General features: G+C 72.4%; 44 protein-coding genes and 1 tRNA gene (2 of these 45 only partly in view). 19 read left to right on the forward strand and 26 right to left on the reverse strand.

Going from position 1 to position 57149, the window contains the following annotated elements; all coding sequences use genetic code 11:
* The 4 genes in view from narI to ACIG3E_RS24990 are tightly spaced (each overlapping or abutting the next) and all read right to left on the reverse strand, a layout consistent with a single transcriptional unit that may run on beyond the window.
* Positions 1–349: the start of a respiratory nitrate reductase subunit gamma gene (gene narI / locus ACIG3E_RS24975; RefSeq protein WP_399620401.1), read on the reverse strand. It extends 398 nt beyond the left edge of the window; only the first 349 of its 747 coding nucleotides appear in the window; it begins with the start codon at positions 347–349; its stop codon lies beyond the left edge, outside the window.
* Positions 346–975: a nitrate reductase molybdenum cofactor assembly chaperone gene (narJ, locus tag ACIG3E_RS24980; RefSeq protein WP_399620404.1), complete on the reverse strand. Its 630-nt coding sequence runs from the start codon at positions 973–975 to the stop codon at positions 346–348. The genes narI and narJ overlap by 4 nt, the downstream gene beginning before the upstream one ends.
* Positions 972–2606, reverse strand: a complete 1635-nt coding sequence (gene narH, locus ACIG3E_RS24985) for a nitrate reductase subunit beta (protein WP_399620407.1) — start codon at positions 2604–2606, stop codon at positions 972–974. Before narH ends, narJ begins: the two co-directional genes overlap by 4 nt.
* Positions 2606–6262: a nitrate reductase subunit alpha gene (locus ACIG3E_RS24990; RefSeq protein ID WP_399620654.1), complete on the reverse strand. Its 3657-nt coding sequence runs from the start codon at positions 6260–6262 to the stop codon at positions 2606–2608. The genes narH and ACIG3E_RS24990 overlap by 1 nt, the downstream gene beginning before the upstream one ends.
* A gap of 329 nt (positions 6263–6591) precedes the next feature.
* Here ACIG3E_RS24990 and ACIG3E_RS24995 point away from each other — a divergent pair, with 329 nt between their 5' ends.
* Complete coding sequence (locus ACIG3E_RS24995) at positions 6592–7509, forward strand: glutaminase (RefSeq protein WP_399620410.1); 918 nt, start codon at positions 6592–6594, stop codon at positions 7507–7509.
* A gap of 20 nt (positions 7510–7529) precedes the next feature.
* Here ACIG3E_RS24995 and ACIG3E_RS25000 read toward each other — a convergent pair whose 3' ends face one another.
* Positions 7530–7940, reverse strand: coding sequence for a hypothetical protein (locus tag ACIG3E_RS25000; protein WP_399620413.1), 411 nt, complete (start codon positions 7938–7940; stop codon positions 7530–7532).
* A gap of 38 nt (positions 7941–7978) precedes the next feature.
* A complete protein-coding gene (locus ACIG3E_RS25005) occupies positions 7979–8944 on the reverse strand; it encodes an LLM class F420-dependent oxidoreductase (protein ID WP_399620414.1) in 966 nt (321 codons plus the stop codon).
* A gap of 145 nt (positions 8945–9089) precedes the next feature.
* On the opposite strand from ACIG3E_RS25005, the gene ACIG3E_RS25010 reads away from it, so the two are divergent.
* The 4 genes from ACIG3E_RS25010 to ACIG3E_RS25025 all read left to right on the forward strand — a co-directional run bounded on the left by ACIG3E_RS25010 (position 9090) and on the right by ACIG3E_RS25025 (position 12052).
* A complete protein-coding gene (locus ACIG3E_RS25010) occupies positions 9090–10280 on the forward strand; it encodes a glutamate--cysteine ligase (RefSeq protein WP_399620417.1) in 1191 nt (396 codons plus the stop codon).
* 326 nt (positions 10281–10606) lie between these two features.
* Positions 10607–10891 (forward strand): hypothetical protein, encoded by a 285-nt coding sequence (locus tag ACIG3E_RS25015; RefSeq protein ID WP_399620419.1) that lies wholly within the window; start codon positions 10607–10609, stop codon positions 10889–10891.
* A 376-nt stretch (positions 10892–11267) separates the two neighbouring features.
* A complete protein-coding gene (locus ACIG3E_RS25020) occupies positions 11268–11810 on the forward strand; it encodes a hypothetical protein (RefSeq protein WP_399620422.1) in 543 nt (180 codons plus the stop codon).
* A gap of 38 nt (positions 11811–11848) precedes the next feature.
* On the forward strand, positions 11849–12052 hold the full coding sequence (locus ACIG3E_RS25025; protein WP_399620425.1) for a hypothetical protein: 204 nt from the start codon (positions 11849–11851) through the stop codon (positions 12050–12052).
* A 674-nt stretch (positions 12053–12726) separates the two neighbouring features.
* Here ACIG3E_RS25025 and ACIG3E_RS25030 read toward each other — a convergent pair.
* On the reverse strand, positions 12727–13719 hold the full coding sequence (locus ACIG3E_RS25030) for a radical SAM protein (RefSeq protein ID WP_399620428.1): 993 nt from the start codon (positions 13717–13719) through the stop codon (positions 12727–12729).
* A gap of 75 nt (positions 13720–13794) precedes the next feature.
* Positions 13795–13906: transfer RNA gene (locus ACIG3E_RS25035), tRNA-OTHER, on the reverse strand.
* 499 nt (positions 13907–14405) lie between these two features.
* On the opposite strand from ACIG3E_RS25035, the gene ACIG3E_RS25040 reads away from it, so the two are divergent.
* Complete coding sequence (locus tag ACIG3E_RS25040) at positions 14406–14579, forward strand: hypothetical protein (protein ID WP_399620431.1); 174 nt, start codon at positions 14406–14408, stop codon at positions 14577–14579.
* Positions 14580–14661: 82 nt separating this feature from the next.
* Here the strand turns inward: ACIG3E_RS25040 and ACIG3E_RS25045 are convergent, their stop codons facing one another.
* Positions 14662–14874, reverse strand: a complete 213-nt coding sequence (locus ACIG3E_RS25045) for a hypothetical protein (RefSeq protein ID WP_399620434.1) — start codon at positions 14872–14874, stop codon at positions 14662–14664.
* Positions 14875–14897: 23 nt separating this feature from the next.
* On the reverse strand, positions 14898–15104 hold the full coding sequence (locus ACIG3E_RS25050; RefSeq protein ID WP_399620436.1) for a DUF6233 domain-containing protein: 207 nt from the start codon (positions 15102–15104) through the stop codon (positions 14898–14900).
* A gap of 169 nt (positions 15105–15273) precedes the next feature.
* Here ACIG3E_RS25050 and sph point away from each other — a divergent pair, with 169 nt between their 5' ends.
* A complete protein-coding gene (gene sph, locus ACIG3E_RS25055) occupies positions 15274–16239 on the forward strand; it encodes a sphingomyelin phosphodiesterase (protein WP_399620437.1) in 966 nt (321 codons plus the stop codon).
* Between the two features lie 18 nt (positions 16240–16257).
* Here sph and dnaE read toward each other — a convergent pair whose 3' ends face one another.
* Positions 16258–19857 (reverse strand): DNA polymerase III subunit alpha, encoded by a 3600-nt coding sequence (gene dnaE, locus ACIG3E_RS25060; protein ID WP_399620440.1) that lies wholly within the window; start codon positions 19855–19857, stop codon positions 16258–16260.
* Positions 19858–20041: 184 nt separating this feature from the next.
* Here dnaE and ACIG3E_RS25065 point away from each other — a divergent pair, with 184 nt between their 5' ends.
* Together ACIG3E_RS25065 and ACIG3E_RS25070 are read left to right on the forward strand one after the other, a co-directional pair.
* A complete protein-coding gene (locus ACIG3E_RS25065) occupies positions 20042–20971 on the forward strand; it encodes a LysR family transcriptional regulator (protein WP_399620443.1) in 930 nt (309 codons plus the stop codon).
* 43 nt (positions 20972–21014) lie between these two features.
* Positions 21015–21449: an SRPBCC family protein gene (locus ACIG3E_RS25070; protein ID WP_399620446.1), complete on the forward strand. Its 435-nt coding sequence runs from the start codon at positions 21015–21017 to the stop codon at positions 21447–21449.
* 9 nt (positions 21450–21458) lie between these two features.
* Here the strand turns inward: ACIG3E_RS25070 and ACIG3E_RS25075 are convergent, their stop codons facing one another.
* Positions 21459–22205, reverse strand: coding sequence for a class I SAM-dependent DNA methyltransferase (locus tag ACIG3E_RS25075; protein ID WP_399620449.1), 747 nt, complete (start codon positions 22203–22205; stop codon positions 21459–21461).
* Between the two features lie 118 nt (positions 22206–22323).
* Between ACIG3E_RS25075 and ACIG3E_RS25080 the strand changes: the two genes are divergently transcribed.
* The gene (locus ACIG3E_RS25080) at positions 22324–22518 is read left to right on the forward strand and encodes an antitoxin (protein ID WP_138965465.1); all 195 of its coding nucleotides are present in this window, start codon (positions 22324–22326) and stop codon (positions 22516–22518) included.
* Positions 22519–22615: 97 nt separating this feature from the next.
* Here the strand turns inward: ACIG3E_RS25080 and ACIG3E_RS25085 are convergent, their stop codons facing one another.
* The 3 genes from ACIG3E_RS25085 to ACIG3E_RS25095 all read right to left on the reverse strand — a co-directional run bounded on the left by ACIG3E_RS25085 (position 22616) and on the right by ACIG3E_RS25095 (position 31816).
* Entirely contained in the window at positions 22616–23845 is a 1230-nt protein-coding gene (locus tag ACIG3E_RS25085; RefSeq protein WP_399620453.1) for an FAD-dependent monooxygenase, read from the reverse strand.
* A 127-nt stretch (positions 23846–23972) separates the two neighbouring features.
* Positions 23973–28112, reverse strand: a complete 4140-nt coding sequence (locus tag ACIG3E_RS25090) for a hypothetical protein (protein ID WP_399620455.1) — start codon at positions 28110–28112, stop codon at positions 23973–23975.
* Positions 28113–28114: 2 nt separating this feature from the next.
* Positions 28115–31816, reverse strand: a complete 3702-nt coding sequence (locus tag ACIG3E_RS25095) for a hypothetical protein (protein ID WP_399620457.1) — start codon at positions 31814–31816, stop codon at positions 28115–28117.
* A 462-nt stretch (positions 31817–32278) separates the two neighbouring features.
* On the opposite strand from ACIG3E_RS25095, the gene ACIG3E_RS25100 reads away from it, so the two are divergent.
* The gene (locus ACIG3E_RS25100; protein ID WP_399620460.1) at positions 32279–33004 is read left to right on the forward strand and encodes an SIR2 family NAD-dependent protein deacylase; all 726 of its coding nucleotides are present in this window, start codon (positions 32279–32281) and stop codon (positions 33002–33004) included.
* Between the two features lie 56 nt (positions 33005–33060).
* Here the strand turns inward: ACIG3E_RS25100 and ACIG3E_RS25105 are convergent, their stop codons facing one another.
* On the reverse strand, positions 33061–33399 hold the full coding sequence (locus ACIG3E_RS25105; RefSeq protein WP_399620463.1) for a hypothetical protein: 339 nt from the start codon (positions 33397–33399) through the stop codon (positions 33061–33063).
* Between the two features lie 247 nt (positions 33400–33646).
* On the opposite strand from ACIG3E_RS25105, the gene ACIG3E_RS25110 reads away from it, so the two are divergent.
* On the forward strand, positions 33647–33994 hold the full coding sequence (locus tag ACIG3E_RS25110; protein WP_399620466.1) for a hypothetical protein: 348 nt from the start codon (positions 33647–33649) through the stop codon (positions 33992–33994).
* Between the two features lie 7 nt (positions 33995–34001).
* Here ACIG3E_RS25110 and ACIG3E_RS25115 read toward each other — a convergent pair whose 3' ends face one another.
* Together ACIG3E_RS25115 and ACIG3E_RS25120 are read right to left on the reverse strand one after the other, a co-directional pair.
* On the reverse strand, positions 34002–35480 hold the full coding sequence (locus ACIG3E_RS25115) for a glycoside hydrolase family 5 protein (RefSeq protein ID WP_399620468.1): 1479 nt from the start codon (positions 35478–35480) through the stop codon (positions 34002–34004).
* Positions 35481–35637: 157 nt separating this feature from the next.
* The gene (locus ACIG3E_RS25120) at positions 35638–37023 is read right to left on the reverse strand and encodes a S41 family peptidase (RefSeq protein ID WP_399620657.1); all 1386 of its coding nucleotides are present in this window, start codon (positions 37021–37023) and stop codon (positions 35638–35640) included.
* A gap of 347 nt (positions 37024–37370) precedes the next feature.
* Between ACIG3E_RS25120 and ACIG3E_RS25125 the strand changes: the two genes are divergently transcribed.
* The gene (locus ACIG3E_RS25125; protein ID WP_399620471.1) at positions 37371–39107 is read left to right on the forward strand and encodes a sigma-70 family RNA polymerase sigma factor; all 1737 of its coding nucleotides are present in this window, start codon (positions 37371–37373) and stop codon (positions 39105–39107) included.
* A gap of 238 nt (positions 39108–39345) precedes the next feature.
* Positions 39346–41424 carry a M6 family metalloprotease domain-containing protein gene (locus tag ACIG3E_RS25130; RefSeq protein WP_399620473.1) on the forward strand — a complete coding sequence of 693 codons (2079 nt, stop codon included), beginning with the start codon at positions 39346–39348 and terminating at the stop codon, positions 41422–41424.
* Positions 41425–41529: 105 nt separating this feature from the next.
* On the opposite strand, the gene ACIG3E_RS25135 is transcribed toward ACIG3E_RS25130, so the two are convergent.
* Complete coding sequence (locus tag ACIG3E_RS25135; protein ID WP_399620476.1) at positions 41530–41904, reverse strand: hypothetical protein; 375 nt, start codon at positions 41902–41904, stop codon at positions 41530–41532.
* 274 nt (positions 41905–42178) lie between these two features.
* Between ACIG3E_RS25135 and ACIG3E_RS25140 the strand changes: the two genes are divergently transcribed.
* Positions 42179–43291, forward strand: a complete 1113-nt coding sequence (locus ACIG3E_RS25140; RefSeq protein ID WP_399620479.1) for a PQQ-dependent sugar dehydrogenase — start codon at positions 42179–42181, stop codon at positions 43289–43291.
* Between the two features lie 91 nt (positions 43292–43382).
* Here the strand turns inward: ACIG3E_RS25140 and ACIG3E_RS25145 are convergent, their stop codons facing one another.
* The 3 genes from ACIG3E_RS25145 to ACIG3E_RS25155 all read right to left on the reverse strand — a co-directional run bounded on the left by ACIG3E_RS25145 (position 43383) and on the right by ACIG3E_RS25155 (position 46181).
* A complete protein-coding gene (locus ACIG3E_RS25145) occupies positions 43383–43799 on the reverse strand; it encodes an MmpS family transport accessory protein (protein ID WP_399620482.1) in 417 nt (138 codons plus the stop codon).
* An 85-nt stretch (positions 43800–43884) separates the two neighbouring features.
* Positions 43885–45285: a M28 family metallopeptidase gene (locus tag ACIG3E_RS25150; protein ID WP_399620485.1), complete on the reverse strand. Its 1401-nt coding sequence runs from the start codon at positions 45283–45285 to the stop codon at positions 43885–43887.
* A gap of 101 nt (positions 45286–45386) precedes the next feature.
* A complete protein-coding gene (locus ACIG3E_RS25155; protein WP_399620487.1) occupies positions 45387–46181 on the reverse strand; it encodes an SAM-dependent methyltransferase in 795 nt (264 codons plus the stop codon).
* A gap of 242 nt (positions 46182–46423) precedes the next feature.
* On the opposite strand from ACIG3E_RS25155, the gene ACIG3E_RS25160 reads away from it, so the two are divergent.
* A complete protein-coding gene (locus ACIG3E_RS25160; protein ID WP_399620494.1) occupies positions 46424–47290 on the forward strand; it encodes an SAM-dependent methyltransferase in 867 nt (288 codons plus the stop codon).
* 91 nt (positions 47291–47381) lie between these two features.
* Here the strand turns inward: ACIG3E_RS25160 and ACIG3E_RS25165 are convergent, their stop codons facing one another.
* The 4 genes from ACIG3E_RS25165 to ACIG3E_RS25180 form a co-directional block, all read right to left on the reverse strand.
* A complete protein-coding gene (locus ACIG3E_RS25165) occupies positions 47382–47909 on the reverse strand; it encodes a hypothetical protein (RefSeq protein ID WP_399620497.1) in 528 nt (175 codons plus the stop codon).
* An 80-nt stretch (positions 47910–47989) separates the two neighbouring features.
* Complete coding sequence (locus ACIG3E_RS25170; protein ID WP_399620501.1) at positions 47990–50743, reverse strand: AAA family ATPase; 2754 nt, start codon at positions 50741–50743, stop codon at positions 47990–47992.
* Positions 50744–50882: 139 nt separating this feature from the next.
* Positions 50883–52328, reverse strand: a complete 1446-nt coding sequence (locus tag ACIG3E_RS25175) for an MFS transporter (RefSeq protein ID WP_399620504.1) — start codon at positions 52326–52328, stop codon at positions 50883–50885.
* Positions 52325–53272, reverse strand: a complete 948-nt coding sequence (locus ACIG3E_RS25180) for a nucleoside hydrolase (RefSeq protein WP_399620507.1) — start codon at positions 53270–53272, stop codon at positions 52325–52327. The genes ACIG3E_RS25175 and ACIG3E_RS25180 overlap by 4 nt, the downstream gene beginning before the upstream one ends.
* 262 nt (positions 53273–53534) lie before the next feature.
* Here ACIG3E_RS25180 and ACIG3E_RS25185 point away from each other — a divergent pair, with 262 nt between their 5' ends.
* The 3 genes from ACIG3E_RS25185 to ACIG3E_RS25195 all read left to right on the forward strand — a co-directional run.
* On the forward strand, positions 53535–54539 hold the full coding sequence (locus ACIG3E_RS25185) for a LacI family DNA-binding transcriptional regulator (protein ID WP_399620510.1): 1005 nt from the start codon (positions 53535–53537) through the stop codon (positions 54537–54539).
* 146 nt (positions 54540–54685) lie between these two features.
* Positions 54686–56263, forward strand: a complete 1578-nt coding sequence (locus tag ACIG3E_RS25190) for an FAD-dependent monooxygenase (protein WP_399620513.1) — start codon at positions 54686–54688, stop codon at positions 56261–56263.
* A 170-nt stretch (positions 56264–56433) separates the two neighbouring features.
* A protein-coding gene (locus ACIG3E_RS25195) for an ATP nucleotide 3'-pyrophosphokinase (protein WP_399620516.1) crosses the window boundary here: on the forward strand, positions 56434–57149 show its 5' portion. The gene runs 103 nt beyond the window's last position; 716 of the gene's 819 nt are visible here — the first part of the coding sequence; it begins with the start codon at positions 56434–56436; the stop codon falls past the right edge of the window.

Below are 57149 nucleotides of genomic sequence, written 5' to 3' on the forward strand. Positions count from 1 at the left end.
GTACGCGCAGGCGGCGGTAGAGCAGGACCGCGAGCCCGGCCAGGGTGGCGAGGCCCGCGATGCCGCCGACGAGCAGCGCGTTGGCGTGGTAGAGCCACTCGTGGACGTGGACGCGGTCGGTGAAGGCCTCGGGGATGAGCAGGCCGATGAGGTGTCCGGCGATGACGAAGAGCAGGCCGAAGTGGAAGAGGGGGCCGCCGACCCGCAGGAGCCGGTTCTCGTGCAGCTGGCTGGAGCGGGTGGTGAAGCCGAACCGGTCGTAGCGGTAGCGCCACACGGTGCCCGTGACCATGAAGGCCACGACGAGATAGGGCAGCACGCCCCAGAGGGCGGTGTGGAGGTGGTTCACGAGACGGTCTCCTCCTGGAACGGGTGCGGAACGGCTCGTTGGGGAAAGGGCAGGAGCCCGACCGTCTCGGCGGGCGGTCCCGCCTTGGCCAGGCGCAGTGCGGCGGCGCGGTCGGTGGGCGAGGCGCCGGGCAGGGTGCGGCAGACGCCTTCGAGGACGTCGGCGTAGGGGCTGCGGTGGTCGCGCAGGGCGAGCCGGAGGAGCTCGACGGCGGCGCGGTGCTCCCGCAACGCGGTGCGCCCCGGTGCGGGGCAGCGGGCGGCGAACTCAAGGGCCAGGGGCAGGAAGTCGGGCAGTTCGTCGGCGGGCGGCCGCCACCCGTGGGCGCGGTACAGGTCCTGCCAGCGCAGCAGGGACTGGCCGCGGCGGCGCGTGTCGCCGTCGGTGTAGTACGTCAGGTGCAGGGTGCGCCTGCGGCTGCGGTCGAAGGTCGCGACGTAGCGCGCGGACAGGTCGAGCACGGGGACGTCGGCGACGGCCGCGCAGAACCGGAGCAGCGGTTCCGCGCGGGGGCCGGGGGCGGCGGCGAGGGCGGTGGTGACCGCGTGCAGCCGGTGCGGCCAGTCCGCGTCGGGGTGGCGAAGGAGCAGGGACGCGGCCTGGTGGACGAGGGGTGCGTCGCTCATGCCTGGTGTCCCTCGGGCCCGGGGAAGAGGCCCGCGGGGCGGCCCTGCCCGTTCCAGTTGAGGAGGTTGACGCGGCCGCGCAGCGAGGTCCCGGCGTGTTCGGGCTCGGGCTCTTCGGTACCGGGCAGCGGGGTGTGGAAGGCGTCGGCGTCGAACATGCCGGGGCCGTGGTCGTGGTCGAGGCTGCAGCCGTCGGGCTCGTCGCCGGTGGCGGTGGTGTGGTAGCCGGTGGGGATGACGTAGCGCTCGTCGTACTTGGCGAGGGCGAGCAGCCGGTACATGGCCTCGACCTCCCCTGCGTCCATGCCGACGGCACGGGCGATGGCGGGGTCCTGCTCCTCGCCGAGGTTGACGCGCCGCATGTGGGAGCGCATCGCGGCGAGGCGGCACAGCGCGGCCTCGACGGGCGCGGGGTCGCCCGCGGTGAACAGACCGGCCAGGTAGGAGACGGGGATGCGCAGGGTGTCGATGGCGGCGAAGAGCTTGGCGGGGTCCTCGCCGTCGTGGCCCGTGGCGGTGAGGGACTCGACCACCGGGGAGAGCGGCGGCACGTACCAGACCATGGGCAGCGTGCGGTACTCGGGATGCAGGGGCAGGGCCACCTTGTACCGGCTGATCAGGTCGTACACCGGGGAGCGGCGAGCGGCCGTGATCCAGTCGTGCGGGATGCCGGAGGCCTCGGCCGCGGCCGCGACCCGGGGGTCGAAGGGGTCGAGGAAGCAGTCCAGTTGGGCCTGGTACAGGTCCTTCTCGTCGGGGGTGGCGGCGGCCTCCCCCGCCTTGTCGGCGTCGTAGAGGATCACGCCGAGGTAGCGCAGCCGGCCGACGCAGGTCTCGGAGCAGACGGTGGGCTGCCCGGCCTCGATGCGCGGGTAGCACAGGGTGCACTTCTCGGCCTTGCCGGTGGTGTGGTTGAAGTAGACCTTCTTGTACGGGCAGCCGGTGACGCACATGCGCCAGCCGCGGCAGCGGTCCTGGTCGACGAGGACGATGCCGTCCTCGATGCGCTTGTACAGCGCGCCGGAGGGGCACACGGCGACGCAGGACGGGTTGAGGCAGTGCTCGCAGATGCGGGGCAGATAGAACATGAACGCCTGCTCGTACTCCAGGCGCACCCGTTCGTTGAGGTCCCTCAGGACGGGGTCGCCCGCGAGGTGCTGGGGCCCGCCGCCGAGGTCGTCGTCCCAGTTGGGGCCCCAGGTGACGGACGTCGGGCGGCCGTCGATCTGGGAGCGCGGCGCGGCCGTGGGGACGTCGTCGCCCAGGGGCGCGCTGATCAGGTTGTCGTAGTCGTACGTCCACGGCTCGTAGTAGTCGTCGAGGGAGGGCAGTTCGGGGTTGGCGAAGAGCCGTGCGAGGCGGCGGGCGCGGCCGCCGCTGCGCGGCACGAGACGGCCGTGCTTGAGCCGCCAGCCGCCCTTCCACGTGTCCTGGTCCTCGTAGCCGCGGGGGTAGCCCTGGCCGGGGCGGGTCTCGACGTTGTTGAACCAGGCGTACTCGGTGCCCGAGCGGTTGGTCCACGTCTGTTTGCAGGTGACCGAGCAGGTGTGGCAGCCGATGCACTTGTCGAGGTTCATCACCATCGCCACCTGTGCCATGCAGCGTCCAATGGTGACGTCGTCACGGGGCATCAGTACTGCACCTCCTGGGAGCGGCGGCGGATGACGGTGACCGCGTCGCGCTGGTTGCCGGTCGGGCCGTAGTAGTTGGGGGCGAAGGACAGCTGGGCGTGTCCGCCGATGAGGTGGGTCGGTTTGACCAGGAGCCGGGTGAGGGCGTTGTGGACGCCGCCGCGCCGCCCGGTGCGCTCCGACTTGGGGACGTTCACCAGGCGTTCCTGCACGTGGTACATGAACACCGTGCCGGGCGGCATCCGGTGCGAGACGACGGCGCGGGCGACGACCACGCCGTTGGCGTTGACCGCTTCGATCCAGTCGTTGTCCGCCACGCCGATCGCCTCGGCGTCGGTGACGCTGATCCAGATGACGGGCCCGCCGCGGGCGAGGGTCTGCATCAGGAGGTTCTCCTGGTACTCGGAGTGGATGGACCACTTCGAGTGCGGTGTCAGATAGCGCACGGTCACCGAGGTGCCCTCGCCGTCGGGGGCGGGCGACGCGCCGAGGAGGGCCAGGTCCAGGGGCGGCCGGTAGACGGGCAGCTGTTCGCCGAACTCGGTGATCCAGGGGTGGTCGAGGTAGAAGTGCTGCCGGCCGGTGAAGGTGTGCCAGGGCTTGCGGTGTTCGGTGTTGATCGTGAAGGGCGCGTAGCGCCGGTCGGAGGCCTCCTTGCCGGACCATTCGAAGCTGGCGCTGACCTGCACGGGGCGGGCCTGGGTGTCGGAGAAGACGACGCGTCGTTCGGCGACCGACGCGGCGAGTTCCTCCAGGCCGCTGTCACCGCCGCAGCGTTCGGCCAGCTGGCGCAGCCCTTCGGCGGCGACGCGACCGTTGGTGGTGCCGGAGAGGGCGAGGATCGCCTCGCACAGCTTGACGTCCGTGTCCAGCAGGGGCCTGCCCCGGGCCGCTCCCTCGGTGGCGGTGCCGCAGCGGGCCGTCAGCCAGCGGCTCTCGGGGGTGGTGCGGACGGTGACGCCCTTGACCTGGAGGCCCAGTTCGTCGGGCAGCGGGCCGAGCGCGGCGAGCTTGTCCGCGATGGCCCGGTAGTCGCGCTCGACGAGCGTGTACTGCGGCCCGGTGGGGCCCGGTGGCGGCGCCTCGCCGGGGGTGTCGTGCTGGAGGGCGGTGGCCACCAGGTCGTGGGCGACGTCCAGGCGGCCGTGGGCGAGGCGGGACACCTCGGCGGCGAGCCCGTGGAAGATCTCGAAGTCGGTGCGGGCCTGCCAGGGCGGGTTGATCGCCGGGGAGAAGGCGTGCACGTAGGGGTGCATGTCCGTGCTGGACAGGTCGTGCTTCTCGTACCAGGTGGCGGCGGGCAGCACGAGGTCGGCGAAGAGCGTGGTGGAGGTCATCCGGAAGTCGAGGGCGAGCAGCAGGTCGAGCTTGCCGCGCGGGGCCTGTGCGTGCCAGGTGACGCCCTGGGGCCGGTCGTCGGGCGGGACCTCGTCGGCGCTCGCGTTGTCGGTGGTGCCGAGCAGGTGCCGCTGGAAGAACTCGTTGCCCTTGGCCGATGAGCCGATCAGGTTGGCCCGCCACACCGTCAGGACGCGGGGCCAGTTGGCGGGGTCGTCGGGGTCCTGGAAGGCGTGGGTGAGGCGGCCCGCCGCCTGCTCGGCGGCCACCCAGGGGCCGGGCTCCGCTCCCGCCTCGTGGATCCGCCGTCCCAGGGTCAGCGGGTTGGCCGAGAAGGTGGGGTAGGCGGGCATCCACCCCTGCCGGGTGGAGCGGGCGAGCAGGTCCGCGGTGTGCAGTCCGCTGAGCGCCCCGGTTCCGGTCGGCGACGCGAGGGCGTCCGCGGTGGTCCTGTCGTAGCGCCACTGGTCGGTGTGCAGGTACCAGTAGGGCGTGCCCGCCATCTGGCGCGAGGGGCGGGCCCAGTCGGAGCCGGTGGCCAGCTGCTGCCAGCCGGCGTAGGGGCGGACCTTCTCCTGCCCCACGTAGTGCGCCCAGCCGCCGCCGTTGACGCCCTGGCAGCCGGTGAGCAGCAGCAGCGACAGGAACGAGCGGTAGATCGTGTCGGAGTGGAACCAGTGGTTGGTCCCGGCCCCCATCACGATCATGCAGCGGCCCCGGGTCTGCTCCGCGGTGCGGGCGAACTCCCGGGCGGCGCGCACCACGGCCCCCGCGGACACCGAGGTGACGGCTTCCTGCCAGGCGGGGGTGCAGGGGGTCGAGGCGTCCTCGTACGGGACGGGCGGCTCTCCGTCGAGGGCCTCGCGCGCCACGCCGTACTGGGCCAGTATCAGGTCGAACACCGTGGTCACCAGGCGGCCGCCGACGCGGGTGGTCGGCACGGTGCGGCGGACCGTCGCGCCCGCCTCGTCGAAGCGGGGAAGGACCACCGTCGCGGTTCCGGCGCCCGGGTGTCCAAGGAGGCTCAGCACGGGGTCGAGGTCACCCAGGTCGAGGTTCCAGCGGCCCTCGCCGCCCTTGGCCCAGCGGTCGCCGAGCGTGCCGTTCGGCACCACGGCCGTGCCCGAGGCCGCGTCGAGGAACACCGGCATCCAGCGCCGCGCGTCCGCGTGCGCCTCTTGTGCCAGATCCGCGTCGACGGCGGTGACGAAGGCCCCCGGGGCGTGCGCGCCCTGCTCCCGCTCGTCCAGGGCGACCAGGAACGGCAGGTCGGTGAACCGTTTGACGTAGTCGGTGAAGTACGGCACCTGGCGGTCGACGAAGCACTCGCGCAGGATCACGTGGCCCATCGCCATGGCGAGCGCGCCGTCGGTCCCGGGGTGCGGGTGCAGCCATTCGTCGGCGAACTTCGTGGCGTCGGCGTAGTCCGGCGACACGACGACGACCTTCTGGCCCCGGTAGCGGGCCTCGGCCATCCAGTGGGCGTCCGGGGTGCGGGTCACCGGCACGTTCGAACCCCACAGCATCAGGTACGCGGCGTCCCACCAGTCCCCGGACTCAGGCACGTCGGTCTGGTCGCCGAAGACCTGGGGCGAGGCCACGGGCAGGTCGGCGTACCAGTCGTAGAAGGACAGCATGGGCGCGCCGATCAGGGCGTGGAAGCGGGCGCCGACGGCGTGCGAGGCCATCGACATCGCCGGGATCGGTGAGAAGCCCGCGATCCGGTCGGGGCCGTAGGCGTCGAGGGTGTGCACGTACGCGGCCGCCGCGATCTCCAGGGCCTCCTGCCAGCTGACGCGCACCAGGCCGCCGTGGCCGCGCGCCGCCTGGTAGCGGCGCCGCCGCTCCGGGTCCCCGGTGATCTCCGCCCAGGCCGCGACGGGGTCGCCGAGCCTCCGCTTGGCGGACCGGAACATCTCCACCAGAACGCCGCGGGCCAGCGGATGCTTCACGCGCGTGGGCGAGTAGGTGTACCAGGAGAAGGAGGCGCCGCGCGGGCAGCCCCGCGGCTCGTACTCGGGCCGGTCGGGCCCGGTGGAGGGGTAGTCCGTGGCCTGCGTCTCCCAGGTGATCAGGCCGTCCTTGACGTACACCTGCCACGAACACGAGCCGGTGCAGTTCACGCCGTGGGTGGAGCGCACCACCTTGTCGTGGGCCCACCGCTCCCGATAGGGCTGGTCGTTGACCGTCTGACCTGGGCGGAAGACCGCTCGTCCCTCCGGTGTCGTGGGTGCCTGCTGAAGTAATCGGCCGATTTCGAGCAGTCGCTCGGCGGCGTCCGCGGCGGCGCGCTCCGCCTTCGCCCTGCTGCGTCCCATGCCCATGCCGCGGGCCCTCCTCGGGCATCGCGGTGCCGCCGTGCGGTGGTGGTCACGTCGGCACACACCTCATCGATCGAGGGCCAGAGTGCTCCTGGGCGGGCTCTGGTGTGGACCATTTTTCGGCCAGTTGGTTGTGCTTAGAACTTATTTTTCTTGCTCTTTGCAATGGTTCACCACGCGATCGCTCACGCGTTCCCCGCGCGTCCGAACAGGCCAGGTGGAGGCACCCTCCGGGGCGCGTGCCCGGCCCTGATCGTTTCCGCCCGTGAGCTGCCGTAAGGTACTGACGCCCCACCGCAAGAAGCACGAACACGGAGCAAGTACGCGTGTCACCCTCCCTCCAGCCGGTCCTCGACCGCATCGCTGACGAGATCCAGCGCCTGCCGGGCCGCGGCCGCCCGGCCGACTACATCCCGGCGCTCGCCTCGGCGGACCCCCGGCGGTTCGGGATGGCGGTCGCCGAGCTCGACGGCACGGTCTACGGCGTCGGGGACTGGCAGCAGCCCTTCTCCACCCAGTCCATCACCAAGGTCTTCACACTCGCCCTCGATCTGAGCCTGGAGGGCGAGCTGCTGTGGGAGCACGTGGGCCGGGAGCCCTCGGGCAACCCGTTCAACTCGCTGGTGCAGCTGGAGTACGAGCACGGCATCCCGCGCAACCCCTTCATCAACGCCGGCGCCCTCGTCGTCACCGACCGCCTCCAGAGCCTGACCGGCGACGCCGCCGGGGTGCTGCGCGACTTCCTGCGGGCGGAGTCCGGGAACGACCGCCTCACCTTCGACGAGCACGTCGCCGCCAGCGAGACCGAGCACGGCGACCGCAACGCCGCCCTCGCTCACTTCATGGCGTCCTACGGCAACATCGCCAACGCCGTCCCCGAGCTCCTCGCCCAGTACTTCCGCCAGTGCTCCATCGAGGCGTCCTGCGCCGACCTCGCCCTGGCCGCCGGGTTCCTCGCCCGCCACGGCATACGGTCCGACGGCTCCACACTGCTCACCCGCAGCCAGGCCAAGCAGGTCAACGCGGTCATGCTGACCTGCGGCACGTACGACGCCGCCGGTGACTTCGCCCACCGCGTGGGCCTGCCCGGCAAGAGCGGCGTGGGCGGCGGCATCATCGCCGTCGTGCCCGGGCGCTGCACCCTGTGCGTGTGGAGCCCCGGCCTGGACCAGCGCGGCAACTCCGTGGCGGGTGTCGCCGCGCTCGACCGCTTCACGACGCTCACCGGGCTCTCCGTCTTCTGAGCCCGCCGGGGGCGCCGCGCTCAGGCCCCGGCGGGCGGGGCCCCGCGGTCGGCGCCCGTCAGGCGCAGCTGGACCTGCACCTCCTGGTCGCCCGACGCCGTGCCCTCGGCCGCGGCGCTGAAGGCCCCTTCGAGCACCGCGCGCAGCCGGTCGACCGCCGCCGGGCCGCCCTGGAGGTCGGCGGTCACGGAGCCCGAGAGGAGCACTCCCGGCACCGGGCCCGGAGCCTGGGAGGCCTGGAAGGTGCCGGTCCAGACGGCGGGCCGGGTCGCCTCGGTCTGGCGTGGCGCGTCGTCTCCGCGGTCACCGCGGAAGTGCGCGCACAGGGCCCCGAAGACCGCGTCCGCGTCGGCGGCCGAGCAGTCGCTGAGCGCCACGTGCACCAGGTCGGGGGACGAGGGCCGCGGCTGCGGGCTCGGTGTGTCGTTCATGCTGTTCTCCCGTCGGATCGTGGATGGCTGAGGCGGTGTCACAGGTCGCGCAGCGCGGGCAGCAGCTCCTTCTCGGCCCAGTCGATGAACGGCAGCTGGTGGTCGCCGCCGACCTGGACGAGGGCGATCTCGGTGAAGCCCGCCTCCGCGTAGGGGCGTACCGCGTCGACGAACGTGTCGACGTCGGCGCCGCACGGGATCTGCTGTGCGACGTCCCGCGGCGTGACGTACTGGGTGGCCCGGGCGAAGCCGGACGGGCCGGGCAGTTCGGCGTTGACCGGCCAGCCGCCGACGCTCCAGCGGAACTGCTGGTGGGCGCGGGCGACCGCCGCGTCCTCGTCGGGGTCGTAGCAGACGGGCAGCTGGCCGACGCGGGGCTTGCCGCTGCCGCCGTGCCGGTCGAAGGCGTCGAGCAGCTCGGGCTTCGCCTCGGTGGCGATGACCAGGTCGGCGTGGCGTCCCGCCAGGGCGCACGACAGCTCGCCGGAGACGGCCACGCCGAGGGGCGGCGGCTCGTCCGGCAGGTCCCACAGGCGGGCGTTCGCCACGTCGAAGTGGGTGCCCTGGTGGTGGACGGTGTCCCCCGAGAAGAGCGCCCGGATGATCCCGACGGCCTCTTCGAGCATCTCCAGACGGACCTCCGGGGCGGGCCAGCCGCCACCGACCACGTGCTCGTTGAGGTTCTCGCCGCTGCCGAGACCGAGCCGGAAGCGGCCCTCGGAGAGCAGCTGCATCGTGGCGGCCTTCTGGGCCACCACGGCGGGGTGGTAGCGGACCGTCGGGCAGGTCACGTACGACATGAGCGGGATCCGCGAGGTCGCCTGCGCGGCGGCGCCGAGCACGCTCCACGCGTACGGGGCATGGCCCTGCTCCTCCAGCCACGGGAAGTAGTGGTCCGAGGTCACCGAGAAGTCGAAACCGGCGCCCTCCGCGGCGACCAGATGCTCGACGAGGGAGCGCGGTCCCGCTTGCTCGGTCATCATCGTGTAGCCGATTTTCACCATAATCTACGCTTTTGCCTCACTGGCTCGGCTGAAACCCACGAACCCTGATGGCGGACAGCACACGGCTGCGCCCCCGCCATCGGGGTACTTGGGTACCGAGTGGCCCCCACAGTCCGAAGTAGGCGGGCCGGAGAGGCGGCGTCCGGTGCGTACCGTGGGTGTGGAGGAGGAGCTCCTCCTGTTCGACCGTGAGAGTGGGGAGCCGCGGGCCCTGTCGACGGCGGTCCTGGCCCGCGCGGCCAGGGACACCGCCGAGCACGGCGGTGCGGAGGAGAGTGAGAACGGGGACTCCGGGGACTCCGAGGACTCCGAGGACTCCGGGGACTCCGGGGACTCCGGGGACTCCGGGGACGACGCCTTCGAGAAGGAGCTGCACGGCCACCAGATCGAATTCGCCACGCGGCCGCAGTCGGACATGGACAGCCTCTCCGCCGAGATCGTCCGGTGGCGGGCGGAGGCGGCCCGGCACGCCGGGGACGTCGGCGCCTCGGTGGCCGCCCTTGCCACCTCTCCCCTGCCCGCGAGCCCCTCCGTCAACGTGGGCAAGCGCTTCCAGTGGATGGAGGAGCAGTTCGGCCTCACCACCCAGGAGCAGCTGACCTGCGGCTGCCACGTGCACGTGTCGGTGGAGTCGGACGAGGAGGGCGTGGCCGTCGTCGACCGGATCCGGCCGTGGCTGGCGGTCCTCGTCGCGCTCAGCTCCAACTCCCCGTTCTGGCAGGGCAAGGACAGCCGGTACGCCAGCTACCGCAGCAGAGTATGGGGGCGCTGGCCGATGGCGGGCCCCACCGAGCTCTTCGGCTCGGCCGAGCGGTACGAGCAGCAGGTCAGCGACATGGTGACCACCGGGGTGCTACGCGACCGGGGCATGGTCTACTTCGACGCCCGGCTCTCCCACCGCTACCCCACCGTCGAGATCCGGGTGGCGGACGTGTGCCTCGACGCGGGCACCACCGTCCTGATCGCCGCGCTCTGCCGGGCCCTCGTCGAGACGGCCGCGCGGGACTGGCGCGCGGGCACGCCGCCACTGGGGCACGGCGTCAGCTTGCTGCGGCTCGCCGCGTGGCGCGCCGCCCGCTCCGGCCCGGACGGCACGCTCCTGCACCCGCTGTCGATGCAGCCGGTGCCCGGCCCCGAGGCGGTCCGCGCCCTGCTCGACTACGTACGCGACGCCCTCAACGACAGCGGAGACCTCACCCTGGCCCGCGAACGCACCACACGCCTCCTCACCCACGGCACCGGGGCCCACCTCCAGCGCGACCTCTACCGACGCACCGACAGCCTGCGCTCCGTCATCACAGAGTGCGTCCGCCACACCCAGACACCGCCCACATGACCTGCGCCCCAACCGCACGCCATGATCCCCCCGTACGCCTGTCGGGCAGCATCCCCCGCTCGTCAGCTCGGGGCACCCCGGACACTGCACGGGAGGGGCGGGGGGCGGGGCTTGCGGGGCAGGGGCACCTCCTCGGCTAAACGGCCGGGTGGACGATTCGTTAAGCAGTAACGGCGGTTCGAGTCCGCCGCTAACGCCGTGTTCGACTCAGTCCGCACGCCCAAGGACGCAACCCCATCAACGAGCAGCATCAGCCTGTTGAGCAAATGTTGACCTCTGCCTGATCGACTACGCGCAATGCCCCTTCGAGTACCAGGAGGACCATCATGATCAAGCGCGCAGTAGTCGGCACAGCGGCGGCCGCTCTTGTCGCGATCGGCGGCGGAGTCTCGCTCGCCCATGCGGGAACGGACAGCAGCATGGCAACGACCTCGACCGCCAACGCGGTCCCGGCGACACCCCACACCCACCAGGCCACCACGTCGGCCTGGTCTTGGGTCAATGGCGAGGCCCACCCGGACTTTGAGGGAGGTCCCCACGCGACCCCCCATTACCCCACGAACGTGACCGCCGCAGGCTGGCTGGACAAGCACCACGAGTACGTCCTCTAGCCCGGCAAACACGCCCCGCCGGTTCCCTATACCGGCGGGGCGTGCACACCTACAAAGCACCTTTTCCGCCCTGTGCGAGCCCAGTCAAGGCCCGGACGGGGCGGTGTCCTTACGCGGCACGCACGGCCCCGAACTCCGTGCTCGTTCTCAGCCCGTGACACCCGGTGCGCATCAGGAAGACCTCGAACCGACAGGAACCTCCTCGTATGCCTGTCGGGCAGCGGCTTCCCTCTCGTCGGCTCGAGGCCCCGGAGTTGTGCCGAGGGTAGGAGGCGGCACCTCCAGCGCGCGTGAGGGTGACGGGCGAGGCAGACGAACGCGGTGGACCGTCGGAGGCAGCCGGTAGAGTTGTTGAAGGCATCCGGAAGGGGGTGTGATGGAAGAGAACGAGCCCCAGTCGAGCGAGTTCTACACACCGCGTGGCTTGATCGAAGAGGTCGTTGAGCAGTTCATAGCGGGCCATCACGGCTCGTTCGTCAGTGATCCCGCCGTGGGTGGTTCGCAGCTCCTCGTGGACACGTGCACGAGGCTCTGGGAGCGTTTCCGGGATATTGCTCTCCATGACCACGCGGCGGCGTGCATGGAGACGGAACTCATTCGATCCCGCCTCCACGCAGCCGCTTACGGGCTGCGCACCGCAACTACCGCCGAGGAACGACGCGAGGCGGCCCGCGAGTTCCTGAGCGCGCTTGCCGAATTGATGGAGTGCCTGCTCGCATTCCTTGTGCACTCGTTGCTGCGCCTGTTGTCGGGGCTCCTCGGAAGCGGCACTGCGAACGATGTACCCGCGTGGACCCCCATCCCTCTAGAACGAACACCTGAGATCACGCCCTGCGGGCCCAACTCCGCCTTCCCCGTGCACATCCACCGGGGCGGGCACCACCGCAGCACGCTGGGGAGCGTCGCACTTGCGGCCTGAGTGACCCGCCGACCCTGCAAGGTCGGAAGGCTCAGATCATGTTTTCCCTGCCGGACACGGCCCCCTGGTGGGCTGTCTTGGCTGTCGTCGCGCTCGGAATCGTCACGTTCGGAGTGCGCAGTTTCGTCCGCGCCGTGCGGCCGCAGACGTCCGCGCATCGCAAGGAGCTGTTGCAGGAGTGGCAGCGCCAGCGCGAGCAGGAGCGCGCTCGTCAGCGGAAGGAGCTCGACAACCAGGAATGAGCCGCGTGGCTCCCCACGGCCGCTGGGCATGCAGAAGCCCCGTCCCCTGCCGGACGGGGCTTCTCGTCGCCAGCGAAGTCGCCCAAGCTCAGCTCGTAGACGCCTACGCCTCCTCCCGTCGACGCCACTCCACCCAAGCCTCAGCCGCCTCCACCATGACCTTCAACCAGGACGCCTGAGGGGCCCGCTCGCTGAAGTAGCGGTGCATCCGAAGACTGGCCAGGGCGAAGGCGTCGATAGCTCGCGGGTCGGCGCTCGTCCAGGCCGAGCAGCGAGAAGCCCAGCCTTCGGCGGATGTCGCCGTGTGTCCGGCTGAGATGAGCTGCACGACGGGCATCCGGGGTCGATGAACGCTGCACCACGGGTGGGCCATGACCAGTCCACGACCCACGTGTCCCGTTCGCCGACCATGACGTTGCTCGGGTTGATGTCCGAGTGGATCAGTGTGTTCCCGCGAAACAGAGCTGCCTCAGAGTCGCTGGCGGCGAAGCTGTCCCACCGGTCCTCCACCCAGTCCTTAGCGACCTCAGGGAGTTCCAGCCCCGCGACGTGGTTCAGAGCCTCAACGACCGCGTTCAAGTCTGACGACGACGGCTCAAAGCGCGATGCCCTGCCCTCGACGACTTCGAACCCGAGAATGATCCACCCGTCCTCGTCACCACCCGCGCTCCACTTCAACGCCGGAGAGAGAGGCTGCACGAACGGATTGATCGCCTGTTCCCGGAGGAGGGAGTCCTTCCGTCCTCCGGGAACGTTGAACATGGCCTTGGCGAAGAAGCGGCCCTTCTCGCCGTCGACAACTGCGGCGAAGTCCGAACTGAAGCCGCGGGCGGGCACGGATTCTGGGGGACGCAGTCAGGTCGGCATGCCTTCGCCTTGTCCTTGCCCCGCCGTGCGCCTTCGATGGAGGCGACCGCCCAAGACGGCGCGGGACCGCTCAGGATAGAGGCGAGCGAGGCGTCCAGGACGTTACCGACACCCATCCAAGTGGAGAAGACGCACGGGGACACCTCACCGTTGGGGCCGATCGAGGCCCGGCCATCACCGCACATACCACATAGGTTCGAGGCGTCCGGATCCTGACCGCCGCACGCTCGTCCGAACTCACGGATGCGGTCGACGCCGATCTCCTCCACGCCCATCTTCCGAAGGTCGCGCTTCGCGGTCCAGATGTGCCGCCTCTTGTCCCCGACGACGCCGACGCGGACCGGGATGCCCAAGCTGATCGTCTTGGCGATGTTGCTGCGTGTCCTGGCGTGGCTCGGGCGTCGGGTGACCTGGTTGTGCCTCTCGGGCTTGTTCGAGTAGTAGGAGGTCGCGACGGACATACCTTCTCGCTGGAGGAGAGACCACCACTGCTTCGAGACGTGAACCAGGTTGCTGTACACCTCCACATCCATGCCGAGAGCGAGGGCGCGCTCCGCCACCTCGATCGCGTGGGGGTACAGGGTGGGCTCACCTCCGATGAGCGTGACGCTGCTGACGCCGATCTCCCTCGACTGCTCCAGCACGCTGAACCAGTCGTTGCGGGTCATCACGCCGTGGCTACCGTCCGGTCCGGACGAGTTGTAGCAGTGCCCGCAGTTGAGTTGGCATTTGCGTGTCACGTCGAGCCACAGAGACTCGGCAACAGGAGTCCTTTCCTGCTTCGCTGCGATGGGCGTCACGTGCCGTCCTTCCCTCGTAGGGCTACCGCACTTGGCCCGGCTCCGTGCGAAGTGATCACCCCGCACGGGGCCGGGTGGCTCCCCTGCCCGGACTCGAACCGGGGTCTTCTGCGCGCGGCCCGATCCATGGAGCACTCCCCAGCCGCACGTTCGTTCTCAGCGCTCTTCCTGACTGAGCTACAGGGGACGGTCTGACTGCGAATCAAGGCCCTTCAGCCAGAGGCTTGATGTCCGGCGTCCGCGGATCGCGGTGGGCGTAGACCGCGTGGTCGTGCATGGTGATCAACACCGCCCTAGCTCCGTAGGGGGCGACCTCCTTCCCCGCCTGATGTGCCAGCGCGAGGAGTTGGGAGCACTCAGCGCTGGAGACGGGGTTAACCCCTCCGGGTCGGGGGCGAGGATGCTGGGGGTCATCTTCAGCAAGGCTTCGAGTTGTCTCAGCTCGTGGTCTGTAGGAGGTCGCAAGAGGCGACTCGACGGGTCTCCCACCTCATCCCCGACGGCCTGGACAACATGACCTTGGAGTCACAGAGTTCTTCGATGAACGCGGGCAGCCCGTTCGACCTGTCAACGACGGGCATCCCCTGCCTGAGCGTGAAATCAGCCATCACCGCCCCTTGCCTTTGTACGACGACTCCCATGCCCGGGAAGTCTCCCTGTGCCAGAGCTGGCTCGCAGGCTCGTACATGGACTCTGGAGACCTTGACCGAGCCGTCCACGCGGGGGACCGAGCACTGGAACTGTCCCGAGCGACCTCGTCGAAACGTCTCAACTCGATGCTGGACGGCATGCTCGCGGACTTCGAGCCGCACAAACGGGTACCCAAGGTGAAGCAGCTCGTCACGAACTGGGCCGCGTAGCTCTACCCTCAACCGCAGACGAGCCCTCGCCCCCCCATTGCGAGGGCTCATTCACCACGTTTGGCTACCGCCTCCGTTGCCCTCAGGCAGCGTCGTACCCATGCGCCTGGCCGCCTCGCCACTCCACCCACTGGAGCTCGTCGAGCAGTTCTTCCGCATCCTCGATGCCGACCCGGCGGAGGAACTCGACGACGCCCGCGTCCGAGCGCGCCAGCCCAAGGATCTGCCCCTTCACTGTGACGCGACGGCCGCCGGTCAGGCTCACGCAGTGCACGACGATCGGGGCGGGAGACATGTCTCCAGGGTGCGTCGCCATGGTCACTCCAAGACTTCGAGAGCGGTGTCCGGGCGGCACTGTGGGCAGGGTTTCGTGCTGCCCGACGTCAGGGCCTGGAGCGCCTGCTCGCGCGTGATCGACCGGGAGCCCGGGCAGTTCCTCCCGCTCCAGCATGAGCCGACGTGGACGTACATCGCCACGCCCCCGCCGACGGCCGTCTCCAGCAGCCAGCCCGGCGCCGGGGCCATGCGTACGCCACACCCAGGCACCACCCACGTGACCTGCGACCCAGCCGCACGTCACGCTCCTCCCCACGCTCACCCGCACGTCAACCCGCTGTAACCCACGGCGCCTTGGATGACCGACGCCGGTGCTTCCCACCGGTGCCCGTCCCCCACCCCCACAGGGAGATACTCCGTGCCCCACCCCACCCCGCGCACCTGCCTCGTCGCCCTCGCCACGGCGGCGACGCTGGCCGCGACGGCCCCCAGCGCGTCGGCCTCCGACGCGCCGCCCCGGCTGAAGGTGCTCACGTACAACGCCTTCCTGTTCAGCAAGACGCTGTACCCGAACTGGGGGCAGGACCACCGGGCCAAGGAGATACCGGCTGCCGGGTTCTTCCGGGGGAACGACGTCGTCGTGTTGCAGGAGGCGTTCGACAACTCCGCGTCCGAGGCGCTCCAGAGGAACGCCTCGGCGCTGTACCCGCACCAGACGCCGGTGGTGGGCCGGAGCAAGTCCGGGTGGGACGCCACCGGGGGCGCGTACTCCGCGCTGGCCCCGGAGGACGGCGGCGTCACGGTTCTCAGCAAGTGGCCGATCGTGCGCAAGGAGCAGTACGTCTACAAGGACGCCTGCGGTTCGGACTACCACTCCAACAAGGGGTTCGCCTACGTCGTCCTGGACGTGAACGGCACGAAAGTGCACGTGGTCGGCACCCACACCCAGTCCACCGACCCCGGCTGCTCGGCGGGCGAGGCGGCCACGACGCGCGCCAAGCAGTTCAAGGAGCTGGACGCGTTCCTGGACGCCCAGCGCATCCCGGCGAACGAGCAGGTGATGGTCGCGGGTGACTTCAACGTGGACGCGCACAGCCCGGAGTACGCCTCGATGCTCGCCGACGCGGGCCTGGCGCCCGCGGACGAGCGGACCGGGCACCCGTACTCCTTCGACACGCGGGACAATTCGATCGCCGCTGAGCGCTACCCGAGCGACCCGCGCGAAGACCTCGACTACGTCCTGCACCGCCAGGGGCACGCCCGTCCTTCGGGGTGGAAGAACGACGTGGTCAAGGAGCAGAGCACGCCCTGGACGGTGTCGAGCTGGGGCAAGCAGTACACGTACACCAACCTCTCCGACCACTATCCGGTGGTGGGTGGCTGACGGACAGGACCCGAGGGGTCAGGTGGTGCCCGTCCACGCGTCGGGCCCGAAGGCGCCCTTGACGTCGGAGGCGAGGGTGGCGGCGTTCACCCTCGCCTCCAGGGCGTAGACGGTGGTCTTGCGGGGGCCGCGGACGGTGAGGCGGACGGGGCTGTCTCCGGGGTGGGCGGCGAGGATCCTCTTGAGGTCGGCCACGGCCCGTTCGGTGACGCGGTGGGCGGGCAGGGCGAGCAGGACGGGGGGCCTGCCGCCGTGCTCGGCGGCGGACACGTCGAGCACCCTGAGCTCCCGGCCGAAGACGTTCAGGCTGCCGTCGCGGTCCTCGGTCTTGCCCTTGACGGAGACGACGTTGTCCTCGGCCAGGGCGTGCTGGACGAGGTGGTAGGCGGCGGGGAAGAAGAGGACCTCGATGCTCGCGTCGCGGTCGGCGAGGTGGACGACGGCCCAGGCGTTGCCCTGTTTGGTCACCTTGCGCTGGACGCCGGTGATCAGGCCGGAGAGCCGCACGTCGGCGCCGGAACGGCCGGAGGCGAGGAGTTCGGCGAGGGAGCAGTCCCGTGCGCCCGTGAGGATGTGCTCGGCGCCGTCGAGCGGATGGGCGGAGACGTAGAGGCCGAGCATCTCGCGCTCGGTGGCGAGGAGTTGTCGGCGCGGCCACTCCTGCGGGTCGAGGGGGAAGTCCAGGCCGAAGGACGGCGTCCGCGCGTCCTGCGCGCCCGTGGCCGCCGAGAACAGGTCGTCCTGACCGAAGGCGGCCGCCTTCTTGACCGGGGTGATCGCGTCGATGGCGTCCTCGTGGACGGCGGTCAGTCCCTTGCGGGTGTGCCCGAGCGAGTCGAAGGCACCGGCCTTGATCAGGGACTCCACGGCCCTCTTGGGCAGGGCGGGCAGGTCGGCCTTGTCGAGGAAGTCGGGGAAGGAGGTGAACTTCCCCTTGCGGCGGCGGGCGTCGACGACGGCTTCGATGACGCTGTCGCCGACGTTGCGCACGGACCGGAGTCCGAACCGCACGTCGTCACCGATCGCGGTGAACTCCGCGATCGACTCGTTCACGTCGGGCTGCAGGACCCGGACGCCGTTCTTGCGGGCGTCGGCCAGATAGACGGCGGCCTTGTCCTTGTCGTCGCCGACGGAGGTGAGCAGGGCGGCCATGTACTCGGCCGGGTAGTTCGCCTTGAGGTAGGCGGTCCAGTACGAGACGAGGCCGTATCCGGCCGTGTGGGACTTGTTGAAGGCGTAGCCGGAGAACGGCAGCATCACGTCCCAGAGGGCCTGGACGGCCTCGTCGGAGTAGCCGTTCGCGCGCATGCCGCCGTGGAACTTCTCCCACTCGGCGGCGAGGACCTCCGGCTTCTTCTTGCCCATCGCGCGGCGCAGCATGTCGGCGCCGCCCAGGGTGTATCCGGCGAGCTGCCGGGCGATGGCCATGATCTGCTCCTGGTAGATCAGCAGGTGGTGGGTGGAGCCGAGGATCGGGTCGAGGGCCTCCTTCAGCTCGGGGTGGATGGGGGCGGGCTCCTGCTTGCCGTTCTGGCGCAGCGCGTAGTTGGTGTGGGCGTTGGCGGCCATGGGGCCCGGCCGGTAGAGGGCGTTGGCGGCCGCGATGTCCTCGAAGCGGGTGGGTTTCATGAGCTTGAGCAGGGCCCGCATGCCGCCGCCGTCGAGCTGGAAGACGCCGAAGGTGTTGCCCTCGGCGAGCAGCCGGTACGTCCTGGTGTCGTCGAGGGGGATCACGACGGTGGCCGGGTCGCCGTCGCCCGGGTCGACGGTGGCCAGCTGGACGCCGCGGTTCTCGCGCACGTTCTCGATGGCCCGGTCGATGACGCCGAGGTTCCGCAGCCCCAGGAAGTCCATCTTGATCAGGCCCATCGCCTCGCACGACGGGTAGTCGAAGCCGGTGATCCGCGCGCCGTCGGCGGCGCGCATGTGCAGGGGGATCCGGTCGGTAAGGCGCGTCTTGGACAGGATCACGGCCGCGGCGTGCACGCCGGTGCCGCGGGTGAGGCCCTCCACGCCGCGCGCGGTGTCGATGACCCGCTTGACGTCCGGCTCGGTGTCGTACAGGTGCCGGACCTCCCCGGCCTCGGCGTGGCGCGGGTGGGCGGGGTCGAAGACGGCGGCCAGTGGGGCGGACTTGCCGTTCTGGTCCGGCGGGAGCGCCTTGGTGATGCGCTCGCCGTGGGCGTAGGGGTAGCCGAGGATGCGGGAGGAGTCCTTGATCGCGTTCTTGGCCTTGATGGTGCCGAAGGTGTTCACGAAGGCGGTGTACTCGTCGCCGTACTTCTCGGTGACGTAGCGGACCATGCGGTCGCGCTGGCGGTCGTCGAAGTCGAGGTCGACGTCCGGTGGGTTGATGCGCTCGGGGTTCAGGAAGCGCTCGAAGAGCAGGCCGTGTTCCAGGGGGCACAGCTCGGTGATGCGCGTGGCGTAGGCGACCAGGGAGCCGGTCGCGGAGCCGCGGCCGGGCCCGATGGGGATCCTGTTGTCGCGGGCGTAGCGGCAGATGTCGGCGACGACGAGGAAGTACGAGCTGAAGCCCATGGGGCCGATGACGGACATCTCGGTCTCGAAGCGGGCCATGACGTGTGCGGGGACCGGGTCGCCGTAGCGCAGGACGAGGCCTCGGGTGACCTCCTTGCGCAGCCACGACTCCTGGGTCTCGCCCTCGGGGACGTCCGGGAAGCGCGGCATCTCATCCACGTGGTCGAAGACCTCGTCGTAGGACTCGACGCGCTCGGCGATCAGCAGGGTGTTGTCGCAGGCCTGCGGGAGCTCCGCGAACAGCGCGCGCATCTCGGTGGCGCTCTTGAGGTAGTAGCCGGAGCCGTTGAAGCGGAAGCGCCGGGGGTCGTCCTTGTTCTTGCCGACGCCGATGCACAGCAGGGTGTCGTGGGCGTCGGCCTGGTCCTCCGTGACGTAGTGCGCGTCGTTGGTGGCGAGCAGCGGGAGCGCCAGTTCGTCGGCCAGGCGCAGCAGGCCGTCGCGGACGTCGCGTTCGATGTCGAGGCCGTGGTCCATCAGCTCCAGGAAGTAGTTCTCGCGCCCGAAGAGGTCCTGCCAGGCCGCGGCGGCGGCCTTGGCCTCGTCGTACTGGTGCAGTCGCAGGCGCGTCTGGATCTCGCCGGAGGGGCAGCCGGTGGTGGCGATGATGCCCTGCGGGCGCTCGGCGATCAGCTCCCGGTCCATGCGCGGCTTGCCCGCGGGGAACTGACCCTCGTAGCTGGCGCGGGTGCTGAGCCAGAAGAGGTTCCGCAGCCCTTGGACGGTGTGGGCCCACATGGTCATGTGGGTGAAGCGGCCGCCGCCGGAGACGTCCTTGGAGCCCTCGCCGCCGTCGCCGACGGCGCGGCGGCCGCCGGGCCCCCAGAACTCCTGCTTGCGCGCGAAGCGTGAGGACGGCGCCATGTACGCCTCGATGCCGATGATCGGCCGGATGCCGTCGGACTCCTTCGCCACCTGGGCGAATTCGTAGGCGCCGAACATGTTCCCGTGGTCGCTCATGGCGATGGCGGGCATCCGCTGCCGGGCCACTTCGGCGAACATGGGCCGCAGCTTCTGGGCGCCGTCCAGCATCGAGTACTCGGTGTGGTTGTGCAGATGGACGAAGGAGTCGGGCACGGGTGCGTCACCTCCGGGGCGCGGGGCAAGGCGCCCCCGGCTCCGGGCGCAGCGCGCTCCCGGAAAGCCGGTCTGGGCAACCTTTCGTTGACCCACGCCATCCAAGCCAGCGCCCGGCCTAGGGATCAAACAACCATCGGACCAGCGAGCCACAACCATGCGTTGTGTCAGTAGGCTGCGCGGTGTGGACCTCAACTCCGTACGCACCTTCGTCGTCGCCGCGGACGCCGGGCAGTTCCAGAAGGCGGCCGTCGATCTGTCGCTCACCCAGCAGGCCGTGTCCAAGCGCGTCGCCGCCCTGGAGGAGGAGCTCGGCGTGCGCCTCTTCGCCCGCACCCCGCGCGGGGCCCAGCTCACCATCGACGGGCAGGCGTTCCTGCCGCACGCCCGGGCGCTGCTCCTGGCCGAGGAGCGGGCGGCGGCGTCCGTGCGCCCGGGGCGGCGCGCCCTGCGCGTGGACGTGGTGGGCCGCCGGGTCGCCACGGCGGGCCTGGTGCGCGACTTCCACCGCGCGCACCCGGACGTGGAGCTCGACGTCGTCACGCTGTACGGCGTCGACGCGGCCGTGGAGGCCCTCGCGTCCGGCACCATCGACGCCACGTTCCGGGCCGTGACCACGCCGGGCAGGCAGCTTCCCGACGGCATCAGGGCCGTGCCCGTGCTCGACGAGCCGCTGCGCCTGTTCACCGGGCCCGCGCACCCGTTCGCCGCCGCGTCCTCGGTCACGCTCGCCGAGCTGGCCGGGCACCGCATCTGGATGCCGGGCAACGCTCCGGGCACCGAGTGGGCCGCGTACTACGACGCGCTCGCCGAGGCCTTCGGCCTGTCCATCGACGCCATCGGCCCCGACTTCGGTGTCGAGGCACTCCTCGACACGATCGTGGACTCCGCGACGGTCGCGACCTTCCTCAGCGAGCGCACTCCCCTGGTCTGGCCCGTCGGCCACGACCTGCGGCTCGTCCCCCTGCGCGACCCCACCCCGGTCTATCCGCACTCCCTGCTCTGGCGCGCCGACAACCCGCATCCGGCCCTGGCCACGCTGCGCGACCACCTCGTCTCCGCGCGCCCGGCCGGGCCGGACACCGGTGTCTGGAAGCCGGAGTGGGCCCGCTGAGGCCGGGACCGCGGGGCCCGGTGGCGCTGACTACGATCGACGCATGGCCCTCTTCAGCCTCGTACGCACCACGCCGCTCGGTCCCGACGAGGCGTGGCGGCGGCTGACGGACTGGGAGCGGCACGGCCAGGTGATGCCCCTGACCAGGGTCACGGTCTCCGGAGCCGGGGGCGCGGGTGCCCTGCTGACGGCGCGGTCCGGGGTCGGGCCGCTGGCGTTCGACGACGTGATGGAGGTGGTGCTCTGGCAGCCGCCGCGGGGGCGGCGCGGGACCTGCCGCCTGGTCAAGCGCGGCTCGTTCGTCACCGGGTGGGCCGAGATAGAGGTGGGTCCCGGGGAGGACCATGCGGGTTCGCGGGTGGTCTGGCGCGAGGAGCTGCGGGTGCGGTGGCTGCCCGGGGCGCTGGATCCCGTGGTGGCGCGGGCGGCGGCGTGGCTGTTCGGCCGGGCGGTCGACGCGCTGCTCACCGGGCGCTGACCGGGGCGGTCAGTCGAGGGGCTTCTCCCACACCGAGACGTGCTGGGTGCTCTCGCTGGTGAAGGGCGCCCGGTGCCAGTCCTCCCAGCGGTCGCGCAGGCGGAGTCCGGCGAGCCGCGCCATCAGGTCGAGCTCGGCGGGCCACACGTACCGGAAGGGGATGGCGCGGTGCTCGGCGCGGCCATCGACGATCGTGACGTAGTGCGAGCTCAGCGCCTGCGTGGCCACGTCATAGGTGTCGAACGCCCACCGGGTGGGGCTGATGTGGAACGGTACGGCGGTCTGCCCCGGCGGCAGGAGCCGCAGATCGGGCACGCCGACCTCGATGACGAAGCGGCCGCCGGGGCGCAGATGGGCGGCGGCGTTGTGGAAGCAGTCCACCTGGGCGTCCTGCGTGGTGAGGTTGTTGATCGTGTTGAAGACGAGGTAGACCACCGAGGCGGACCGCGCGTCCTCGACCTGGGTGGTGGCGAAGTCGCCGATGGTCACGGGCACCGCGTCGCCGCCCGGCTTGTCCCGCAGCCGGGCCGCCATGGCGCGGGACATCTCGATGCCGCGCACCGGGACGCCGCGCCGGGCGAGCGGCAGGGCGATGCGGCCCGTGCCGATGCCGAACTCCAGCGCCTCGCCGTCGCCCGCCAAGTCGGCGAGCAGGTCGACGACGGGGTCCACCGCCTCCGGGCGGAACATGTCGGCCGACGACTCGTCGTAGGTGGCGGCTACGTCCTCCGCGAAGTATCCGTCCTCAGGGAGCATGCCGGGACGGTAGCGCCCGGGGCTCCGGTGACGCACGGGGTTTTCCGCCGCACGGGATGCGGATCGGTCGGTGCGCGGTGAACCTGGAACCAGGGGCGAGACCGCAAGGAGACATCCCATGTCTGTGCTGGACAAGCTCAAGCAGATGCTGAAGGGCCACGAGGACAAGGCGGGCCAGGGCATCGACAAGGCGGGAGACTTCGTCGACGACAAGACGCAGGGCAAGTACAGCAGCCAGGTCGACACCGCCCAGGAGAAGCTCAAGGAGCAGCTGGGCGGCGACCAGGGGCAGCAGAACCCGCCGCAGTCCTGATCGAGGCACCGAGTGGTCCGGGCCGCGGCCCGGACCACGGGGTCCTTCGTGCGCTACGGGCGCTGGTCGCGGCCCGGACCACGGGGTCCTTCGTGTGCTACGGGCGCTGGTCGCGGTCCGGCGAGGTCCGCGCGTGCGCGGTGCGGGCGAGCCTCGGCCCCAGCCAGCGCTTGAACCGGCGCAGCGCCTCGACCTGCCCGGCGGCCTTGTCGAGGCCGTAGTAGAGCTGGGGCGGCACGTACGGCAGCAGCGGTGAGTGGCGCTGGCCGAGCAGGGCGAACATGCGGTGTGGCGGCAGGTGGATGTACCGCGGCAGGCTCTCGTACCACCGGGCGCTGTAGCGGGCGGCGCTCTGGACGGGCAGGAGGGCGGCCTCGCGCTCCCGCTGGTAGGCGGCGAGCGCTCCCGGGAGCGTGGGGTGGCCGCGCAGGGCGGCGGCCAGCGCGATGGCGTCCTCCAGGGCGAGGGTGGTGCCCGCGCCGATGGAGTAGTGGGTGGTGTGGGCGGCGTCGCCGAGGAGGACGACGTTGTCGCGGTACCAGCGCTTGTTGGTGAGGGTCTGGAAGGTCAGCCACTGGGCCCGGCCGTCGGCGGAGGAGCGGCCGATCAGGGGGTGCCCGTCCAGGAGGCGGTCGAAGAGCTTGCCCAGGAGGGTCAGGCCTTCGGCCTCGTCGGCGCGGTCGAGGCCGAGCCCGGTCCAGGTCTCCGGGGCGCACTCGACGACGCAGGTGCTGCCCTGCGGGCCGTAGCCGTACGCGTAGGCCCAGATCCAGCCGTGGTCGCTCTCCACGAAGGCGAAGGTGAAGGCGTCGAAGACCTTGGTGGTGCCGAGCCAGATGTACTGGTTGCGCCCGGCGGTGACGTGCGTGCCGTGGTGCTCGGGGTCCTGGCCGCGCAGCGTGCTGTGCAGGCCGTCACCGGCGACGACCAGGTCGGCGTCGCGGGGCAGCGCGTCGGCCGTCATCTCGTGGCCGAACTCCAGGCGTACGCCGAGGGTCCTGGCCCGTGCGGCGAGCAGTTCGAGGAGGCGGTGGCGGCCGATGCCGAAGCCCTCGTCGCCGCGGTGGCGCGTGGTGCGGTCCCCCACGTGGGCGACGCCGTCGCGCCAGCGTACGGAGGCCTCCTCGACGGCGCGCGCGGACTCGGGGTCGTGCTCGTGGAGTTTGTCGAGGAGCCCGCGCCAGTACGTGACGCCCCAGCCGTAGGTGGAGCCCTCCGGGTTGCGCTCGTGGACGGTGATCTCGGTGGCCGGGTCCTGCCGCTTCAGCAGGATGGAGAGATAGAGACCGGCGGGACCGCCACCGACGCAGGTGACCTTCACGTACACCTCTGCAAGTTGCTCACGATGACCATGCGACGACAGAGAGTAGCAGCAGGGGTGGCTGTTTCCCGACGTGCTGCGGGGGCCCCGGCCGCCTTCCCTGCGGCCCGGGCCCCTCGCGGCGACCGGCTCGCTACAGCTTGAAGTCGATCCGGCCCAGGAGACCGACCGTCAGCTCGAAGTAGTCGGCGTGCACCAGGCGCCGGGCGGCCGGTACCGGGGTGCCGTTGACGGTGACCGTGTCGGTGGCCGTGTCCTTGTCGGTGCGGTACAGCTCGTGCTCCTGGACCAGCAGCCGGTACAGGGTGAGGAGTTGGCCGGTGGGGGCCGCGATGCCGCCGGACCAGGCGAAGCCGGTGCCATCCGCGCGGCAGACCAGGTCCGCCGGGGCGCCCAGCTCCTTCCAGTCCATGTCGTCCTCCCCCGCCTGTGCCCGGCTCTGGAGGGTGAGCGTGACCCGGCGGCACGCGGCCGCGGCGGCGGTGCCGGTGCCGCTCATCTCCCCCAGTTCGTTGTACGTGGCCGGGCCGGTGAGGGTGACCGCGAGCTGGTTGCCCTCGCGCCGCCCGGTGAGCGTGCGCGGCGGCAGGAGCTGGGCGAACTCCGCCCGTTCCACCTTCGACAGGTGCAGCGGGTCGACGGCGTACGGCTGGTAGCGGGCGAGGGCGAGGCGCAGATACGGGAAGTAGGTGGCGGCCGCGCCGCCGCCGAAGTCCACGTCGATGTCGACGTACCAGAGCTGCCGTCCCTTGTCGTACGCGGGGGTGAAGGCCGCCGCGTCGACGAGGACCGGTTCCGTGTCGGGTGAGCCGGGCAGGCGCAGACCGGTCGGGCGCTGCTCCGCGTTCGGGAAGTGCGTGGCCTGCGGGCGCGGCAGGACGGTGGTGTCGGACCACACGGGGTCGACGCCCCAGCGGGTGGCGACGGTGTCGGGCAGGGCCGTGCCGGTGTCGAGCACCACGGCGAGCATCTCGTCGTCGCCGGAGGAGTACCAGGGGCGGTTCAGATAGACGCGCAGGCCCGCGGGGCGGCGGCGCTGGGTGACCGTGGCCCGCTGCTGGTCGACGCTGCGGTCGTGGCGCAGGGTGGGCACGGCGTAGGCGACGGCGGGTGGCTCGGGCCTGCGGGAGCTGGGCACCGGCAGGGGGGCCGCGGTCGGGCCGAGGCGGGTCACGTTGGCGCGGTCGTCGGTGATGGTGGGGTGGAAGTACTCGCGGAAGCGGGTGACGGCGGTCGGCGTGTAGCGGACGTTGCGGTGCCGGGTGTCGCCGAACTCGTGGGTGCGGGTGACCCGTTCCTCGTCGTCGGCGTAGGCGAGGGTGATGTCCTCCAGCTGCTTGTGGCCGTCCACGCGGATGGGCGCGGGCTGGGTGACGTCGTCGAGCCACTCGCTCCAGCGGGCGTCCACCTCGACGTGGCCGGTGCTCTCGGCGTGGCTGGTGACCTGGAGGGTGATGTCGGCGGCGGTCTGTTCGGCCGTCCGGTGAGCGGTGAGTTCGGCGAGGCGGGGTGGCTGGACGGGCTTCTCCACCGCGTGCACCAGTGTGACCTCGGTCCAGGGCGTGAGCATCCAGTTCTCGCCGTCGGCGGTGGCCCGGGTGAGGAACGCCCTGTCCTGCTCGCGCAGGTCCTGCCAGAAGGAGGACTGGGTGAGCAGACCCCACTGGCGCAGCAGGGGGAGCTTCTGCGGGTCCAGATAGCAGCTCAGGCGAACCGTGGCGATCTCGCCCTTGGGCAGGTACACCTCCAGGACGCGCTGGGTGAGGCCGTCCCAGTGCGGTGTGCCGGTGCCTTCCCGGATGCGGATCTTGAAGGGCTGGGCCTGCGGCCAGGGGCCGGGGAAGGGGATCTTGCGGTTCTCCCGGTCGCCGGGCAGGCCGCGCAGCATGACGCCCTCGGCGAGGACGTCCGGGAGGTACGGCAGGCGCAGTTGATGGGTGTCGTGCACGACGAACTCGCCCTGCTTGAGCCCGGCGCCGCGGCGCGCGAGCGGCAGCGGGGTGACGGGCAGCGGGTCGTGCACGTCGTGCTTGGCGATGTGGATGGAGCCTTCGAGCAGCAGGTCGTGCGGGAGGTGCGGCCACTGCGGGTCGCGGACGACGGTGTCCAGGAAGGACCCGGATTCGCGGGAGGCCGCCGCGAAGTACTCCGCGCGCACCCGGTCGGGCTTGGTGGCGCCGAAGGCGGCGTCGAACACGCCGTGCTCCTCGGCCATCTGCAGGGCCGTCTTCGGCGGTGCCACGTGCCGCTCCGCGATCGGCTTGTACTGGCGGTCCAGGCCGTCGACGTCGGAGCGCGCCTTGTGGTCGGGGACGTCGGAGCGCCACAGGACGTACTCGTCGGGCGAGATCTGGCGGCCGTCGTCGGTGACGGTGCTGCGGATGACCAGGCGCTCGGTGGACTCGCCCTCGTTGAACGGAAGGAGCGGCACCACCACGGGCTGCGGGACGGGCTCCCAGCGGCCGTAGGTGATCGTGTCGGACTGGACGGCGTCAGGCGTGCTCGCGGTGTGGTCGAGGCCGTTGCCCGCGAGGTCGACGATGCGGGCGCGCATCCGGTACGTGCGGCCGAAGCGCAGGGCGGGCAGTGAGCCGGGCTCCGCGGTGAACCGGGTCTCCAGGGGTACGTCCGGCGACACGGGCGGGGCGGGTGCCTCCGGCTCGTTGTCGAGCCCGATGGTGCGGCCCGGCCGGGGCGCGGCGAGGCTCCAGCCGTGCCAGCCGCAGACGGCCTGGTGGCCGTAGAGCTCCTTGGAGGTGGCGGAGGTGGCCGTCACGGCGCTGGCGCGCACCAGGCCCTCGTCCGGGCGGACCTGGAGGGTGATCGGCTGCTGTCCGGGCCAGCGGATCGTGTAGCGGCCGCGGCGGCGCAGCAGCGACTGCCACTGACGGACGGCGCCGGTGGCCGGGTCGACGGTGCCGATGTCCACGCGGTAGCCGCGGACCAGGTTCTCCGCGGTCAGTTCGGCCACTTCGCCGTTGGTGCGGCGCTTGAGGTCGGTGCCGATCTGCCCGGCGAGGTAGTGGTCGCGGACGGTGTGCATCAGGGTGATGCCGCCGCCGCGGGCGGCCGGGGTGGCGGTGCCCGCGACCTGGTGGGCGACGGAGCCGGGGCTCGACGGCACGTCACGGTCGTACAGCGCCGCGATGGTGCGGGCGTAGTCGAGGTGCTTGAGCGCCGCCCCGTCCACGTCCAGTTCGGTGAGGTGCCAGGTGTCGGGGGCGCCGAGGTTCAGCATCCCGCCGGTGATCAGGCCCCCGGTGGCGGGAGCCGCTTCGAAGACGCTGCCCCGGACGAGCCGGAGGGTCGTCCAGGGGCGGAGCGGCTCGGCGTTGAGGTCGGCGGCGTGGGGGACGCTGGTGTCGAAGCGCACCCGGACGCGGGCCCCGTCGGGGATGCTCGCGGGCAGCGTGAACCGGCGGTCGACGACGAGGCCGAACCTGCGCTGGAGCTCCGGGTAGTCGCCAAGCAGACCGCACGCCTCGTGGAAGTCGACGCGGTGCTCTTCCTCCTCCTCGGCGGCCAAGGCCGCGGCGGACGGCCTGGGCCGGTCGTAGAACAGGGCGGTCTCGGCCAGGGGCAGCACGTGCTTGTACGCCTCGCTGGTGTACAGCTCGGTCGTCCGGTCCATGACCCGGGGGGTGAGGTCGTCCGCGGCGGCGCGCGGGACGTCGCCGTGCTGGTTGAACGCCCGCTTCACCGCCTCGTAGCCCTTGGCCAGGTCCCGGCCCATGGCCAGGACCTCGCCGGTGATGATGTCGGGCATCAGATACAGGGCGGGCATCTCCCAGCCGCGGTGGTCCGTCGGCGGCTCCTCGCACAGGAGGCTCTCCTGGCGGGCCCATTCGCCGCCGAGGCGGCTGCTCGTCGTGGCCACGGCGACGGCCCGGTACACGTCGGTGATCTCGTCGTGCACCAGCTTGCCGGGGAAGGAGCGCAGGGTGTCCGGTGCCTCGGCGGCCAGCGCGGTCGCCTCCTCGGGCAGGGCGACCGGGGTGGTGTCCTTGAACAGGGCTTTCCACGTGTCGAGGTCGGCCGGGGGGTAGTGGTCCGTCGGCTCGTGTGCCGTGACGTAGGTGTGTTCCGGCTTGTCGAACTCGAACCAGAGCCCGGCCAGCAGGGTGGCAAGGCGCTCGGGCCAGCGCAGGAACGCCTCGGACTGGCCGAGTTGGGTGATGCCGGTCAGGTGCGGGGTGACGAGGACGGACACGCGTACGGTGTCGCCCTCGATGACGCCGTCGGGCAGGACGGTCCATCGGATGCTGTCCACCATGGTCAGTCCACCTCCGCGAAGGCCGTGCAGTAGTCGAGGACGGGGTCGACGCGGACGCCCGTGACCGGGTCGGTGTACGGCGACATGAGGTCGGCGAAGGACGGCGGTGTGAGCTCCGGGGCGGGGGCGGCGCCCGCGATGTCGGCGCGCCTGCCGCTGCCCGCGAACTTCTTCTCGCAGCGGATCGTCACCGACTTCGAGAAGAAGCCGATCTCGATGCTGATGGTGAGCCGGGCGCGGCCGACGGCGTAGCCGCCTTCGTAGCCGAGTTCGAGGTAGAGCTCGATGGAGGCGGAGACGATGCCGAGGACGTCGACCTCGCCGCGGGCGCGGAGGTAGCCGACGAGTTTGACGTTGGGGCGGATCTCCTTCTGGTCGGGCCTGCCCGGGTCGTTGGTGACGCTGACGAGTTCGAGCCGGAAGTAGATGCCCGCCATCACGGACAGGCTGCCGCTGGCCACGCCGAAGTTCATGGACACCGCGGCGCCGAACTCGACGGCCGCGTCCAGGACGGCGATTTCCTTGGGGTTGAGGACGATGCCGAAGTAGCCGCCACCGCCGAGCATCGACACGGTGAGGCGGAAGGGCGCCTCGCGGCGGCAGAAGGAGAAGCCCGCCTGGAGCGGGGTGTTGCCGATGAACGGCACCGAGAGCATCGCGTTCAGCGAGAGGTTCTCCAGGCTGAACACGCCCACGGCCGCGTTGGGCAGCTGCATGGAGTAGTTGGCGTGGATGCCGGAGCTGTCGACGGTGAGGGCGGGCGGGTCGCTGAAGCCGTCGAGCGGGATGAGGTTGCGCAGGGTCTGGATGAACTCCAGGTGCCCGATGAAGTCGACGCTGCCGAGCTTCACCTCGACGTCGGGCTTCTGGCCCGCGCGCATGGTGAAGCGGATCCGTTGGAAGTGCAGGGCGATCGCTTCGAAGTCGGGGACCATGCGCAGCTTGAAGTTGTCCAGCGTGCAGGTGATGTCGGCGGCCTGGGGCACGTCGGGCCGCAGGGAGCCGCGCAGGTCCGCCACGAGCGTCAGCTTGCCCACGGGCCAGAAGACGGCGTCCTTCTCGTGCTCCGGGGGCTCCTTCTTGTCCGGCCGCCACGCCGTGATGTCCGGCTGCCACTGGATGCGGGAGTTGACGACGTCCGGCAGTTTGGCGCCGAGCGCCGCCATCTTGATGGCGTCCCGCAACGCGATGACCTCGCCCGCCCCGTTCTCGTACGTGGCGGTGGCCTCGGCGATGCGGGTGAGCAGCTGCCGCACACCGGTCTCGACCCCGGCGGGCAGGGCCACGCGCAGCTCCCTGAGGGCGTCGGCGAAGGCGCGGAAGGCGTTGTCGACGTCCTCGATGCGGGTGGGGTTGGGGGTGTGCTCCAGATTGCTGGTGATGTAGGCGAGGAGCACCTCGACGAAGCGTGTCGCGGTGTCGACGACGCGGATGACGCGGTCGGCGGTCTGGGGGAACTGTTCCTGGACGGCGGCCAGGGTGTCGCGCAGACCGCGCAGGTCGTTGAGGAATCCGGTGACGGCGTTGACGGTCGCCGTGAGGAAGTTCGGCGCCTTGAGCTTGTCGAGACCGGCCTCCTTGAGGATCGCCGAGAGCGGGAACATTCCGAAGAGCTTGGCGTCGTTGATCTGCTTGAAGAAGTCGAGGGGGTTGAACCGGCCCTGGAGGAGGTTGACCCACTTGTCGGCCGGGTCGGCGGCGGGCCCGAGGGCCGTGGTGGGGACGGCGGCGACCGGGCCGGTGAGCCGGGACAGGCCCGCGACGTTGAAGTTCGGCTGGGCGAGGGCTCCGGCGCTCTGCCCTGCCGAGCTGAAGGTCAGCGGGAAGGGCTCGACGAGCTCGATGAACAGCTGGCCCTTGTTGGCGTCGGTGAAGGCGTCGCGCACGTACGGCTCGGGGTGGAACACGGACTTCGGCTGGTCGCCGCCGACGCCGGTGCCGAAGCGGCTGAGGGCGGGCACGACGGCCCGCGCCCAGCGCACGGTGGGCAGGAACAGGGGCTCGTCGGTGGCGACCGGGTCCGGGGCGAGCGCGGCGCCCCAGATCAGCCGGCCGGTGGAGAGCGTCGTGTCGTCGGGCTTGTTGCTCGGCGCGAAGGCGACGGCCTGGCCGCGCACGTCGGCGAGGGCGCGCTTGACCGCGTCGCGGGTCGGGTCGGGTTCCGTGGGGCTCGGCGCGGTCTCGGCCGGGGTGTAGAACGTGATGATCGTCTGCACGTCGGCCCGGTTCCCGTACAGGTTCTTGCCGACGAAGGCCATGGGCGTACGGAACTCGACGAGGCGGCCGTCGAGGTCGGTCATGCTCACCTGGAACTGGAAGGGCGCCTCCTCGTCGGTCTCCGGGAAGAAGGCGAGCTTCTCGTTGGGGTGGTGGGGGTCGGTGGCCAGGCCCGGGATCGTCCGGGGCTCGTGCAGGTCGGGGGTGACGAGGGTGAGCAGCCGGACGCTGACGAACGGGAAGCGGCGGCGCAGCCGCTTCAGCTCCTCCGGGTCACCGGGTGCTCCGTAGCGGCGGACCGGCTCGCGCACCATGATGAAGAACCGCTGGTTGAGGTAGGCCGCGTTGTCCGGCCGCTTGTGGTCGAACTTGCGCTCGGTGACCTTGACGAGGTCCGCTAGGTGGCCGAAGGGGAAGAGCCGCCCCCGGTACATGACGCGTACGTAGTGGTCGCGGCCGAGGGCGGCGCGGTGGCGCCACTGGGTGACCTGGAAGCCGTCGGGCGGCTGGTCCCAGCGGCCGAGGGAGTCGAGCCAGCCTCCCATGCTGGACAGCATGAGGTTGTCGCCGGTGAGCGGCGTCGGCCGGAAGCCGCCCGGAAGGCCGGTGTTGGAGGTCAGGTGCACCACGGACGACCGGTCCTCGGGGGTCATCGCCATGGGGAAGTCGTTGCCGTCGGGGCGCAGCGGGTGCGGGTCGGCGGGGTCGAAGCCGGGGTCGCGGGTCCAGACGGCACGGGCGCCGGTGGCAGGCAGCCGGGTGTGCCACAGCTCGACGCGGCCCGTGGGGTCGGGCAGTTCGCTGGTGTGCGACCAGGTGGCGCCCTGGGGCGGTGACAGCAGGAGCCGGTAGGGCAGTTCGATGCCGGTCTTCGGCTCGTCCGGGTTCGCGAGCGGGTTCTCCGGCCGGGCTCCGGCGACGGTCTCCGGGGCCGGGGCGGCGAGCAACCCCGCGTCGACGGGGGCGTCGGGGCCGTGCCGCGCCGCGAGCTCCGCCACCGTGCGGGCCAGGCGCAGGGCGTGGAAGACGTTGTCGGGAGCCTCGGCCACGGCGTGGTGCAGTCCGGCCGCGGCGGCCGGTTCGCGGGCGGCGTCCACGACGCGCAGGGGGAGTTCCCGCATCGCGTCGAGGAGGCCCTTCTCGGTGTAGGTGACGGAGCTCTGGGCTCCCACACCGAACACCAGGACGCTGCGGCCGCCGATGCGCGAGGCCACCGGCGGCGGCTTGTGCGGCTCGCTGCCCGCGAGGGCGACGGCCTGGGCGCCTTCCGGGATGCCGGGGGTGAGCTCGAAGAACGCCCGCTCGACGACGTGCTGGGGGCCGAAGGTGACGACGAGGTAGCCCGGCTGGTCCGGCTTCTGGCGGACCAGCCGGCGGGGTTCGAGCAGGGGCTTCTCCAGGCGCAGGCCCAGGAAGCGGAAGTGGAGGTCGAGCAGGTCGGTGGCGCGCAGCAAACGGTAGGGCTGCGGAGGCGGTGGCACGGACATGGGTTCCCCCGTTGCCGGGTCCGAGGACCCCGTAGGGCGGCATGGTGTGTCGCGGAAGTGGTGGAGTCAGGTGCGTCAGGCAGTCGGTGTCACGGCCGACCTGCCTGGCGTGTGGTGGGAGGGGGTGGCCTGCCCGCGCCGTCGACGGAGCGAGGCGTGGCGGAGCCGCCACTGAAGCGAAGTGTGATGCGCCCTGGGATATGTGATCCACGGTTCTATCGCACGCCGGGGCCTGTCGTCGCTGTCAATTTCGGCCTTCATGCCAGCTCCTGCCCGCACGCCGCTTCCGTCCCAGGATCCCCGCTCGGCGGGGGCGTGCGGGGATCGATACGCGCAGCTCACCCCATTGGATGAGCCGGGGGTGGCGCCGGGCGCGGCGCCGGACCGGTGCGCGGGCGCGGCGCGGTGCGCCCGGCGAAATCCGTTCGCCGGTGCGCGCGCCCGCGCCCTACGCTCGGCGGCATGAGCAAGCCCCTCGTCGCCCTCCTCAGCGGAGCCGGTATCTCCACGGACTCCGGCATCCCCGACTACCGCGGGCCGAACGGCCTGTGGCGGCGCGATCCCGAGGCCGAGAAGCTCGTGACGTACGCGTACTACATGGAGGATCCGGAGATCCGGCGCAGGGCGTGGCGGATGCGGCGGGAGAACCGCACGCTGCTGGCGCGTCCGAACGCGGCGCACCACGCGGTGGTCGAGCTCGAGCGCTCCGGCGTCCCGGTGCGGGTGATCACGCAGAACGTGGACGGGCTGCACCAGCTGGCCGGGATGCCGGACCGCAAGGTGCTCGAACTGCACGGCTCGGCACGGTCGGTGGTGTGCACCGGCTGCGGTGCGCGCGGGCCGATGGAGGAGGCGCTCGCCCGTGTCGAGGCGGGCGAGCCGGATCCGGCGTGCACGGCATGTGGGGGTGTCCTCAAGTCGGCGACGGTGATGTTCGGCGAGCGGCTCGATCCGGAGGTGCTCGGCGAGGCCGTGGCGATCACGAAGGCCTGCGAGGTGTTCATCGCGGTGGGCACGAGCCTTCAGGTGCAGCCCGCGGCGGGGCTCGCGGGTCTCGCCGCCGACTTCGGGGCGCGCCTCGTCATCGTGAACGCCGAGCCGACCCCGTACGACGACCGGGCCGCGGAGGTGGTGCGCGAGCCGATCGGCACGGCGCTGCCGGAGCTGTTGCGGGGGCTCGCCGCCTAGAGGGGTGGACGGCGGGGCCAAGGAGGGGCGGCCCCGCCGTCCTGGGAGGGTGGTTCTCAGCCGAACATCACGCTGTGCGGGAGGGGCTCGAAGTAGCCGCGCTCCTCACCGGCCTCCACGATGTCCGCGGCTTCCTCGCAACCGCGGTCGTAGTACACGGTCGCTTCGGTGTCGGTGCCGTTGTAGACGCTGTCGGCGCCTTGGAGCAGGAGGTAGCACTCGCCGTTGTCCGGTTCTTCGATCTCCAGGTCGCCGGACTGGGGCGAGTGGTAGAAGAAGGTCCCGGTGGCCGCGTGGGCGGTGCTGGCGGGCAGGGCGGTGAAGACGGCGAGGGCGGCAGCGGCGGCCAGGGCCGCGCGCCCGATGCGCGCCGACGTCATGCGTGTGGCGGTCATGGGTGCCACGGTTCCGCACGGGGGTGGAGTCACCCAGGGGACACACTCCCAGAGAGCCGGGAAGTCGGAGCGGGCAGCTGGTTCGCACGCCCCCCGCGTGCGCCCCGGACGCCTCTCGTCCGCAGCGTGCGGACCGTGCGCCGAGCGGCTCCCTCGTCCGGGTGAGTGCCGACAGGACCGGCATATGCGGACATGCGCGTGGGAAGCGAAGGCCCGTTGCACCCACCACTGTGAAAGGACCGCGCGCATGCGCTTCCGTACCGCCCTGGCCGCCGCCGCGGGCGCTCTTGCCCTGACCGTCACCCTGCCCGCTTCGGCCACCGCGGCCGACGGCCAGTTCCAGTACACCTACAGCGGGCTCGACGGCAGGCCGCGGGTCGCCGTCATCGACGACCCGGAGAGCTGGGAGTGCGTCACGCTGCCGGAGGTGGCGGACCCGGGCTCCAGCTCCCCGGCCCACTCGCCGCGCAACCGGACCGACGCCTACGCCGAGGTCTTCACGGAGCCGGACTGCACGGGTGACTCGTTCACCTTGCGCCCGCACACCGGATACGGCTCCGAACGCCTCAAGCTCCGTTCCGTGATGTTCTTCTGACGGTATTTCAGTGACGTGTGCCGCTCGGCTGGCCCGGGGTGACGCGCACGTCCACCGCCGCGTGGCGGGCGGCCCACACCTTCACGTGGCCCGCCCGTCCCGCGGGCACCCTGTCGGTGCTGGCGTGCGTCCCGCGCCCCGTGACCTCGACGCGCCAGCCGGTGGGGCTCGGCGGCAGGGACAGCTCGGTGGTGCCGGGGCGGTGCGCGGCCCGGTAGGCCAGGCGGTAGGTGCCGGTGTCCGGGTCGTGGACGTCCTCGCGTACGGCTCCGGCGACCGCGGGGGCGTACGGCGTGGCGGTGCGCTCCTTGTTCGTACGGAAGCGGCCTTCGGGGTCGAGCGCGCAGTAGCCGCCGCCGTAGCACCACACGTAGCCCGCCCAGCCGGAGGAGTAGCGGTTCAGGGAGGCGAGGGCGTCGTCGTAGAAGCGGCGCATGTGCGGCAGGCCGCTGTTGAGGGGGCCCCACTCCCCCACCACGACCGGCAGGGAGTGCTCGCGCGGGTAGGCGGTGACGGCCCGCTCGTAGGCCTCGATCCAGCCTGCTGACGGATCGTAGTCGGCGCCCGCCTCCATCGCGGTGTTGTAGAAGTGCGGCGCGTACACCACCCGTTCGTCGTCGATGCGGCCGAGGCCGGTGGGGACGCCTTCGCCGACGATCGGGGTCGGCTCGACGAACAGCCAGGCCGAGCGGTCCCGGGTGCGGATCGCGTCCGCGAGGCGGTTGTACAGGGGGGTGAGCTGGGTCGCCTCGATGCGGCGGGCGGCGCTCGCCAGGTCCTCGCCGGGGCGTAGTTCCCCCATCGGCTCGTTGATGAGGTCGTAGCCGAGCAGCGCCGGGTGGTCTCCGAAGCGGTCGGCGAGGAGGCGCCACACGCGGGCCTGGGCGGTGCGCAGGTCCGCGTCCTCGTAGAGGTGGGTGAAGGCGCGCTGGACGGCGGGCTCGAAGTACTCGGCGAACCAGTCCTCGGGGTGCGGGGTGAAGGGCAGCCCGTCGGTGCGCGTCGCCCAGCGGGGGATCCCGCGGTGGCCGAAGGCGGGTCCGAACACGTCCTGGTGGGCGTCGAGCACGACGTGGATCCGGTGCTTGTGGGCCCAGCCGAGGATCCGTTGGATCTTGCGCAGATAGCCGTTGCTGTAGTGGCCGCGGCGCGGCTCCAGGTCGTCCCAGAAGACGAGGAGGCGCGCGACGTTGAAGCCGCGGGCGCGCAGGTCGCTGAAGTGGCGTTCGGTGACGGCGCTGAGGGCCTCGGTGCCGTGGTGGGTCTTGTCCTCGACGTTCCAGCCGCGCAGGGTGAGGGTGCGGCCCCGGCGGTCGGTCAGGCGCGGGATGCCGGTGGTGTCCGCCGGGGGCGCCGCGCCGACGGCTCCGCCGCGCGGGCCCTCGGCCTGCGCGGCGGCGGGCCGGGCCTGGGCCGTGGGGGTCAGCGCCCCGCCCAGGAGGGCGACGGCGAGGAGCGCGGCCAGAGCCGTGCGGCGCGGGGCCATGGCGGACCTCCGGTGGTTGACGGGAACACCCTGGGTGTCGAGGTGCTCGCGTCATCCAACCTGCTGGCTGACGGCCCATCAAGACATCTGCGTGAGGCTTTGGTTGGAGTTCCCTCGCGGGCCTTGGACCGTGCCCGCGCCGCACTGGTCGTCAGGCTCAGTGCGCCTTCAGGACGCGCAGGGCGCGGTCGAAGGCCGAGTCGCGCCTCTTGGCGAACTCCTCCTTGGTGAAGACGGGTTCGGTCAGGTGCGGCGGGACGCCGGTGCCGTCGAAGGTGCGGCCGGTGCGGGTCAGGAACTCCTCGTTCGGCAGCCAGGCGACCATGCCGTTGGGGAGGTTGCGCGCCAGGACGTCCGAGAACACGCCCTGGGTGGCCTGGCCGACGCGCACGACCTTGCCCGGCCGGTCCATCAGGGCCTGGGTGAAGGTCTCCCCCGCGCTCACGGTCGAGCCGCCGGTCAGCACGGCGATCGGGCCGGTGTAGCGGGGCGCGTCGGCCGGGCGGACGCGGATGGGCTCGGGTCGGGTGTGCTTGCCCGGGTCGGCGGGGTCGTTGCGGGCCCGCTTGGAGTAGGCGACGTAGGGCGTGTCGGTCAGGCGCTCGGCGATGCGGATGCCGAGGACGTCGGAGCCGCCGCCGTTGACGCGCAGGTCGATCATGAGGCCCTTCAGCCGCCGGGTGCGGTCCTTGGTGAGGATCGTGTCGAGCGTCCGGTCGAGCTCGGCCGCGTGCGCGGAGAAGGGGGCGCCCGCGGGCACGTACCCGGCGAAGCCGGAGATCCGCAGATAGCCCCGGTCGCCCGGCAGATCGGCGTAGGTGATCCGGCCGCCCGCGAAGTCCTTGCGGTACGTGGCGTGCCTCAGGTCGCGCTTCTCGATGAACTTCTTGACCTTGGCGTCCAGTTCTTTCGTCGGGTTGACCGTGCCGGGGCGGACCTCGGCGTAGACGCGGTCGCCGTCCATGACCGCGACGTGGGCGTCGTGGAGCGGCTTCACCATGCTGCTGAAGATCGAGAACAGTTCCTCGCGCGTGGTGTCCGCGTGCACCCGGGGCCGGTACCGGTCGCGTACGGCGTCCCAGTCGACGCCCCTCGCCGCGAAGAACGGGTAGTTCTCCGCGAACGACTGCCAGAACACGTCGAACGACGCCCGGGGGCCCTTCGGGCCCTGCCGCGTGCAGTCGTCCGGCAGCGCCGGGACGCGCCGCAGGGCGCGGTGGCCCACGGAGCTGTCGAAGCTCAGGGTCGCGCGCCGCCCGTCGGGCCCGGTGCGGACGGTGACGACGGTGCCGTCCCGCGTGGTGTAGCGCCCGGCGCCCGTGCGCCGGGCCGACTCGCCCTTGAGGCAGCTCACGGCGGTCGTCTGGTACTCCTGGAAGGTTCCGTTCTGGATCGCGAGGACGGTGCCGTAGCCGTCCATGCGCCAGTAGCCGTCGACGGTCGAGCGCGCCTTGCCGGGGGCGGGACGGTCCTTCGCGACGGCGCTCGGCGCGACGCCCGCGGCGAGGGCCAGGACGACGGCGGTGGCGGTGGCGATGCGCACGGTGAAGCCTTCCGGGTAGGGGGTGCGTGACGTGAAGGGGTGCGGTGACGCGATCCGTGTCGGCATCACGGTCCCGCACGCGGCCCGGCGCGGCCATCCGGCTGGCCGGTGGGGCGGGGGTGGGGACAACCCCCGCCGGACGGCCCGCGCCCCACGCGCCACCCCGGCCCGCCCCAGGCCCCGCACGCGTCACCCGTCACCCGAAGCGACGCGGACCCCGCACCGCGTGACGTGACGCGGGTCTCAAAGTGATCTGCGCGGTTTCTGTTATCCCCCCGCGCCCCGCAGGATCTCCGATGCAGTGGGCGTACTCAGCACCACGCAGCGATCAGGACAGGAGATGTGCCGTGCAGCACGATCAGTGGGAGCCGCAGCAGGGGGACGGCACCGGCCTCACCGCTCTCGTCGTCGCGGGCCGGGCGGGGGACGCGCGGGCCCAGGACGAGCTGGTCGCCGCGTTCCTGCCGCTCGTGTACAACATCGTCGGCCGCGCCCTCAGCGGGCACGCCGACGTCGACGACCTGGTGCAGGACGTCATGGTGCGGATGCTCAGAGGGCTTCCCGGCCTGCGCGATCCGGACTCGTTCCGGTCCTGGCTCGTCGCCATCGCCATGAACGAGACCCGCCGCCACCAGCGGCCCGCGCCCGTCGACAGCGGCCTCCAGGACGCCTACGACATCCCGGACCCGGGCGGGGACTTCACCGACGTGACGATCCTCAGGCTCGGCCTTTCCGGGGAGCGCAAGGAGGTCGCCCGGGCCACGCGCTGGATGGACGACGACCACCGCGAGCTGCTCGCGCTGTGGTGGCTGGAGGCCGCCGGTGAGCTGTCCCGCGGTGAGGTCGCCGCGGCCCTGGAGCTCACGCCGGAGCACACCGCCGTACGGGTGCAGCGCATGAAGGCCCAGCTGGAGACGGCACGCGTGGTCGTGCGCGCCCTGGCCGCCGAGCCGCGCTGCCCCGTGCTCGCCCAGGTGGCGTCGGGCTGGGACGGCAGGCCGTCGGCGCTGTGGCGCAAGCGTCTGGCACGGCACACCCGTGACTGTGCGGCCTGCGGGGGCCTCGGTGCGCGCCTCACACCCGCGGAGGGGCTGCTCGCCGGGATCGCCCTCGTGCCGCCGCTGCTGGTCATGGGGGCCGGGCACCTCTCCGGAGCGGGCGCCGGGACCGGGACGGACACCATGGGGTCCGTCGCGTACGCGGGCGACGGCGAGGCACGTACACAAGCCATGTATCAGCACGAAGCGGGACCTTCGGGTGATGTCGGCGCTGGCGCCCCTGACGTGACTCCCGTCTCCCCAGCGGGCGCCCCGGGCTCCCGTGCGCGGCTGCGGCAGGGGCGGCGCAGCGTGCGCAGGCGGCGCCAGGCGGTCGGCGCGGGCGCGGGTGTGGCCGCGATCGCCGCGCTCGCCGGTGTCATGCAGCTCGCCGACGGCTCGTCCGGACCTTCGGACAAGGGCTCGGCCGTGGCGCTGGAGTCGAGCGAGCCCGCCGCGTCGCCGACGGTCACGGCGGAGCCGAGCCGGTCGCCGTCCCCCTCCGTGTCGCCGTCGAAGGCCCAGAAGGCCAAGAAGCCCTCACCGACCGCGAGTCCCTCGCGCGCCAGCAGGAAGAAGACGGCCGAGCCGCCACGCCCCGCCCCCTCCCAGAAGGCGGCGCCCCGCCCCACGACCAGGAAGCCCGCGCCGCCCGCACCCTCCGGATCGAAGGCACAGCAGGTCCTCAGCCTGGTCAACGCCGAGCGCGCCAAGGCCGGGTGCGGTCCCCTCACCCACAACAGCAAGCTGACCACGGCCGCGCAGCGCCACTCCGCCGACATGCGGTCGCGCAACTACTTCGACCACACCTCGCCGGACGGCACCGACCCGGGGCAGCGCATCACGGCCGCAGGCTACAAGTGGAGCACGTACGGCGAGAACATCGCGCGCGGCCAGCAGACCGCCGCCTCGGTGATGGACGCCTGGATGAACAGCGAGGGCCACCGCGCCAACATCCTCAACTGCTCCTTCAAGGAGCTGGGCACGGGGGTCGAGGAGGGCGAAGGCGGCCCGTGGTGGACCCAGAACTTCGGGGCGCGGGGCTGACGGTCCGACCCGGCGGGCGGGCCGAGCCGGAGGGCGGGCCGAGCCGGAGGGCGGTGAGCGGTGGGACTCGGCCGCGCCCACCGCCGGGCCGGACCGATCCGCCCCACCGGCCCAACTTGCCGCCCCACCAGGCAAATCCGTCCCAAAAGACGGTTGACACCCCAAAGGTGCCCGGCGGAGGGTACCGCTGACCAGCTTGTCATGTTCTTGTCCACACCCTCCAGGCAAGAGGTGAGCCTTGTTCCTCCGTCGTACCCGTCACAGAAATGCGCGCGGCGCCAGCACGCGCCGCCTCCCGGTCCGCCGTCTCGGTCTCCTCACGGCACTCCTGGGACTCACGGCCTCCGGCCTCGCCGTCGGCCCCGCGCGGGCGAACCCCGAGCCCACGGGCCGTCCTCCCCTCGTCCAGCCCATCGACCCGCAGCGCTGGCAGAACCCCGACTCCATGACGTGGGCCGACCACAGGGCCGTGCCCGGCACCGACTGGGCCAACCCCGACCTCAAGCCCACCAAGCGCACCTTCAAGGGCGCCCTGGTGCTCCTGGACTACCCCGACGAGGAGTTCACGGTCAGCAAACCGGCGGGATCCAGCCTCTTCGGCAATCCCCAGGCGAGCGCCTCCAACATCCCGCGCGCCCAACTGCCGACCTTCTACCGCGACTTCCTCAACAAGCCCGGCGCGCTCAACCGCGGCCACACCATCAACGAGTACTGGATGGAGGACTCCGGCGGCCGCATCGGCGTCGACCTGACCGCCTTCGGCGTCTACCGCATGCCGTACAAGTCCTTCCAGTACGGCATCGAGCCGCAGATGAACCCGGGCACCTGTCCGCGCGGCAGCAGCTGCGGCAAGGACATCCGCGCCGACGGCAAGGCCGCCTGGACCGCGGACGTCGGCGGCGGCGAGACCGCCAAGTACGACTTCGTCTTCTTCCTGACCGCGGGGCAGGACGAGTCGTCCGTGTGGCAGGAGTTCGGGCAGATGAAGTTCGCCTCGCCGCAGAGCGTGCCGTCGGCGTGGGGCCCGCCCGCGCCCATCGCCTCCGGCGGCAACTCCGCGAACACCCGGTACGTGCCGTGGACGTCCTGGGCGGCGGCGGCCCGCATCTGGCCCAACGCGACGGCCGGTTCGTCCACCCAGGCCGAGAGCTCCGGGATGGGTGTGTACGCGCACGAACTCAGCCACATCCTGGGCATCGGCGACAACTACAACAACCCGTACGGCAAACCGCTGCGCCGCGCCTACACCGGCATCTGGAGCATGCTCTCGCGCGGCTCCTTCAACGGCCCGGGAGGCCCGCACACCCGCTGGCAGATACCGTCCACCCAGGGCGGCTCGATGGGCTCCCAGCACATCCTGCGCGACAAGCTCAAGCTCGGCATCGTCGACGAGAAGAACGTGCTGCGCCTGGACCGCGACGCGCTCAAGGGCTCCGGCACCGTCGTGGCCCGGGTGACGGCCCGCTCCGCACCGCCCGGCGCGAAGGGGCTCAGCGGCGTCAACATCAGCATGAGCCGCGACCTGTCGCGCGCCTGCGATCCGGCCACCGATCCCCTGTGCGACGGCGGCGGCTACCAGAACTACACCGTCGAAGTCGTCGACCGCATGGGCATGGACTCCTTCACGCCGGACAACGGCGTGCTGCTGTCCAAGACCAAGAACCAGGACCAGGCCCCGTTCGCATGGGTGGTCGACGCGCACCCCGAGGACATCGACATGGTGGACTTCAAGCGCCCCGACGGCACCCCGCAGAAGATCACCATGGGCGACTACCGACAGCTCAGCGACGCCCTGCTGCACGCCGGCGCCGACTCCGGCAGCGAGTACGAGTACGTCGACGAGGCCAACCGGCTGCACTTCTACGTCCTCGACCTGGAGCGCACCCCGAGCGGCGTCCTGTCGTACACGATCGCCGTCAAGTCCCTCGACGGCGCGGGCCCGCAGCGCCGGGGCGTGGCCCTTGACCGGGGGCACGCCAAGGGCAGCGCGGAGCGCCGGGCCGTGTGCTCCTTCGACCTGGCCAACACCGGGCGCGGCGTTCCCCCGCGTCCCGGGCACCCCGAGAACGTGGACCGCTATCTGCGCTCCGACGTCTACCGCCTGTCCGCCGAGGCGTCCGGCAAGGGCTGGTCCGCGTGGCTGCCCAACCGCCTCGCCACCGCGCGGTCCGGCCAGTCCGTCGAGGTCGACGTCGCGGTGAGCGCGCGGCGCGACGCCGACCGGAAGGGCCGGGTGGTGCTGACCGCCCGCTCGGAGAGCGATCCGGGCAAGACCGCGAAGGCCGTCTGCAAGGTGAACAAGGGCGGCCACCACTAGGTCCGCCACACGTCCGGGGGCGCCGCCGCGTGCGGGCCCCGTGGAGCGACGCGGCGGCCCCCGCACCGGTTCGGCATCGGGTGCGGGGGCCGCTCGCGCGTGGCGTCAGTTCAGCGGGGCCTTCGGGGGCGTGCCGTAGAACGTCATGCGGGGCCAGCCGCGCTTGGCCGCGACCTCGTTGAGGGCCTCCGCGATCTCCGCGGGCGAGATGTCGTACTGGGCGGGCGACTCCTCGGTCTTGACCGTGAAGGTCATCGACAGCTCGGCGTAGCCGGTGCCGTGCTGGACCCGGCCGCTGAACTCCGTGCCCGGCGCGAAGGCGACCGTCGCCGCCTGCGTCCGCTCGGCGGTCGTGCCGGTGTCGGCGGCCTGCGCGGCCTTGCCGTCCTCCGCCTGCGCGGTACCGGCCGACGCGAGCACCGCGCCCGCCGCGGCCGAACCCGAGTAGCCAAGCAGCGATCTTCTGGAGACTCCGGACATGTTTCCCCTCCTGACCATGGCGGCCTCCCCCCTGGAGGCCCGCGGTGATCATAAGGAACGCGACGGGCCCATGGGGCGGAACAAGATCGTCCATATGGGAGCGGTCCGGCGCGCGCCGCACCGGGGCCGCCGAGGAGCCCCATCCGAACCCCCGAGAACGGCCGATCGCCCGCGTTGACAGGTACATCACACGCTCCTACGGTGCCCCCACCCAACAGGAAAGCTTCCTCCCTGCCAGGGCCGTCAACTCCCCCCACTCCCCCTGGAGGACACCGTGTCACGCACCCGACGCCACCCGTCCCGGACCCTGGGCGCGCTGGTCGCCGCGGCCACCGCCGTCTCGCTCTGCGCGACCCTGACCACGGCCGACGCCGCGACGCGGGCCGAGCCGGGCACCCCCGACCCCGGCACCGTCACGACGCTCGCCAGCGCTCTCGACGTGCCGTGGGGCCTGGCGTTCCTGCCGGACGGCGCCGCGATCTTCACCGAGCGCAACACCTTCAACGTCTACCGCCTGACGAAGACGGGCCAGAAGACGCTCCTCGGCAAGGTGCCCTACTCCCAGACCACCGGCCTCGAAGGCGGCCTGATGGGCCTGGAGATCTCGCCGACCTTCGCCACCGACCACTTCCTGTACTTCCTGCACACCTCGACCGACGGCAACCGCATCGCCCGCATGACGCTGGAGAACAACACCCTCAGCGGGTACAAGGTGCTCCTCAGCGGCATGGCCAAGAACCGCGCCCACAACGGCGGGAGGCTGCGCTTCGGCCCCGACGGCAAGCTCTACGCGGGCATGGGCGACGCGCAGAACGGCGCGCTCGCGCAGGACAGGAACTCCCTCAACGGCAAGATCCTGCGCATCAACCCCGACGGCTCGATCCCCGCCGACAACCCCTTCGGCAACGCCGTCTGGTCGCTCGGCCACCGCAACCCGCAGGGCCTCGACTTCGACTCCCAGGGGCGCCTGTGGCAGGCCGAGTTCGGCAACAACGTGATGGACGAGGTCAACCTCGTCCAGAAGGGCGGCAACTACGGCTGGCCCAACTGCGAGGGCACGAGCGGCAGTTGCTCCGGCAGCATCCCGCCGAAGAAGACCTGGCCGGTGGCCTCGGGCTCGCCCAGCGGCCTGACCATCATCAACGACCACGTCTTCGTCGCCACCACCCGGGGCCAGCGCGTGTACCGGCTGCGCATCGACGCGAACTCCGGCCTGACCGACCAGCGGACGTACTTCCAGGGCACGTACAACCGGCTGCGCACCGTCGAGGTCGACCCCCAGGGCGACATCTGGCTGACCACGTCCATCGACAGGGACGGCACCCCGGGCAACGACCAGATCCTGCTCGTCGACGTCGTGTACTCGGGCGCCGCCGCCCGCCGGTGAGGCGGGGGGGGGCAGGGCCGCACACACGCGGGGACGCGTCCCGGAGGCGAGTCCGGGGCGCGTCCCCGCGCGGGGCACCGCTCGCGGGGCGTTACTTGCCGACCGGTGAGACCGCGACGCAGCCCGCCACGACGTTCTCGCCGGAGGCCTCCTTGATGACCTCGCCCTTGTAGATCACCTTGCAGGTGAGGTCGGCCCCTGTCGGGTCCGTGGAGATCGGGACGACGGTGGGCGGCATGATCCCGCGCAGCGTCACCGTCTTCTTCCAGGGCAGCTCCGGCTTGGCAACCTTCTCCAGCTTGGGGTTGGCGGCGGAACCCGCACCGGCGGCGAACTCGATCTCGTCGACGTTCTTGCCGGAGACCTCGTAGGTCACCTCGTACTTCTCGTTGACGGCCTTGTCGACGGCGTCGACGGCCTTCTCCTCGGCCTCGGAGCAGGCGCCGAGCGTCAGTGCGAGACCGGCGGCGGCGAGCGCGCACGCGGCGGCGCGGATCGTTCTCTTCATGTGCGCAGACAACAGTAAAGGACACGCAAAGTCAATCCGCGCCGCCATCGAATCCCCAGCTCAGCGCAGGGTCGTTCCACGCTCCCTAGCGTTGTGGCGCCGGGAAGGCCACCGGGCCGCGCAGTCCGGCCCGGTTCACCGCGCGCACGCCGAAGAACACGTTGTCCTTGGAGAGGTCGACGGTGTGGCGGGTGGTGTCACCCACGCGGACCGCGTGGGTCCACTCGGGCGAGGTCGTCTCGCGCCACACGACCTCGTACCCGGCCAGGTCCGGCTCGCCGCCGCGCTCCCAGACCAGCTCCGTCGCGTTCGTCAGGGCCGTGGTCACGATCTTCGCGCCGCGGGGCGCTCCCGGGGCCCGGGCCAGGCTCCACAGGGCCGCGGCGTTGACCCGGGCGACGCGCGCGACGAACGGGAAGTCGCAGAACTCGGGCAGGTCCCCGTACTGCTTGCCGTCGACGACCCGTACGTCCTGGTGCTGGTGCGCGTAGTCCTCCGCGGGCTCGGTGAACCGGGCCGCCGGGTAGCCGCGTTCGAGGAACGGGATGTGGTCGCCGCCGCGCAGATAGCGGTCGCGGCGGTAGATCACACGGACCTTCATGCCGGTCGCGTCGGGGTCGGCGACCTCGCGCACGAAGCGGGCGAGCTGACGCGCGGGAGAGTCGTTCTCGCCACCGACGGAGCGCCGCACCTCGGCCTCCTGCGGCGTCTCGGAGGTGGGCACGCCCTCAGCGAAGAGCCGGATGGTGTGCGGGTCACGGGTGCCGTCGTCGGCGGTGGAGCTGCCCACGATGTCGTTGGTGAACATCCCTTGTACGTCGGCCCGTTGGTCCTTGAGGCTCTGTGCGAGGTGGGCGGCGCCGTACAGCCCCTGCTCCTCCCCGGCGACGGCGGCGAACACCAGCGTCGCCCCCGTGCGCCGGGTCGCGAGGACGCGGGCCAGCTCCATGACGACGGCGACCCCGGAGGCGTCGTCGTCGGCGCCCGGGGCGTCGCTGATGTGGTCCATGGGGTCGCTGGCGCGGGAGTCGTAGTGACCTGAGACGACGTAGACGCGGTCGGGGGACGTCATGCCGCGCAGCGTGGCGACGACGTTCGAGATCCGGGTCGGCGCCGGGATGCGCGGCCCCGGCTGCTGCACGTAGGACTGGAGGTCGACGGCCATCCGGCCGCCGGACGCCCGGGCGTACTCCCGCATCCGGGCGAGGATCCAGTCGCGCGCGGCGCCGATGCCGCGCTCCGGGTCGTCCTGGGCGGAGAGGGTGTGCCGGGTGCCGAAGGCGACCAGGCGGCGTACGGTCGCCTCGATGCGGCGGTGGTCGATCTCCCGCAGCAGGGCGCGCAGTTCGCGCGGGGCTGGCCGCGGGGTGAGCCGGGTCCGCTCGTGCGCGGCGGCCGGGCCCGCTGCCTGGACGGTGGCGGCGGCCGCGGTGGCGGCGGCGCCGGTGAGGAGGGTGCGCCGAGGGGTGCCCTTCGGATTCGCCATGGCCGTATGGTCATGCACACCACAACCCGCCCGCAAGACGCGTGCCCCTCCGGAGCCACCCGGGCGCGGGCCCCGCCCACGCGCGGACGCGGCCAGCGGCCTCAGGGCTTGCGCGCCACGCCCCCGAAGTCGTCGACCTCCGCGGGCAGTCGGCCCTTGAGCGGCTCGGGCCGCCAGCGCGAGACGGATACCAGGCCGGGCTCCAGGAGGTCCAGGCCGTCGAAGAAGCGGGCGAGCTGCTCGGGGCTGCGGTTGACGCGCGGGTTGTCGCTCGCCTCGTTCCACTGCTCGATCATCTCGCGCATCCGCTCGGGGTCGAGCACCTCGGTGTCGTCGCACAGGACCAGATAGCTGCCGGAGGGCAGGGCGTCCACCAGGCGGGCCACGATGCCGTAGACGGAGTCGTCCGTGACGTGTGCGGTGATCCCGAGCAGCATCAGGGCGATGGGCCGGGTGAAGTCCAGGGTCTTGGCGGCCTGCTCCAGGATCGCGTCCGGGTCGCGCAGGTCGGCGTCGATGTAGCCCGTCGCGCCCTCCGGGGCGCTGGTGAGCAGCGCCTCGGCGTGGGTGAGCACGATCGGGTCGTGGTCGACGTAGACGATCCGCGCGTCGGGGGCGAGGCGCTGGGCGACCTCGTGGGTGTTGTCGGCGGTGGGAAGGCCCGTGCCGACGTCCAGGAACTGGCGGACGCCCGCCTCCGCGACGAGGTGGCTCACGGCGCGCACGAGGAAGTGTCGCTGGGCGCGCGCGATCTCGATGATCCCCGGGTTGGCCGCGCAGATCTGGTCGCCCACCTGCTGGTCGACCTCGTAGCAGTCCTTGCCGCCCAGCCAGTAGTTCCAGATGCGTGCGGAGTGCGGCACATTGCTGTTGATCAGCGTGGGGTCGTACGACATGAGGGCCCTCCCGGGGTCGACCGCTGCGGAGCCTAACGCAGCTCCCGGCGGCGGTCGGCGCCGGATACGGCCAGCGTGACGGCGCCGGGCCGCCCGTCACGATCGAGGACGTCATCGCCGAGCCGCCGTCGGACGCCGCATTCCTGGCTCAACTACGTCCTCACGAACCGCACGGGTGACAGGTGCAATGTCCTTGTACGTGCGGAGGATCGGCATCCGCACCCCCAGGGAGGAGACGCACCATGGCAGCGGAGGCACACGGCACGGCTCCCACCCCCGACGAGGTCGGGGCGATGTACGACCAGTACGGCGATCTGCTGGCGCATCTGCTCGGGTCGAGCGCCGTGCACATCGGCATGTACGTGCCGCACGGCACGCGTACGCCCGCGACCTCGCTCGTCGACATGGCCGACGTCGCGCAGGACCGGCAGACCGAGTTCCTCATCGACACCTTCGACCCGGTGCCGGGCGGCCGCGTGCTCGACATCGGCTGCGGCACCGGCGCTCCCGCGCTGCGCCTGGCGGAGCGCACCGGGTGCCGCGTCACCGGCATCACGGTGAGCCGGAGCCAGCTGGCCCGGTGCCAGGAGCGGCGCACGGTGCATCCAGCCGCGGACCGCGTGGAGTTCGCGTACGGCAACGCCATGGCCCTGGAGCACACCGACGCGTCGTTCGACGCCGCCTGGTCCATCGACTGCGTACCGCACCTGTCCGACCGTCCCCTGGGGCTCCGGGAGGCGCATCGCGTGCTGAAGCCCGGCGGTCGCTTCCTGCTGACCGAGTTCACGGTGCGCGGCACGCCCAGCGAGGCGGAGATGTCCGCGTACACCACGCTGTGGGCGTGTCCGCCGCTGCGGCCCTTCGCCGCGCTGATCGGCGAGGTCGAGGAGGCCGGGTTCCAGGTGGAGCTGGTGCGGGACATGACCGCCAACGCCGTGCTGTGCGGCGAGCTGATGGGCGTGCTCTACCAGGACCGGCGCGAGGAGATCGAGCAGCGGTTCGGCAAGGAGGCGCTCACCCACACCGACCCGCTGATCGGTCCGTTCCGCTCCTTCACCCGGCGGCACACGGACTACCACGTCCTGGTGCTCCGCAAGCCGACGGACTGAGCGGGCCGGGCGTCAAGCCGCGCCGACCTCGTCGGCCGCCGCCTCGGCGTCCGGCGCGAACGCCGCGACCGGAGACCGGAACCGCGCGGTTTCAGCCGCCGACGGCGGTCAGCTCGTCGAAGGCCGCGAGCAGGTCGAGGAGCGGGGCCTCGCCCCACGCGGCGACGGCGAGGGCCGCCGCGAGCACCGCCGTGCCGTGCGCGCCCCCGGCCTCGTCCTGCCAGGAGGCGCGCAGCGCCGCGTCGTCGCGGCTCGCCCAGGCCCGGACCGCCCGGGTGGCGGCCAGTTCGTGGTGCGGCGGGCCCGCGGCGGCGAGCCGGTCGGCGGTGCGGACCACGTCGGCCGGGGTGAGGGTGCGCGGGCCCGACAGGACGACGCCGACGACGAGGCGCAGGACGTCACCGGTGACGGACGGCAGCTGGGCCCGCACGGCCGGGTCGGGGGTGTCGAGGGCCGCGGCGATCGTCGCGGAGTCGCCTCGGGCGTAGGCACGGACCAGTGCGACGCCCCTGCGCGTCGCCTCCCGGCCCGCGCGGTCGGCGGGCTCGGCGCGCCGCCGGGCCCGGTCGGCCTGCATGAGCGACCCGTGGGGACCGTGCGGTGCGGGGTACGAGGTCATGCCCCGGCTCCTTTCGCGAGACGTGCCGCGATCCTCCGACCTCAAGTGCGGTTGAAGTCAAGCCCCGCAGGCCGCGCCGGTCACTGCGGCTTCGGGCAGGTCCCGTCGGCCTTCTGGTACGTCCCTTCGGTGAAGTCCACGCGCGCGAGGTCGGCGCGGGCCGCGACGCCGAGCTTCGCGAGCGCGTCGCTCACGTGGTGGTGGACCGTGCGCGGGCCGAGCAGGAGCTGGGCCGCGATCTCGGGGTCGGTGAGGCCTTCGGCGGCGAGGCGGGCCACCTGCCACGCGCGCGGCGTGAGCACCGGCCCGCCGCTCGGCTCCGGCTCGGGGCGGCGGATCCGCTCACCGGCCCGCTCCTGCTCGGCCAGGGCGCGGTCGAGCAGCGGCACGGCGCCGAGCCTCCGGAAGGTCTCGGCCGCGTCGGCGAGCTGGACGACGGCGTCCGTACGCCGTCGGGCCCGGCCCAGCCACGCGCCGTACAGCAGGCGCGTGCGGGCGTGGTCGAACGGGCGCCGGGCCGCGCCGGAGGCCTCCAGGGCCCGGTGGAAGAGGGCCTCGGCCTCGCCCGGGTCCGTGGTGAGGAGCGCGGCGGTGCTGTCGGCCGCGGCCTGCGCCCAGGCGGCGCCGGTGCCGTCGGCCCAGGCCCGCAGCGTCCGCAGGGCGGCGCGCGCGTCGGCCTCCGCACCGGCGCGGAGCGCGGCCTCCGCGGTGTCGGGCGCGGCGAGCAGCGCGAGGGTGGGGTGCGCGGCGGCGTGGCCGGGCTCGGTGAGGCGGCGCAGCCACGCCAGCGCCTCGGTGTCCCGGCCCGCGAACAGGGCGGCCTGGCCCCGGGCCCAGTACGCGGTGGCCGTCAGGTCACGCATGCCGCACGGCACCGAGCGTTCCAGGACGCGGTCGGTGAGGGCGGTGACGGCGGGCGTCTCGCCGCGCGGTGCGGCGAGCCGGGCGAGGGCTGCGCGGCACAGGGACGCGGCGCGGTCGGCCCCGGTCTCCTCCGCGACGCGCAGGGCCTCGGTGGCGTCGGCGGTGGCCTGCGTCCAGTGGCCGCGCGCGATGTCGAGGGGGGCGGTCTGCGGGGCGGTGCGCACGAGCGCGCCGGTGGGGTCGGTCGCGCGCAGGGCGGTGAGCCGGGTGCGCAGGGCGTCGGCGAGGGCGGTCTCCGCGCCCCGGGCCAGGGCGAGCGGGGCGGGCGGGAGCAGCGGCCAGGAGCCGGTGCCGAGCCGGGCGACGGCGTCGCCGGTGAGGGGCGCGGCGGCGGACGTCTCGCGGTCGGTGTCCCACCACTGGTGGAGCGCGGGCAGCAGCGCGGCCTCGGGCAGGTCGCCGTCGATGGCGAGGCCCGCCAGGACGCGCAGGGCCTCGGTCTGCCGGTCGCCGGAGCCCGCGGACCAGGCCGCGCGCATGGCGACGCAGGCCAGTTCGACGGCGCGGCCCCGGTCGGCGACGGCGCGCAGGTCCCGCAGGAGCAGCCGGTGTGCGCTCTTCTGCTCGCCGTGGGCGTGGGCGATGAGGCCGCGCAGGCCGCCGCTGATCCCGGCCACGACCTCCTCGGAGGCGCACCGCTCGGCCTGGTCGAGGAGGTCGTGTGCGGCGGGGACCTGCCCGGCCTCCCAGGCGGCGCGGGCGGCGAGGGCGAGGCGCCGCCCCTTGCCGTGGGGCGCGGTGGTGAGGTCGGCGGCCCGGCGCAGTCCGGCGACGGCCGAGGCGTGGCCGCCGCGCCGTCCGCTCTGCCGGGCGCAGTCCTCCAGTTGGGCGGCGATGCCGTCGTCGGGGCCTTCGGCGGCGGCCGCGCGGTGCCAGGCACGCAGGTCGGCGCGGCCCTCGCCGGTCAGGACGTCCGCGAGGGCGCGGTGGGCGCGGCGGCATTCGGCGGGCGGGGCCTGGTCGTGGACGACCGTACGGACCAGTGACGTGGGGAAGCGGAGGCGGTCGCCCTCGATGGCGAGCAGTCCGGAGCGCAGGGCGTCCTGCCAGGCCGGTTCGGTGGCGCCGAGCAGGGCGGCGGCGGCACGGACGGCGCGGTGGTCGCCGCGGTCCTCGGCGGCGGCGACCAGGAGGAGCATGCGGGTGGGTGCGGCGAGCTGGGCGACGCGCGCGGCGATGGCCCGGTGCAGGGGCGGCCCGGGGGCCGTCTGCCCGTCCGTTCCGTCGGCCGCGCCGGAGCGGGGCAGCTCGCGCAGGGCCAGGGGGTTGCCGCCTGCGGCGCGCAGGGTGCGGCGGACGGTCTCGGCGTCGGCGTGCGGCGCGGCGGCGCGGACGACGGCTGTGGCGGCGGTGTCGTCGAGGGCGCCGATCTCCAGGGCGGTGCCGCCGCCCCAGGGGCCGCCGGGCGTGGGCGCTTCCTGGCCCGTGACGACGAGGAGGGCGACCGGTTCGCTGTCCAGGCGGCGGGCGACGTAGGCGAGGCACGCGGTGGTCGGCCCGTCGAGCCACTGGGCGTCGTCGACGGTGATCAGGAGGGGCTGTTCCGCGGCGAGTCCGGACAGCAGCGTGAGGGTGGCGACGCCGATGAGGAAGCGGTCGGGGCGCGCGCCGCCGTGGCCGAGGGCCGCGCCCAGGGCCGCCGCCTGGGCCGCGGGCAACGCGTCGATCCGGTCGGCCACCGGCCACAGCAGCGCGTGCAGCGCGGCGAAGGCGAGGGGCTCCTCCACGCGGGCGCCGCGGCAGGAGAGCGTGGTGAACCCGGTCGCCGTGGCGGCGGCGTGCTCCAGGAGCGCCGTCTTGCCGATGCCGGGGTCCCCCCACAGCGTGAGCGTCGCGCCGCTGCCCTCGCGCGCTCCTCGCAGGACGCGGGCGAACGTGGCCTTCTCGAAGTCCCGTCCGTACACGTTCATTTGGTCGAGATCCTAGGGCAGACACAGTCCGCCCTGACGAAGAGCCTCGCCCTTGCCCTGCTACGGACTGTGTTCGACCACTTCCCGTCCGTTGCCCCGCGGCCTCCGTAGAGGGCGCGGGGCGACCCAGCGGACGGGCCTAGGCATGCTCCTCCGCCGTCACCGGCTTCGGGATCAGGAAGGACGTCACGAACGCCGCCGCGATGAGGACGACTCCGGCGATCATGCCCGCCGAGTAGCCCGCCACCGAGGTCTTGTCCGCGGGCGCGGCCGCGGTCTGCACGGCGAACAGGACGGCGAAGCTCAGGCCCGCGCCCAGGTTGAACGCCCCCGCGTTGAGGCCGGGCAGGACGCCGGGGCCCTCCTTCGGGGACAGGACGATGCCGAGGCCGTTGAGGACGATGTTGGCGACGCCCGCGTACGTGACGCCGATGAGGATCGACGAGACGAGCAGCAGCGCGCGCGAGTCGGCCTGGAGCGTGACGAGCATCAGGGCGACCGTCGCGGCCGAGCCGACGAGGCCGAAGCGCAGGACCTTGCCGTAGCCGAGAGTGGCGGCGAGGCGGCCCGCGAGGGGGCCCATGGCCAGGCCCGCGAGGGCGTAGGGGGTCAGGGTCCACCAGGCGGACTGCTCGGCGCTCATGCCGAATCCGGCGTCCGCGTTCTGCGCGAACGCGGGGATCATGCCGTTCATGACGGCGAAGACGCCGGTCATGGTGAGCACGGTCGTCAGGAGCAGGGCCCAGGTGGAGCGCTGCCGCAGGTGCCGGGTGGCCACCAGCGGGTGGCTGCTGCGGTCCTCCGCGCGCCAGAACACGGCGAAGGCGGCCGCGGCGACGACGGCGAGAGCGGCCACGAGCGGCCAGTTGGCGTCGCCGAGCTTCCCGGCTTCGTTGAGGGCGATCAGGGCCGCGCCGACGGAGACGACCAGGATGGCCACGCCGGGCCAGTCCATGCGGGTCTCGGCGGCGTTGTCGGCGGTCGACTCGGGGGTGAGCACGGCGACCAGGACGGCGGCGAGGGCGGCGACGACGGCCATCACCCAGAAGACCGAGTGGAAGCCGTAGTGGTCGGCGAGCTTGCCGCCCGCGATGGAGTCGACGCCCGCGATGCCGCCGTTGACGGCGGTGATGACGCCGAGCAGGGTGCCGTACCGCTTGGGCTCGTGGACCTCGTTGCGCAGCATGATCAGGCAGAGCGGGACCGTCGGCCCGGACACGCCCTGGATGACGCGGCCGACGAACAGCATCGGCACGCTCTGCGCGAGCGCGGCCACGACGCAGCCCACGGCCATCAGGACCATCATCGCGGCGAGCACCCGGCGGCGGCCGACGAGGTCGCCCAGGCGCGGCAGGAACAGGGAGAACAGCGCGGCGGAGGTGAAGAACGCCGTCTGGGTCAGGCCGACCTCGGCGGTGGTCGCGCCGAGGGAGTCCTCGACGTTCTTCAGCGCGGGGCTGAGCATGCTCGCGTTCAGCTGGAAGGCGAAGCACGCCGCGAGGAGGGCGGTGACGAGGACCCAGATCCGCACCGGGCGGCTGCCCGGCGCGGTCGCGGTGGCGGACGCGGTGGAGGAGGCGTTCACGCGGGCACCTCGCCGATGCGCTCCAGGGCGTCGACGACGAGGTCCCAGAACCTGCCGTGGTCGAGGTCGACGGCGACCTGGGTGTGGCAGTCGGCGGGGGCGGGCGCGCGGAAGTCGGCCACGGTCATGCCGAGGGTCAGGGTGCCGGTCAGCTCGATGTCCACGGGGGCCTTGCGCACCGTCATGACGCTCGGGTCGATGACGTACGCGACGGCGCACGGGTCGTGCACCGGCGGGTGCTCGAAGCCCTGTTCCCGCAGGTACATGGAGCCGAAGAAGTCCAGGAGCTCGTTCACGAACGCGGCGGGCCGCGTGCCCACGGCGGCGATGCGCTCGACGACCTCGGGGGTGGCGAGCGCCTGGTGCGTCAGGTCGAGGCCGACCATGGTGAGGGGCCAGCGCTCGTTGAAGACGATGTGCGCGGCCTCCGGGTCGATCTTGATGTTGAACTCGGCGACGGCGCTCCAGTTGCCGGTGTGGTAGCCGCCGCCCATGAGGACGACCTCGCGGACGCGCTCGGCGATGCGGGGTTCCTTGCGCACGGCCAGGGCGATGTTGGTCAGACCGGCCGTCGGGACGATGGTGATCTCGCCGGGCTCGTGGGACATCACCGTGTCGATGATGAGGTCGACGGCGTGGCGGTGGTCGAGCTCCAGGGTCGGCTCGGGCAGCACGGGGCCGTCCAGGCCGCTCTCGCCGTGGATCGACTCGGCGACCTCGACGTCGCGCACCAGGGGCCGGGGGCAGCCCGCCGCGAAGGGCACGCCGGTGATGTCGGCGATGCGGGCCACCGACAGGGCGTTGCGGGTGACCTTCTCCAGGGTCTGGTTGCCGACGACGGTGGTGACCGCGACCAGCTCGACGTCCGGATTGCCGTGCGCCAGCAGCATGGCGATCGCGTCGTCATGCCCGGGGTCGCAGTCGAGGATGATCTTTCTGGCCATCGCGGAACCTCTTTGTTCGGCTGAGGCGGCGCTGGCGGGCGTCACCTCGGGAAAACGTTCTCCGAAGACTTTGTGCACGGGTGCGCATTATGTCAACGATCCGGAGCATCCCCGTCCATGTGCCCGCCCAACGCCTCTGAGCTGGTGTGATGTCGGGCCTGCGCGAGGCGGCCCGAGGCCCTGCCGCTCTTGGGCACCCAGGCGAGCCCTGTGGCCGTTGATAACGTTCTCCGGACATTGGCCGAGGGAAGGGGGCACGGGCGTGGCTGACGTAACGCTGCGGGACGTGGCGCGGGCCTCCGGCTGCTCCGTCGCCACCGTCTCGCGGGTCCTCGCCGGAACCCGGCCCGTGGGCGCCGACACCGCCCGCCGTGTCCGGGCGGCCGCGGCGAGCCTCGGCTACCGGCCCAACCACGCGGCCCGCGCCCTGCGCAGCCGCGCCACCGGCACGGTCGGCCTCGTCCTGCCGCAGATCACCAATCCCTTCTACCCGGCCCTGGTCCGCGAGCTGACCCACGCGCTGCACGCCGAAGGCCGGGCCGTGCTGCTCGCCGACTGCGACGACGACCCCGTGGCGGAGGCGGAGCGCATCGACGACCTGCTCAGCCGCCGTGTCGACGCGCTCCTGGTGATCCCCGCCGACGAGCGGCGCAGCCGGGACGCGGTGGCCGCGGCGGCGGCGCGGGTGCCGCTGGTCCTCCTGGACCGCCGGTGCGGTCCCGGCGTCGCCGACTCCGTGGCCGTCGACAACGCCGCGGGCATGGCGCTCGTCCTGGACCACCTCGCGGCCACCGGGCGCCGACGGCCCTGTTTCGTCGGCGCGCACGGCACGGCGTCGGCGGCGGCCGAACGGCGCGCGGCGTACGCGGCCGGTTCCGGCGCGCTCGACCCCCGGGCGCCGGAGCGGGTGGCGCTCGGCGACTTCTCCGTGGCCTGGGGCCGGGCCGCCGTCGACATGCTGGGGGAGGCCCGCCCCGACGCCGTGGTCTGCGCGAACGACCTCATCGCGATCGGTGTGCTCCAGCGGCTGCGGGAGCTGGGCGCGGACGTGCCCGGCGAGGTCGCCGTCACCGGTTTCGACGACATCCCGATGGCGGAGCTCGCGGCCCCCGGCATCACCACGGTCCGCCAGCCGGTCGCCGAACTGGCCGCCGAGGCGACGCGGTTGCTCGGCCACCGCCTCGGCCCCGGCGGCGCCGGACCGCGGCGCGCGCTCCGCCTGGCCCCCGACCTGGTGGTACGAGGCTCCAGCCGCCCCCTGCCCTGAGCGGGCTCCCGGTCGGCCCGGCCTCCTGAGCACGTTCGGGTGCGATCGGCGGCACGGGCGTTGCGGCCCGCCGCCGGGTCCGGGACATTGACCTCATGCCGGCTCGGCCGCCGCCCAGGCCGCCGCACCGCCGCTGAGGAGCCGACATGCCCGGAGTGGACACCGAGACGGCGGTGCTGATCGTCGGGGGCGGCCCCGTCGGGCTCACCGCCCGCGCGCTGCTCGCGCGCTGGGGCGTGCGGACGCTGCTCGTCGAGAAGCGCACGGGCCTCTCGCCCTTCCCCCGGTCCCGGCTCGTCAACGTGCGCTCGATGGAGATCTACCGCGGGCTCGGCCTCGCCGCCCGGATCGCGGGCCGCGCGTTCGCGCCCGCGTACGGCCGCGTCCGCTTCCGCGACACCCTGTACGACCGCGACTTCGCCACGGCCGCGATGATCGGCGTCAACGAGCCGGTGCCCGAGAGCCCCGTGATCGGCGTCCTCACCTCCCAAGACCGCCTGGAACCCACCCTGCTGGCGGCCGCCGACGCACCGGTGCGCTTCGGGGTCGAACTCGTCGGCCTGGCGGAGGCGGACGAGGGCGTCGTGGCCGTGCTCGCCGACCACGGCGACGGCGAGCGGACGCGGGTCCGTGCCCGGTACGTCCTCGCCGCCGACGGCGCGCACTCCACCCTCCGGCCGCTCCTGGGCATCGGCACCACCGGCCCCGGTGAGCTGGGCCGTTTCACCACCGTCGTGTTCGACGCCGACCTCGGCCGCTGGAGCGCCGACCAGCCCGCCGGGGTCTACTTCACCGCGCACGGGTCGTTCGGTCCCGTCCACCCCGAGGGCGGCTGGCTCTGGTTCGGGCCCACCCCGGACGGCGCCGCGCACACCGACTGGCGCGACCTCGTCTCCCGTGCGCTCGGGCCGGGCGCCGAGGTGCGGCCCGAGGTGCTGCGGGTGCAGCACTGGGTGATGAACGCGTTCGTAGCCGAGCGCTTCCGGCAGGGGCGCGTGGTGCTCGCCGGTGACGCCGTGCACGCGCTGCCCATCACCGGCGGCCTGGGCATGAACACCGGCGTCGCCGACGTGCACAACCTCTGCTGGAAGCTGGCGGGCGTCCTGCACGGGTGGGCGGGGCCGAGCCTGCTCGACACGTACGGCACGGAACGCCTGCCCGTGGCCCGTCGGACGCTCGACCAGACCGTGGCCAGCACCCGGCTCATGGTCGAGGTGCAGACGCGCCGCAACGAGCAGCTCCGTTCGGGCACGGCGGTCGCAGACCCGGTCGAACTCCCCTGGTCTGAGCGGTACTTCGCACAGCTCGGCCTGGTGCTCGGCGTGGCGTATCGCTCCGGGGCGGTCCTCGCCGACGGCCCGGCCCCGCCGGAAGCGTCCGACTCCTCCGAAGGGGGCACGGACTACGTCCCCACCCCGGAGCCGGGCCACCGCATGCCCCACCTCTGGCTCGCCCCGGGCCGCTCCACGCTCGACGCCTTTGGCGAGTGGTTCACCCTGCTCACCCCGGACCCGGCCCAGTGGGATCACCTGCCCGCCGCGCCCTGGCCGTTGCGGGTCGAGGCCCTCCCCCGCGAACACGCGGACCCCTGCGGCCTGGGCCCGCACGGGGCGCTGCTCGTCCGGCCCGACGGCCACATCGCCGCCCGCTGGCCCGACGCCCCGCCGAGCGACACCACGCTCCGCCGGGCCCTCGCGGCGGTCACCGGCTCGCCGACCGCCTGACGGCCCCACGCGATCCCGCCGCCGGGCGGCCCCATCAGGCCACGTTCCACCGACCGAGTCGCCGCACGGTACTTCTGCCGCGCTCGTCCGTTGTCCCCGTCGACGATCACCGCCCGCCCCGCTGCCCCGGGGCGGGCGGTGCCCCGCGCGAGAAGGGACACCACCTCCGCATGACCACGCAGCACCGCCTGGGCCGGACGGCCGCCGTACTGGCCGCCGCCCTCACCCTGTCCACGGCCGCCACCGGGCTCACCGCGTACGCCGCTGACCACTCCGGCAAGACGGGCAAGCACGCCACCGCCCCGCACGGCGGCGCGGCGCAGCACGACGACGAGGGTGGCTGGGAGCGCGACGGCCTGCGCCTCGACGCCGCGGACAACCGCAAGGTCGACGCGTACGTCGCCCGCGCGCGTGCGGCGGAACCGGCCATCAGCCGCGACGTGCGGGCCGCCGCCGACCTCAGCCGGGCCGAACTCGTCGGCTTCGACCACCGCCTCAAGTCCCCCGACTCCCTCAAGCGGAAGGTCGCCACGGACCTCAAGGACCATCCGGAGCGCAACGTCGACGACGCCCTGGCCCGGCTGAGCGACGCGGTGCGCTACACCCTCCAGTGGCCCGACGACCGCTACGTCACGGGCGTCACCCTCGCCGCCGAGGTGCTGTCCGCCTGGGGCAACGACACCACGAAGTGGTCCAACACCTGGGGCCGGGAGAAGGGCTACAAAGGCCTCAACTCCGGCTGGAGCGCGTCGGATTCGCGGCAGCGGTTCGAGGTGCAGTTCCACACCCCGGCGAGTAAGTACGCCCAGGAGGAGACGCACAAGCTGTACGAGGAGCTGCGGCTGCCCTCGACCAGCCCCGAGCGCAAGCAGGAGCTCCAGGCCCA

The organism is Streptomyces sp. NPDC053474 (assembly GCF_044544845.1).
In the GTDB taxonomy this organism is placed as follows: domain Bacteria; phylum Actinomycetota; class Actinomycetes; order Streptomycetales; family Streptomycetaceae; genus Streptomyces.

Excerpts from the sequence above, each read along its gene's own strand:
- narJ (WP_399620404.1), bottom strand. The coding sequence starts at position 975 with ATGAGCGACGCACCCCTCGTCCACCAGGCCGCGTCCCTGCTCCTTCGC.
- narH (WP_399620407.1), bottom strand. The coding sequence starts at position 2,606 with ATGCCCCGTGACGACGTCACCATTGGACGCTGCATGGCACAGGTGGCG.
- ACIG3E_RS24990 (WP_399620654.1), bottom strand. The coding sequence starts at position 6,262 with ATGGGACGCAGCAGGGCGAAGGCGGAGCGCGCCGCCGCGGACGCCGCC.
- ACIG3E_RS25000 (WP_399620413.1), bottom strand. The coding sequence starts at position 7,940 with ATGAACGACACACCGAGCCCGCAGCCGCGGCCCTCGTCCCCCGACCTG.
- ACIG3E_RS25005 (WP_399620414.1), bottom strand. The coding sequence starts at position 8,944 with ATGGTGAAAATCGGCTACACGATGATGACCGAGCAAGCGGGACCGCGC.
- ACIG3E_RS25015 (WP_399620419.1), top strand. The coding sequence starts at position 10,607 with ATGATCAAGCGCGCAGTAGTCGGCACAGCGGCGGCCGCTCTTGTCGCG.
- ACIG3E_RS25020 (WP_399620422.1), top strand. The coding sequence starts at position 11,268 with ATGGAAGAGAACGAGCCCCAGTCGAGCGAGTTCTACACACCGCGTGGC.
- ACIG3E_RS25025 (WP_399620425.1), top strand. The coding sequence starts at position 11,849 with ATGTTTTCCCTGCCGGACACGGCCCCCTGGTGGGCTGTCTTGGCTGTC.
- ACIG3E_RS25040 (WP_399620431.1), top strand. The coding sequence starts at position 14,406 with ATGGACTCTGGAGACCTTGACCGAGCCGTCCACGCGGGGGACCGAGCA.
- ACIG3E_RS25045 (WP_399620434.1), bottom strand. The coding sequence starts at position 14,874 with ATGTCTCCCGCCCCGATCGTCGTGCACTGCGTGAGCCTGACCGGCGGC.
- ACIG3E_RS25050 (WP_399620436.1), bottom strand. The coding sequence starts at position 15,104 with ATGGCCCCGGCGCCGGGCTGGCTGCTGGAGACGGCCGTCGGCGGGGGC.
- ACIG3E_RS25070 (WP_399620446.1), top strand. The coding sequence starts at position 21,015 with ATGGCCCTCTTCAGCCTCGTACGCACCACGCCGCTCGGTCCCGACGAG.
- ACIG3E_RS25075 (WP_399620449.1), bottom strand. The coding sequence starts at position 22,205 with ATGCTCCCTGAGGACGGATACTTCGCGGAGGACGTAGCCGCCACCTAC.
- ACIG3E_RS25080 (WP_138965465.1), top strand. The coding sequence starts at position 22,324 with ATGTCTGTGCTGGACAAGCTCAAGCAGATGCTGAAGGGCCACGAGGAC.
- ACIG3E_RS25090 (WP_399620455.1), bottom strand. The coding sequence starts at position 28,112 with ATGGTGGACAGCATCCGATGGACCGTCCTGCCCGACGGCGTCATCGAG.
- ACIG3E_RS25095 (WP_399620457.1), bottom strand. The coding sequence starts at position 31,816 with ATGTCCGTGCCACCGCCTCCGCAGCCCTACCGTTTGCTGCGCGCCACC.
- ACIG3E_RS25100 (WP_399620460.1), top strand. The coding sequence starts at position 32,279 with ATGAGCAAGCCCCTCGTCGCCCTCCTCAGCGGAGCCGGTATCTCCACG.
- ACIG3E_RS25105 (WP_399620463.1), bottom strand. The coding sequence starts at position 33,399 with ATGACCGCCACACGCATGACGTCGGCGCGCATCGGGCGCGCGGCCCTG.
- ACIG3E_RS25110 (WP_399620466.1), top strand. The coding sequence starts at position 33,647 with ATGCGCTTCCGTACCGCCCTGGCCGCCGCCGCGGGCGCTCTTGCCCTG.
- ACIG3E_RS25115 (WP_399620468.1), bottom strand. The coding sequence starts at position 35,480 with ATGGCCCCGCGCCGCACGGCTCTGGCCGCGCTCCTCGCCGTCGCCCTC.
- ACIG3E_RS25135 (WP_399620476.1), bottom strand. The coding sequence starts at position 41,904 with ATGTCCGGAGTCTCCAGAAGATCGCTGCTTGGCTACTCGGGTTCGGCC.
- ACIG3E_RS25145 (WP_399620482.1), bottom strand. The coding sequence starts at position 43,799 with ATGAAGAGAACGATCCGCGCCGCCGCGTGCGCGCTCGCCGCCGCCGGT.
- ACIG3E_RS25150 (WP_399620485.1), bottom strand. The coding sequence starts at position 45,285 with ATGGCGAATCCGAAGGGCACCCCTCGGCGCACCCTCCTCACCGGCGCC.
- ACIG3E_RS25155 (WP_399620487.1), bottom strand. The coding sequence starts at position 46,181 with ATGTCGTACGACCCCACGCTGATCAACAGCAATGTGCCGCACTCCGCA.
- ACIG3E_RS25160 (WP_399620494.1), top strand. The coding sequence starts at position 46,424 with ATGGCAGCGGAGGCACACGGCACGGCTCCCACCCCCGACGAGGTCGGG.
- ACIG3E_RS25165 (WP_399620497.1), bottom strand. The coding sequence starts at position 47,909 with ATGACCTCGTACCCCGCACCGCACGGTCCCCACGGGTCGCTCATGCAG.
- ACIG3E_RS25170 (WP_399620501.1), bottom strand. The coding sequence starts at position 50,743 with ATGAACGTGTACGGACGGGACTTCGAGAAGGCCACGTTCGCCCGCGTC.
- ACIG3E_RS25180 (WP_399620507.1), bottom strand. The coding sequence starts at position 53,272 with ATGGCCAGAAAGATCATCCTCGACTGCGACCCCGGGCATGACGACGCG.
- ACIG3E_RS25190 (WP_399620513.1), top strand. The coding sequence starts at position 54,686 with ATGCCCGGAGTGGACACCGAGACGGCGGTGCTGATCGTCGGGGGCGGC.